A 57,671-nucleotide genomic window follows, 5' to 3' on the forward strand; every position below is an offset into this window, starting at 1 on the left:
GCTTAGAATGTGCGCATGAAAGCCCTGCACTCCCTCTTCCTCGCCGCCGCCCTGGCGCCGGCCCTGCTGTCCGTCTCCGCTCCCGCCCATGCCTGGGGCGCGCAAGGCCACCGTCTGGTCGCCGAAGTCGCCGACGCCCGCCTCAACCCCACCGCCCGCGCCGAAGTGGATCGCCTGCTGGCCACCGAGCCGGATGCCACCCTGGCCAGCATCGCGCCGTGGGCCGACCAGCTGCGCGCCAAGGACCCGGGGCTGGGCCGTCGCTCGGCCGGCTGGCACTACGTCAACATCGCCGAAGACAACTGCCATTACGAAGCACCGAAGCACTGCAGGAACGGCAACTGCATCGTCGAAGCCCTGAAAGCACAGAGTGCCATCCTCGGCGATCGCAGCCTGACCGACGGCGAGCGCCTGCAGGCGTTGAAGTTCGTCGTGCACCTGGTCGGGGACATCCACCAGCCGATGCATGCCGGTTACGCCCACGACAAGGGTGGCAACGATTTCCAGCTGCAGTTCGGCAACCGCGGTACCAACCTGCACTCGCTATGGGACAGCGGCATGCTCAATACCCGCAAGCTGGACGATGCTGGCTATCTGCCGCTGCTGCAGAGCCAGCGCGCACCGAAGCTGGCGCGCCAGTCCAACCCGCAGCGCGACCCGCAGGCCTGGGCCGAGGCCAGCTGCCGCATTTCCATGCAGGCTGGCGTTTATCCGGCCTCGCGTAAAATCGGTGACGAATACACCGAGCGCTACCGGCCGCTGGCCGAAGCGCAGCTGCGACTGGCCGGTGAGAACCTGGCGCAGTTGCTGAACCGCGTGCTCGGCACGCGCTGAGGAGGGTTCCGATGTCGGTCCAGGTGCAGTCGTTCTTCCACCGCGACAGCAATACCTTCAGCTACCTGGTCAGCGACCCGGCCAGCGGCGAAGCGGCGCTGATCGACCCGGTCCTGGACTACGACCCGGATACCGACGCCAGCAGCGAATCGCCGCTGCGCGCGGCGTTGCAGGCCATCGAACAACAGGGCCTGCAGCTGCGCTGGTTGCTGGAAACCCACGCCCACGCCGACCATGTGTCGGCCGGGCGCCGGCTCAAGCAGCGCTTTCCGCAGGCCACGCTGGCCATCGGCGAAGGCATCCGTGCGGTGCAGGCCACCTTCGCACCGCGCTATGGCCTGCAGCTTCCTGCTGCGGATGAAATCTTCGACCACCTGTTCAGCGATGGCGAAACCTTTGCCGTTGGCAAGCTGCGTGGCCAGGTGATCGCGGTACCGGGCCATACCAGCGACAGCATCGCGTACCTGATCGGCGATGCGCTGTTCACCGGCGACTCACTGTTCATGCCCGACGGCGGCACTGCCCGCTGCGACTTCCCGGGCGGTGATGCCGCGCAGCTGTACCGCTCGATCCAGCGCCTGCTGGCGCTGCCCGATGCCACCCGCGTGTTCGTCTGCCACGACTACGGCCCGGGCGGCCGTGATTTCGCCAACGAAACCACCATCGGTGAACAGCGAGCGCACAACATCCACGTGCACGACGGCGTGGACGAAGCGGAGTTCGTCAGTGTGCGCCAGGCCCGCGATGCGACGCTGGACGAACCCAAGCTGATGCAACCGGCGGTGAAGGCCAACATCCAGGGCGGAGCCTGAACCACGCGGTTGTGCTCGCCGGGCATGGCCCGGTGCTACCCGGGCATCGCGAGCGATCATTTCCCCTGCGTACGCACCACGTGCTGGCCCTTCACGATCTCGAAGGTGAAGGCGTACTGCAGGGTCACCGCCACCGGCTCGACCCGTTCGGCGCCGCGACAGTCGCCGCGGTCGGCAGGCACCTTGCCAGCCGCGAAGTGGCAGACCGCTGCAGGCGAGTACTTCCACATCGCCACGGCGTCCTGCGCAGCCTGCAGCAGGGGCGCATTCTCGCGTGCAGCCCCTGCGGCGCAGTCCTGCCGATCGGTCAGCGGCATGCTGCGTTCGACGCTGCCCTGCGCATCCACCACCACCTGCAGGCAGATGGTGGTCGGCGCCAGTTCCGCGCGCGGATCACGATCGCCGACCTCCGGGTCCGGTGCCGCGTAGAGCTGCGGCATCCGGTAGCCCTCGGTCGCACCCAGCGAATACACCTGCAGCTGCCCACTGCCGCCGCCCGCCTGCGGCTGCAGGCGCTGGTGACCGACATTCTCGCTGCGGGTATCCACCGTGGCCAGCCGCTCCTGGCTCGCGCATCCGGCCAACAGCGCCACCGCCATCAACAGCGGCGCGCACTTCACTTCGCGTCCTCGGTGTCGTCCATGGCAAAGGTGATCGGAATCTTCACTGCGCCTGCCACCGGCTTGCCGTTCTTCATTGCCGGACGATAGGTCCAGCTGCGCGCTGCAGCGATCGACACCGCGTCGAACACGCCCGGATTGGTGGCACTGAGCACCTGGACATCGGTGGGACGCCCCTGCGCATCCACTTCCACGCGCAGGTTCACCACGCCTACCTGGCGCTGATCGATCGCCGACTTCGGGTAGGACGGCGGTGGCATCTTGTCGACCTGGATCTCCCGATCCATGGCCGCCGCTGCCGGGCTGCCGGCCATCGTATTGCCCTGGCTGGCCCACGCCACCGCTCCCATTCCCAGGCACAGGCCGACCACCAGCACCTGACCCGACACCCACGGCAATGCCTTCCGCTTGGACTGTTTCAACATGGCGATACGCTCCTTCAACACGGGTTGGCTGCGCCAATGGCAGACCGCCGGCGCAACCGGGTGGACCAGCTGCGCCTTCAGCAGCGTGCTGGCGTAGAGGCCGCGCAGCGCCGGCTGCGGGGCCATGGTGCGGGCGTCGCAGGCCAGTTCCTGGTCGCGCAGGAAGCGGCCCGCAGCCCACGGCAGAAGCGGGTGGAACCAGAACACCGCGCGCACCAGCAGCAGCGCACCGTTGGCCCAGTGATCGCCATTGCGCCGGTGACTGCGCTCGTGCTGCAGGATCAGGCTCTGTTCCTGTGCGGTGAACTGCTGGTCGAAGTCGGGGCCAACCACGATGCGGGGGCGCCACAGACCGACCAGTGCGGGCAAGCCGGGATCGCCACTGGCCTGCCAGCTGCCATCGACTCGCGGCCTCAGTGGCCCCATGCAGCGTTCAAAGCGACGCTGCGCGCGCAGGTCGCGCAGCAGGCAGATGCCCACGCCCAGCCCCCAGGCCATCAGCAACAGCCACGCCCCAGGCAACGACGGCGCAGCCACAGCGTCGGCGGTCCCCGGCACCACGTTCAACGGCAACGTCGGCACATGCTGCAACAGCGCAACCTGTGGCAGCGGCAGCAACAGCGCCACCAGCAGCAGCGGCAGCAGCCACCAGCTGCGGTAGGCCAGCCCAGCGCCCCCCAACCGCACCAGCAGCGGTCGCAGCACCGCCAGCAGGACCACGCCCACGGCCAGCCACAGGCTGGCCTGCCACAGTCCGTCGAGCAGCTCAGTCATGGTCCAGCTCCTGGATCAGCTTCTTCAGTTCGGCGATGTCCTGTGCACTCAGCTGGCCCCGTTCGCTGAAGTGCGCGACCAGCGGCGCCACGCGCCCTTCGAAGACACGGCCGATGAAGTCCTGGCTCTGCGCCTCCACCCACGCCTGTCGCTGCAGCAGCGGCCGGTACAGGTAACGCCGTCCATCGCGCTCGGCGGCGATCGCGCCCTTGGTCAACAGGCGGTTGAGCAGGGTCTTGATGGTCGGCTCGGCCCAGTCGCGATGGGCCAGCGCGGCCACCACGTCATCGGCGCTACGCGGTGCCTGCTGCCACAGCACCTCCATCACAACGGCTTCGGCTTCGCTGATCGGGGTCATGGTTTACATCCGTAATCGACAATTCGATTACGCGCGTAATCAGACTCCCTGTCAAGCCCCTCGACTCCAGGTTCATCCCGGCTGCGCCAGCATCGATGCCTCCCGCCCTTGGCCCCGGATGAAAGCGCTGCCCAAGAAGGATTTCCCGGTCGAGCAGGCCCGCCGCTTCCTCGAACCCGGCCCGATCGTGCTGGTCAGCACGGCGTGGCGCGGCCAGCGCAACCTGATGACGATGGGCTGGCACATGGTGATGGGGTTCTCGCCCTCGCTGGTCGCCACCTACCTGTGGCACGAGAACCACAGCCATGCGCTGGCGCGCGGCAGCGGCGAGTGCGTGATCAACGTGCCCGGCGTGGAGCTGCTCGATGCCGTGGTGGATATCGGCAACTGCAGCGGCCGCGAGGTCGACAAGTTCGCGCGTTTCGGGCTCGACGCACTGCCTGCGCGCGAGGTCGGCGCGCCGCTGGTCGGGCAATGCCATTCGTGCTTCGAATGCCGCCTCTACGACGACAGCCAGGTGGCGTCGAGCAACCTGTTCATCTGGGAAATCGTGCGCGCCCATGTTGCGCCCCGGCCGAAACTGCCGCGCACCGTGCATTACCGCGGCGATGGGCAGTTCATGGTGTCCGGCGCGGAAGTCTCGCGTCGACGGCGGTTCAAGCCCGACATGCTGTAATGCCCGCACTCCCCCCACACGCAGGACCGCCGCGCATGACCGAACACCTCACCGACCTGGACGCCGCCGTCGACTGGTTGATTGCGCGCGTGGACGGGCCGCTGCGGATCGGGGCACCGCTGGCGCTGGGCAAGCCGCATCGGCTGCTCAATGCCCTTTACGCGCGTGTGGAGCACGATCCTGCGCGGCCGCTGCAGCTGTATACCGCGCTGTCACTGAATCCACCGAAGGCACGCGGCAACGGCCTGGAAGCACGCTTCCTGGCGCCGTTCGCGCAGCGCCATTTCGGCGACGATTTCCCGCGGCTGGCCTATGCCGATGCGATCGCGCGCGACGCGTTGCCGGCACATGTGAAGGTGGAAGAGTTCTACATGCAGTCCGGTGCCCTGCTCGGCTCACGGCAGGCGCAGTCCAGCTACACCAGCCTGAACTACACCCACGCCGCCGACGCGGTGGCGCAGCGCGCACCGCAGGTGATCGTGCAGAAGGTGGCGATGCGGCCCGATGACCGCCGGCTCTCGCTGTCGTGCAACAACGACATCACCCAGGACACGCTGGATGCGATGACTGCGCGTGGGCTGCCGCGCCCACTGCTGGTCGCCGAGATCGATCCGCAACTGCCCTACATGGGTGGCTCGGCCACGGTCGATGTGTCGTTCTTCGATCTGGTGATCACCCCGCCGCCGCCGTATCCAGCGCTGTTCGGCCTGCCGCGGCAGCCGGTCGGCTACGCCGATTACGCCATTGGCCTGTATGCCAGCACGCTGGTTCGCGACGGCGGCACCCTGCAGATTGGCATCGGCACGCTGGCCGACGCGCTCAGCCATGCGCTGGTGCTGCGCCACACTGACAACGCGCGCTACCGCCGCGTGCTGCATGCGTTGGATCCGCAGCTGGCCAGCCACCCGCTGGTGCAGGAAATCGGCGGCGTGGACCCGTTCGAGGTAGGCCTGTACGGTTGCAGCGAGATGCTCAACGAGGGCTTCCGCCGGCTGGTGCAGACCGGGGTGATCAAGCGCAAGGTGCACGACGACCTGGCGCTGATGCAGCGCATCGAGAACGGCAGCACCCTCTCCATCGACCATGCCACCCTGGCCGCTGAAGGCGAGTACCTGCACGGCGCGTTCTACCTGGGCTCCCCGGAATTCTACGAGTGGCTGCGCACGCTGCCGGAAGACGAGTGCCGCGCCATCGGCATGCGCCGGATCAGCGAGATCAACCAGTTGTACGGTGGCAACGAGACGCTGGAACGCCTGCAGCGCCGCCATGCGCGCTTCTTCAACTCCTGCATGATGGCCACCGCGCTGGGCGCGGCGGTGTCGGATGCGCTGGACGATGGCCGCGTGGTATCCGGCGTGGGCGGCCAGTACAACTTCGTGGCGATGGCGCATGCGCTGCCCGAGGCGCGCAGCGTGCTGATGTTCCGCGCCGCGCGCGATGACAGGGGCCGGCGCGAATCCAATGTGCGCTGGAACTACGGCCACACCACCATCCCGCGCCACCTGCGCGACATCTACCTCAACGAATACGGCATCGCCGATCTGCGCGGCCTGACCGACGAGGACTGCGTGCATGCGATGACCGCGATCACCGAGGCACCGTTCCAGGGCGGCCTGCTGCAGCAGGCACACGGCTCGCGCAAGCTGCTGGCAGCCGCGCAACCGGATCCGCAGCGCCAGCAGCGCAACACGCCGCAGGCCCTGGCCGCGGCACTGGCCCCCTTCCGCGCCGACGGCAGCCTGCCCGACTATCCACTGGGCAGCGATTTCAACGAGATCGAGCAGGTGCTGGTGAAGGCATTGGGCTGGCTGAAAGCCAACACGCAGACCCGCGGCGACAAGCTGCGTACCGTCTGGGCAGCGCTGCGCCAACCTGCCGGCGATGGCGATGCGGTGTACCTGCAACGCATGGGCCTGCAGGCACCGAAGGACTTTGCCGAACGCCTGGATGCGCGCCTGCTGCGTCTGGCGCTGGCGCGCACCGCCTGAGAAAAGGGGACGGAGGGGATTAAGTCGTTTTTGCACAAACGACTTAATCCCCTCCGTCCCTTTTTCTCTACTCTGGAGAACGAGAAAGGCCGGCTTGCGCCGGCCTTTCCCTTGTTGCACCGCGAGGTTGCACCGCGAGGCGGCTTACAGCGCCTTGGCGGCTTCCACCACGTGGGCGGTGGTGATGCCGAAGTGCTTGTACAGCTGGTCGGCCGGGGCCGAGGCACCGAAGGTGTCGATACCGATCACGGCACCGTCCAGGCCGACGAACTGGCGCCAGAAACCGGTGACGCCGGCTTCCACGGCCACGCGCTTGCGCACGGCGTTCGGCAGCACCGATTCACGGTAGGCCGCATCCTGGCGCAGGAACACGTCGGTGGACGGCATCGAGACCACGCGGGTCTTGATACCGGCCGCGTCCAGCTGGGCCTTGGCTTCGGTGGCCAGCGAGACTTCCGAACCGGTGGCGATCAGGATCACGTCCGGGGTACCGGCGGCATCGGCCAGCACGTAGCCACCGCGCTCGATCTGGGCGATCTGCTCGGCGTTGCGCGGCTGGTGCGGCAGGTTCTGGCGGCTGAACACCAGGCAGCTCGGGCCGTCCTGGCGGGTGATCGCGGCCTTCCAGCTCACTGCCGACTCGACCGCGTCGCACGGACGCCACACGTCGTTGTTCGGGATGTAGCGCAGCGAGGCCAGGTGCTCCACCGGCTGGTGGGTTGGGCCGTCTTCGCCCAGGCCGATCGAGTCGTGGGTGTAGACGTGGATGGCGTGGGCCGGGATCAGCGCGCTCATGCGCACGCCATTGCGGGCGTAATCGCTGAACACCAGGAAGGTGGCGTCGAACGGAATGAAACCACCGTGCAGGGCCAGGCCATTGGCGATCGCGGTCATGCCGAACTCGCGCACGCCGTAGTACACGTAGTTGGCGTTGGCGTCGTCGCTGGCGACCGACTTGCTGCCCTTCCACAGGGTCAGGTTGGAGTGCGCCAGGTCGGCCGAGCCGCCGACGATTTCCGGCAGCAGCGGGGCGTAGGCTTCGATGGCCAGCTGAGAGGCCTTGCGCGAGGCGATCGTCGGGCCTTCAGCGGCCACCTGGGCGATATAGGCATCGGCCTTGGCAACGAAGTCGGCCGGCAGCTCGCCGTGCGAACGGCGGGTCAGCTCGGACGCTTCAGCCGGGTACTGGCTGGCGTACTTGTCGAACAGCTGTTCCCACTCGGCCTGGCGCAGGGTGCCGGCGCCATTGGCGCGCCATCCGTCGTAGATCGCCTGCGGGATCTCGAACGGGCCGTACTCCCAGCCCAGCTGCTTGCGGGTGGCGTCCAGCTCGTCCTTGCCCAGCGGTGCGCCGTGGCTGGATTCCTTGCCCGCCTTGTTCGGCGAACCGAAACCAATGGTGGTGCGGCAGCAGATCAGGGTCGGCTTGTCGCTCTGCGACAGCGCGGCCTCGATGCCGGCCTTGATGCTTTCCGGGTCATGGCCATCGACGTCGCGAACCACGTTCCAGCCATAGGCCTCGAAACGCTCCGGGGTGTTGTCGGTGAACCAGCCCTCGACGTTGCCGTCGATGGAGATGTGGTTGTTGTCCCAGAAGCAGACCAGCTTGTGCAGGCCCCAGGTACCGGCCAGCGAAGCGGCTTCATGCGACACGCCTTCCATCAGGCAGCCATCGCCCATGAACACCCAGGTGCGGTGGTCGACCACTTCCAGCTCCGGGCGGTTGAAGCGCTGTGCCAGCAGCTTCTCGGCCAGGGCGAAGCCCACGGCGTTGGCGAAACCCTGGCCCAGCGGGCCGGTGGTGGTTTCCACGCCCGGGGTCTCGTGGCGTTCCGGGTGACCGGCGGTGTGGCTGCCCAGCTGGCGGAACAGCTTCAGCTGCTCGATCGGCAGGTCGTAGCCGCTCAGGTGCAGCAGCGCGTACTGCAGCATCGAACCGTGGCCGTTGGACAGCACGAAACGGTCGCGGTTGAACCAGTGCGGGTTGCTCGGGTTGTGGCGGAGGTAGTCGTTCCAGAGGACTTCGGCGATGTCGGCCATGCCCATGGGCATGCCGGGATGGCCGGACTTTGCGGTTTCAACCGCATCGGCGGCAAGGAAGCGGATGGCGTTGGCCAACTGGCGACGGGTAGGCTGCGTCATGGTTCTGTCGGAATCGGGAGGCGGCCGCGGACGTGCGGGCGGCCTATTGTCCCATAGTCGCCGGGCGGGGGGTCGGTTCACCTTGCCCCGGTAGGGCCGGCCGCTGGCCGGCACCTGCATGATCGACGCTGGATTCCGCATGCGAAAGGGGGCCGGATCCTTTCCTTGCGGGAAGGGATCCGACCCCCATCAGGTCGCCATCAGTGGTCCCGGACTCAGTCCTGCTGCGGGCCCAGCGCCGGGCCGTCGTGGGACTCGCCCTTGGCCACCAGCGTGGTCAGGGCCAGGTCGCCGGTCACGTTCAGGGCGGTACGACACATGTCCAGGAAGTGGTTCACACCCAGGATCAGGCCGATGCCCAGCGGGTTCACGCCAACCATCGCGCAGATCATCGCCACCACCGGCAGCGATCCCGACGGCACGCCGGCGGTACCGATGCCACCGAGGATGCAGACGGCCATCACCATGATCTGCTGGCCAATGCTCAGGTCCACGCCGAAGAACTGGGCCAGGAAGATCACCGTCACGCCTTCGAACAGCGCGGTGCCGTTCTGGTTGGCGGTGGCGCCTACGGTCAGCACGAAGCGCGAAACACGCTGCGGCAGGCCCATCTGGTCGGCCACGCGCAGCGCGGTCGGCAGGGTGGCGTTGCTGGAGGCGGTGGAGAACGCCATCACCGTCGCTTCCTGCGTATCACGGAAGAACGACAGCGGCGAGCGACCGGACAGCCACACCGCGGTACCGTAGGTCACGAACATGTGCAGGCCCAGCGCCAGCACCACCACGCCCACGTAGGCGCCCAGGCGGATGATCAGCTCGAAACCGAACAGCGCGGCCAGGTTGAACATGAAGCAGGCCACCGCGTACGGGGCCAGGCGGATGACCAGGTTGATCAGGGTCATCGAGATTTCGAACACGCCTTCGATGGCGCGGCGCAGCGGGGCGACCTTCTCGTTGTCGGTCAGCACCATGCCGATGCCGAACATCAACGCGAAGAACATCAGCGACAGGATCGCGCCATTGTCCGACGCCGCCTGCAGCACGTTGCTCGGCACGATCGACAGCAGCATGTCCATGCCCTTGGGCGTGCCATGGATGCCCGCGACGATTTCCTTGCTGCGCTCGGCGTTCTCCGACAGCATCAGTGCTGCCGTCTGCGGATCGACGCCCGCACCCGGCTTGAGCAGGTTGACCAGCACCAGGCCGATGCCCACGGCGATGCCGGACAGCAGCACGGTGTAGGCCAGCGTCTTCCAGCCGATGCGGCCGAGGGCGCGGATGTCGCCCATCTCCGACACGCCCATGATCAGCGCCGAGAAGATCAGCGGCACGATCAGCATGAAGATCAAGTTGAGGAACAGGCCCGACGCCGGGGTGGTGACGTAATCCATTACCCACTTGGCACCGGCCTGCAGACCATCGACGCTGCCGCCCAGGGCGTGCACGATCAGTCCCAGGACCAGGCCGATCGCAAAGCCGATGCCCATCTTCCAATGCAGGGGCAACTTCTTCTTGTCGGCAGCAGCTGCTGTCATACGCGGGTTTCCTCGAAAAATGAATGCACTCTAACAAAGCGCGCAAGCGGCGCCGGTTCAGGTTCGCCGCGGCGGATACAGCGGCGCCAGGCCAGTGTCAGCGGTACCCGCGGCCGCCGACCAGTGCGGTCCGTCACGGAAGACTTCGCGCAGGCGCGAACGCAGCGGCGCCAGATCACCCTGCCCGCCCCAGCGCGCCTGCTGCAGGTCCTGCAGCACCTGGCGCTGGGCTGCATCCCCGAGCCGCGCGATGACCTGCTCGATGCGTTCAACGCCGGCCATCGCACACAGCTGTGCTTCCACCTGGTCGAAACCTTCACCATCCAGCGCTCGGCGCAGTTCGGCCAGGCCGGCACGCCCGCTCGCCACCGTCGGCACAGAGGGCTTGCCGGCTACAGGTGCCACGGCACGCGGGCGCCGGCCTCGTTGCCAGCCCCACAGCAGGGTCAACAGCCACAGCAACGCCAGGCCGATGGCCGCCGCCATCCACGGCCACGGACGCTCGGACAGCCCGCTGGCGCGTGGATCGGTCGCGGCGATACGCGCGTCCTGTCCATCGCTGCCGGGCAGCGCGGCAGCGGTGTCGATCGGTGGCAGCGATGCCGGCGAGGCAGTGCCCGCGCCGGTGCCAGCTGCAACGGCCAGCGTCAGGTCTGGCAGCTTCGCTTCCTGTGCCTTGCCGTTGCGTACATCCCACCAGGGCAGGCGCGGCCCCGGTACCACCAGCGAACCCGGCTGGCGCGGCACGATCGAATAGCGGCGGGTGATCTTCAGGCGCGGCGTGCTGCCGTTGAAGGTCTCTTCGTACTGCGCGGGTTCGGCGAACACCTGCGCATTGGCGCCGACATCCGGCACCGGCAGATCGGTGAACTGTGCGCGCGTCGCGCCTTCGGCAATCGCTTCGACCACCACGTTGGCCGCCTCACCGGTGCGGGCGCTGGTCGGCGCACTGGTGTAGCGCAACTGCAGGCTCTGCAGGGGCAGCCACGGCTGCGGCGCCTGCGCCGGTTGTGCCTGCACCTGCAGTGTGCGGTCGGCGCTGGTGGCACTCATGCGGCCGTCGCCACCACCGAAGAAGTCATCGAAAAAGCCACCGGCGCTGCGTCCGTTGAAACGCGCGCCGGCCAGCTTCAACGCGCCACTGCGTTCGGGGATCAGCAGGAAACGCCGTTCGACCACGTTGTAGCGGCGGCCGTTGACCTGGCGCACATCGGTACGGTCGTCGCCCACGCGCTGCAGCGACGCACCCGCCGGGGTATCCAGCACCAGTTCGCCGGAGGCCAGCTGCGAGGCGAAATACAAGCGCACCACCACGCCCACGCTCTGCTGCACATACGGCGTATCGTCATCGACAACGGTTTCGATGAAGGCCATCGCATTGCTGTCCGGCCCGGCCACGGTGGCCGCATCCACCTGCAGCGTCAGCGGCGCGGTGCGCACACTGCCCACCTGCAGGCCCGGCACCACCAGCGCGCCGCTGCGCCGTGGGGTCAGCGCCACGCCATACAGGTTGCGCTGCTGCATGCTGCCATTGCTCCACTCCACCTGGCGGCTGCTGGTCTGCCCGCTCAGGTCGAAGTCGCTACGCAATGGCGTGAAGTCCGGGGCACCCTGGTCGCTCTCGACATTGAGGGTGACGGTATCGCCCATCGCGATGCGGTCGCGATCCAACCACGCGCGCGGCTGAGCCCACGCCAGCAGCGGCAGCCACAGCAGCAGTGCCACCAGTACCTGTAGTGGCCAGCGCCCGTGCATGTTGATCGCCCGCGTCATCGCCCTTCCCTCTTCCTGCGTTCGTTTTCCAGCTGGAACTTGGCCCGCAGCAATGCTCCCGGATCATCCGGCACACGTCGCATCCACGCCTCCACGGCCTGTTGCTCCTCGCGTTGGCGCGGGGTGGCGCCTTCGCTGCCTGGCACGGGCTTGCCCTCCTGTTCGCCCTTGCCCTCGCGTGCCTGCTGCATTGCCTGCTGCATGCGCTGGCGTTGCTGTTCGTCGGCCTGCGCCTGTGCCTTGGCATCTTCCACCTGCGGCGGTGCCTGCTGGCCATCGCGGCCACGCTCGCCAGGCTGAGGCTTCGACTGCGCGTTGGTGTCACCCGCCTTGGGCGGGTCCTGCTGGCCCGACTGCGGCTGGCCCTGGCCGGGATTCTGCTGGCCCTGCTGCGGCTGCCCCTGTGGATTCTGCTGGCCCTGCGAGCCCTGCGCCTGCTTCTGCTGCCCGTTCTGCGGCGGCTTCTTCTGATCCTGGCCCTGGCCGCCACCGGATTGCCTGCGCTTGCGTGCAGCATCGACCACGGCACGGTTGGCCACCGCATCGGCCATGCCCGGATGCAGTGCCAGCGCGCGGTCGTAGGCGGCGATCGCGTCGTCGTAGTGGCCTTCGCGTGCCAGCGTGTTGGCCAGGTTGTACCAAGCGGCATCGTTGTCGATGCCTTCGAACTGTTTGCGTGCAGTGGCGAAGTCGCCCTTGCGGTAGGCCTGCACCCCGTCGGCCAGTCGCTGGTGCTGCACCTGATCGCTACGCTTCCACAGCGTGCCCTGCGCCGGCTGGGAGGCAGGCGTCGCAGGGGCCTGCGCCTGCGCGTCATTCATCCACGGCAGCAGGCCGACCGCGAGCACCGCGGCCAGCACCGCGCGACGACGGAAGGCCAGCAATGCCAGCAGCATCACCGGCGGCAGCAGCCAGAAGCCTTCGTCACGCCACTGCTTGCCTTCGCCTGGCCGCTGCGCCGCCGTGCCTTCGCGCGCGTCGAGTACGCCGAGCGCACGCAGATCGCTGCCATCGGCCGAAATGCGTGCATAGCGTCCGCCGCCGGCCGTGGCCACCGCGCGCAAGCTGCCCTCATCCAGCGCAGCCTGGCGGATCTGCCCGCTGCCATCGCGGTAGGCCGCACCGGCAGGCGTGCCCAGGCCCAGCACCGACACCTGCAGGCCCAGGCCGCGCGCCTGTGCCGCCGCCAGTGCAGCTTCGCTGTCCGCCTGATCGCTGACCAGCAGGATCTGCCCCTGCAACGCACCGATCTGCCGCATCAAGCGTGTCGCCCAATCGATGCCGCGGTCGGCACGCTGGCCATCGCGCGGCATCACGTCCGGCGACAGCGCATCCAGATACAGCGCAACATTGCTGCCGTCGTCTGTCAGCGGTGCCACGGTGTAGGCATCATCGGCGTACACCACCAGCCCCACCTGCCCGCCTTGGCGTGCGCGCAGCAGCTCGCCCACTTTCGCTCGCGCCTGCAGCAGGCGCGACGGTGGCAGATCGGTCGCGGTGATCCGGCTGGACAGGTCCAGTACCACCAGCAACGGTGCGCTGGCCTGGAACATCGGTTGTGCCTGCTGCCGCCAGCTCGGACCGGCCATGGCCAGCGATGCCAGCGTCCAGCCGAGCAGCACCGCCCAGGGCAGACGTGCCCGCCGCCTTGCACCGGCGGCCAGCAGGTGCGGCAACAGATGTGCGTCCACCGCCTGCCGCCACACATCACTGCGCCGTTGCCGGTACAGCGCAAACGCGATGATCAGCGGCAGCGCCAACAGCGCCCACAGCCACTCGGGCCGCAGGAAGTGCAGTGCGTTCCAGTCGGGAAGATTCGAAGCAAACGCGATCATCGGCGACGCTCCGGCCACAGCCATGCCAATGCGCCCAGCAGCAACGCCAGGCCCAACGGCCACGCATAGCGTTCTTCGCGCGGGCGCAGGCTCGGGCCCTTTGCGGCCACTGGCTCCAGGCGATCAAGCTCGGCATAGATGCCGGCCAGCTGCGCGGTGTCACGCGCACGGAAGAACTGGCCGCCGGTCATGCTGGCGATCTTCTTCAGGGTGGCCTCGTCGACCGGATCCTGGTCGGTGGAAATCGGAATGCCGAACAACCGCATGCTGCCATCGCCGCCAAATGCAACCGTGTGGATGCGCACGCCTTCGGCGCGCGCCACTTCCGCCGCGCGCAGGGGCTCCAGCACACCGGCATTGCTGACGCCGTCGGTCAACAGGATCAGGACGCGCTGTCCCTCCGGCTGGCTGCGCAGGCGCTTCACCGCCAGGCCGATGGCATCACCGATGGCGGTCTCGCGTCCGGCCAGGCCGACCACGCTGTCGCGCAGCTGGTCACGCACGCTGGCCAGGTCCGCGGTCAGCGGCGTGAGCGTGTAGGCACGGTCACCGAAGATCAGCAGGCCGACGCGGTCGCCGGCACGGCGATCCAGGAAGTCGGCCAGCACGGCCTTGGCTGCGGTAAGGCGATCCACGGCCTGGCCGCCCAGCAGCATGTCGCCCTCGCCCATGCTGCCGGACACATCCATCGCCAGCATCATCTGCCGCCCCTGCTGCGGCGGCGTGATCGCATCGCCCAGCTGCTGTGGTCGCGCCAGCGCGACACACAGCGCGCACCACCCCAGCCACAGCAGCAGCGTGCGCAGCCACGACACGTCAACCCGACCACCACCAGACAGCGCTTCCAGTTCGGCAGCGGCATAGGGCACGCGTAGTGCGGCGCCCGGATCTGCGCGACGCTTCCACCAGCGCATCAGCAGCGGCAACGGCAGCGCCAGCAGGGCCAGCGGCCATGCCAGCTGCAGGTCCGGCCATGGCCAATAGGTCGTCCACAGGTTCATCGGCGGCGCTCCAGCAGCATCGCCAGGTAGCGTTCGCGGGCCCAGCTGCGCACGGCGGCCACGTCGTTGCTGTCGACGCGCGGGCGATAGGCGCCTTCGGCCAGCAGGCTGCGATGTGCAGCGGGCAGCGTGCCCTGCGGGTCCACACGCTGCCACCAGGCGTCATCGCGCAGCGATTCACTGCCCGGCGCCGCATGACGCGCGGCCCGGCGCAGCAGTCCTGCGATCGCCGCCAGTTCTGCTGCAGCGTCGGTGGTGGCTGCCAGCTCCTGATCGAACAACTGCAACCAGCGACGGCGGCGACGGCGACGGCGACGACGCCACATCACCACGGCGATCACCAGCAGCACCAGCACGACCGCTGCGCCGATCATCAGGTAACCGGGGGCTGGCGGCCACCATGACGGTGCCGGTGGCAGCTGCACATCGCGCAGCGGCAGAGCGGCGCTCATGCCGGCACCTCGGTCGGTGATGGCGCCAACCAGGCGTCGCTGGGTGCATCGGAGGACAGCACCTGCACGTCGACGCGGCGCGCACCGAGCTGGCGCCGCAGTTCCTGCAGCGGTTCAACGAAATGCGCCTGCCAGTGCGCCTGCACTTCGCTGCGGCGCAGGTCGAGACCGATACGCTGCTGCGCGGTCTGGAACTGCAGTGCGGCCGACGGCGGCTGCAGCTCCAGTGGATCGACCAGCAGCACCAGGCTGAGGTCGTGATGTTGGGCGAGCGCGCTCCAGCGCGCCGGTGGAATGCGGATGGCCTGCTGCGGATCGGCCAGCACCAGCATGCGTGCCCCGGGGCGCAGCACGCGACCGGCATGATCCAGCGCGCGCTCCAGGCCCAGATCATCGGCCGGCGGCTGTGCATACCAGCGGGTAAGCGCGTCGAGCACGCGCAACACGCCGCGTGGCCCACCTGCAGGAGCGATCGGCGCTTCGCGGTCGCTGCCACGCAGCGCGCCCACGCGGTCGCCACGGCGCTGCGCCGACCATGCCGCAACAGCGCCGGCGCGGGCGGCCTGCACCGATTTGAAGCGCACGCGGGTGCCGAAGTACAGCGCCGGCGAGGTATCGGCCACGATCAGGCTGACCCGCTCACGTTCTGCCTGGAACAGTTTGGTGTGGGCGCGGCCGGTACGTGCGGTCACGCGCCAGTCGATGTGGCGCGCGTCGTCGCCGGCCACGTACTCGCGCGACTCGGCGTACTCCATGCCGCGGCCGCGCAGCGGAGACGGTGCCTGCCCTGCGTTACCGGTGCGGCCACGCCGCGGCGGCGGCGGACGCTGTGCCAGCCGGCGCAGCGCGACCAGTTCGGCCAGCTGCGGGCGCAGCCCGTCACCTTCGAGCGCAGACGGTGCCTGTTCCAGGGATGGATCGGTCATGCGCAGGCTCAGGGTGCCGGCACCCGGGCCAGCAGCTCCTGCACCAGGCGCTCGCCGTCCCAGCCTTCGGCGGTGGCTTCATAGCTGGGCAGCACGCGATGGCGCAGCACGTCGGCGGCCACCGCACGCACGTCGTCGGGGGTGACGAAGTCGCGGCCGGCCAGCCAGGCGCGCGCACGTGCGCAGCGTTCCAGTGCGATGGAGCCACGCGGGCTGGCACCCCAGGCGATGCGGCGGCCGAGGCCGGCGTCATAGCGCGACGGGTCGCGCGACGCCAGCACCAGTTCGATCAGGTACCGCTCCAGCGCCGGCGCCATGTGCAGGTCCAGCACTTCGCGGCGGGCGTCGAACACGTCCTGCATCGGCATCTTGTCGGGCGCCGGCGCGGCCTCGCCCAACGCGCCACGGGCACGCTCGCGGGCCAGCCGCAGGATTTCCGATTCGGCCGCCTGGTCCGGGTAGCCGATGCGCACATGCATCAGGAAGCGGTCCAGCTGCGCTTCCGGCAGCGGGAAGGTACCTTCCTGCTCGATCGGGTTCTGCGTGGCCATCACCAGGAACAGCGACGGCAGCGCATAGGTATGGCGGCCAACGGTGACCTGGCGCTCGCCCATGGCTTCCAGCAGCGCCGACTGCACCTTGGCCGGCGCGCGGTTGATCTCGTCGGCCAGCAGGATCGGGTGGAAGATCGGGCCGGGCACGAACTCGAAGCGGCCTTCCTGCGGGCGCCAGATCTCGGTACCGGTGAGGTCGGCCGGCAGCAGGTCGGGGGTGAACTGCACGCGGGCAAAGTCCGCTTCCAGGCGCGAGGCCAGTGCACGGATTGCCGTGGTCTTGGCCAGGCCCGGCGCGCCCTCCACCAGCAGGTGGCCGTCGGCCAGCAGCGCGATCAGCAGGCGTTCGACCAGTGCCGCCTGGCCGACGATCTCGGCCGACAGCGCGTCGCGCAGCTGGGTGAACGCCGCATGCAGGCGGGAGGTGGCCGGCGCGGGCGGCGGCGAGACGGTTTCGGGCATCGGCGGTGGCAGGTTCATGGGGGCCTTTGACCGGCGCAGGACGGCACGGGTTCCCGACATCATCGCAGGGTGCCTTGCGATTGGCATCAAGAACGGCTGAACAGCCCTCCGCGCAGAGCGTGGTTCCCCTGGCGGAAACGAAGAAGGGCCGCACGAGGCGGCCCTTCTTCGAACACCTAAGTGCGCTGGATCAGTTCTGCTTGGCCACGCGCAGCACCTTCGGGGTGACGAACACCAGCAGCTCGGCCTTGTCCTTGTTGCGACCGCGCTTCTTGAACAGGTTGCCCAGGAACGGCACGTCGCCCAGGAACGGCACCTTGCTGATGCTGTTGCGATCGGTGAACTCGTAGACGCCACCGATCACCACGGTCTGCCCATCCTCGACCAGCACCGCGGTGTTGACTTCGCGTCGGTTGATCGACGGCACGGTGCCGTAGCCCTCCAGCTGGATCAGCTGGTCGACTTCGTCCTTCTTCACCTGCATGTTGAGGAACACGCGGTTGTCGTTGGTGATGGTCGGGGTGACCTTCAGCTCCAGCACCACTTCCTTGAACTGGACGTTCGGGGTCGCCACGCCGCCAGCGGTACCACCGCTGATGGTGACGTAGCCGATTTCCTTGCCCTGCTTGATCATCGCTTCGCGCTGGTTGGTGGTGACCACGCGCGGGTTGGAGATCACCTCGCCTCGCGACTCCTGCTGCATGGCCGACAGCTCCACGTCCAGCAGGTAACCGGCATTGAGGATCGACAGCGCCAGCGAACCCGGGTTGCTGGCGGCAGCCACCGGCAGGTTCCAGTTCAGGCCACGGGTGATCGCCGAGCCGGACTTCACCGGCGGCGGGCCGATCCGGCCACCCGCTTCCCAGTCACGCTCGGCCTTGGCATTGGCCAGGTCGGTTGCGACCTGCGACTTGCGGGTCTCGGCATTGGCATCCAGGCTGCCACTGAAGTACACGTTGTCACGGCTGCCGCTGACACCGAACTTCGCGCCCAGCTCGCGGGCGAAGGTATCGGTGGCGATGACGATGCGGCTTTCGATCAGCACCTGGTCGACCGGGCGGTCGATCACGTTGATCAGCTCGCGCATGCGCGCGATCTTCTTCGGGATGTCGCTGATCATCAGCGTGTTGGTGCGTTCGTCGGCCACGATGCGGCCGCGCGAGGACAGGAAGCCACTGTCTTCCTGCGAGGAGCTGCCCGAACCACCACCACTGCCACCACCACCGCCGCCGCCGATGCCCTTGGCCTCGGTCAGCGCTTTGAAGATCTGCGTGGCGCTGTGGTAGTTGATCTGGATGTAGTCGGTCTGCAGGTCTTCGCGGTTCTCGATGGCGATGCGCGCGTCTTCCTTTTCCTGCTCGAACTTGGCCAGTTCGGCCTGCGGCGCCACCCAGATCACGCTGCCGTCGCGACGCTTGTCCAGGCCCTTCGCGCGCAGGACGATGTCCAGCGCCTGGTCCCACGGCACATTGACCAGGCGCAGGGTCACGTTGCCCTGCACCGAGTCGGACGCCACCACGTTCAGGTTGGACTCCTCGGCGATCAACTGCAGCACGGTGCGCACCGGCACGTCCTGGAAGTTGAAGGTCACCGGCTTGCCGGTGAAGCCGCGCTGGCCGACGGCCTTGGCCGCCTGGGTGACGCTGCCGGCGGTGACCGCACCCACGGCGGCCTGGGCCTGCCGCGGGCTGATCTCGACCACGTACTCGTTGCCGCTCTGGTAGGCCAGCGATTCCACGGCGCCGCCAGTGCTCAGCACCAGCTGGGTGCCGGCACCCGACGGCTTGGCGTCGATGCGCTGTACCGGCGTGGCGAAGTCGGTGACGTTCATCGGCTTCTGCAGGTTGGCCGGCAGTCGGGCATTGCCGACGTCGACCACCACGCTGTTGCCCTGCGTGCGCAGGTCAGGGATCGCGCCCTGCCCGTCGAACTGCACGATCAGGCGCCCGGCGCCGTCATCGCCACGCTTGAAATCGATCTTGGCCACCGACAGGGCCGCCGGCGCGGCGGCCGGTGCCACGGTGGCGCCCACTGGCTTTTCCGCCGGTGCGGCAGCCAGCGCCGGAGCGCAGGCCAGCATCAGCGCGACTCCCAGCGCGCTGACACGGTTCAAGGTAGAGCGCCGGATGGGACGCAGCCCCTTGGCTTGGTGAAAGGTCATCGTGCTATCCCCAGTAAACGATCATTGATCTTCAAGCGAGAGCGTTGCCGGCCGTTCCAGCCAGCCACCCGCGCCATCCGGCACCAGTTCGATCAGCTCCACGCGGTCTTCGAAGACCGCCGTGACCCGCCCGTCGCTCTGCCCCAGGTAACCGCCCGGGCGAACCCGGTAGGTAACCTTGTCCGGCCCCATCACCAGCGCCACGGTACCTGCGCCGGTACCGATGGTGCCGACCATGTCCAGCGCATCCAGCGGGAAGCCTTCCAGCGGCTCCTTGCGCCGGTTCGGGTCCGGTCGCAATCCGCCGTTCCCCTGCTGCGGATTGGTCCAGGCATCGGTGAACGGATCGCGCATGCCCTGCGCGGAGTATTCAAAGGTCTCGAACTGCTGCATCACCGGCAGCGGCTCCAGCGGTTGCGCCGGTCGCGCACGCTCGCCTTCCACCCATTTCTCAAGGTCCGGTGCGTCGCCGGGCGTGCTGGTCACGCCACGGCCGCAACCGGCCAGCAGCAGCACAGCCAGCACCATCGCACCACGTACGGTCTGCGCGCGCATCACTTCTTGCCCTCCTTGCCAGCGTCGGATGCCTGCTGCGCCTGCACTTCGGTCTCGTCCAGGTAGCGGTAGGTCTTGACCGTACCGGACAGTTCCAGTGCACCGCTGCGGACGTTGCCGCCGGTCTTTTCCTTGGGCTTGAGGTTGATGTCATGCATGGTCAGGATCACCACCCGCGGCAGCGAGGCCACGCCACTGACGAACGCGCCGAACTGGTGGTAACTGCCCACCATGCGCAGCTTGATCGGCTTCTCGGCGTAGAACTCCTTGATCTGCTCCTGCTCCGGCTCGAACAGCTCGTTGGTCAGGCCGCTGGACAGCGCGGTCTGCGAGATGTCGATGATCAGGTCGGGCATTTCGGTCTTGCTCGGCAGCTGCCGCAGCATCTGCTGCAGCACCTGCTCCATCTGCGCCAGTTGCTGCTTCAGCGGCCCCAGGTTCACCGCGCGTTCCTGCTGCTTGGTGAACTCGGCGCGCAGCTCGGTTTCCTTTGATTCCAGCCCGGCCAGTTCCTCGCGCTTGCCGCTGATCAGCAGCATCCACGCCACGAACATGATGACCAGCGCCAGCAACGAGCAGAAGACGATCTTGGCCTTCTGCGGCCAGTTGCCGATGTCGTTGAAATCCAGGTTCTTGAGGTCGATCTTCTGGCTCATGCGCGGTCCCCCTGCAGCAGCGCATTGAAGGCCTGCGGCGGCTGCGCCAGGCGGCTGCCCTCGGGCTTCGGGGCAGGTGCCGGGGCCGGAGCGGCCGGCTGGTTCGGTTTGGCCGGAGTGGCCGACGGTGCAGCGGCCGGTGCGGCAGGAGCCGCTGCCGGCTGGCCCGGTGCGGGAGCCGTAGGCGTCGCGGCATCCGGACCTGCGGCCAACGGAGCCACCGGGGCCGGCGCAGCCGTCGCCACCGAGCCATCGGCGTTCAGGCCCGGCGTCGCCGAAACCTCTTCGCTCTGTGCCGGCAGCTTCACCTTGACCACGAACACATACGGCAGCGCCTTGATGTCGGCCAGCGGGCCGACCTTGCCGTCCTTGTCCTTCTCCGGGTCACGCGCTTCGATGATCGACAGCTCCGGGTTGGTCATCCAGCCGGACGTCTCCAGGTTGCGCATGTACGCCGAAACGCGGGCATTGGACTGGGTGCGCCCTTCCAGCGTCAGCACATCCCCTTCCTGTTTCAGCGCGGTCAGCACCACGCCGTCGGGGATGGTGCGCACCAGCGCGTCGAACAGGTGGACCATCTGCGAGCGCTTGGCCTGCAGCTCCTCGATCACCTTCTTGCGGGCCAGCAGGCGTTCCTTCTGCGCGTCGAGGCGGTCGATCTCCTTGTTCTGTTCCTTGACCTTCTCGATCTCGGCTTCCAGATAGGCGTTGCGGTCCATCTGGCCGCTCACTTGGCGGTCGTAATAGAACCAGATCATCAGCGACAGCAGCAGGCCACCGACAGCGGCCATGCCCAGCATTGCGTAAAACTCGCGCTGGCGTTGCTTGCGCCGCTCGGCGCGCCAGGGCAATAGATTGATGCGTGCCATCAGTCAAAGCTCCTCAGCGCCAGACCGGTCGCGATCATCAGCGCGGGGGCATCCTGGGCCAACGCGTGCGCGTTCACCTTCGGCCCCAGGGTCATCTGCGCCAGCGGGTTGGCGACCACGGTCGGCACACCCAGCTGTTCCTCGACCATCTCCGGCAAGCCACCCAGCACGGCACAGCCGCCTGCCAGCACGATGTGATCGACGCGGTTGAATTCGCTGCCTGCATAGAAGAACTGCAGCAGGCGGCTGATCTGCTGGACCGTGGCCTCCTTGAACGGCTCCAGCACTTCCATCTCGTAGCTTTCCGGCAGGCCGCCCTGGCGCTTGGCCAGCCCGGCTTCCTCGTAGCTCAGGCCGTAGCGGCGCATGATCTCGTCGGTCAGCTGCTTGCCACCGAACACCTGTTCGCGGCTGTAGAGGCTACGGCCGCCGCGCAGGACATTGAGGGTGGTCATGGTGGCGCCGATGTCGACCAGCGCGACCACGCCGTCGATGGACACCGGCAGCTCGCTGGCGACCAGGGCGTAGGCGTTCTCGACCGCGAAGGCCTCCACGTCCATCACCTTGGCCTGCAGGCCACCGAGTTCCAGCGCGGACTGGCGCAGCTCGACATTCTCCGAACGCGACGCGGCCAGCAGCACCTGGACCATCTCCGGGTTGTTCGGGATCGACCCGATCACCTCGAAGTCCAGGTTCACTTCCTCGATCGGATACGGAATGTAGTTGACCGCTTCCAGCTCGATCTGGGCTTCCATGTCGTTTTCGTCGAGATCGGCCGGCATCGGGATCACCTTGGTGATCACCGCCGACCCCGCGACGGCGGCAGCGGCCAATTTCGCCTTGCTGCCTGAGCGGTTCATCGCCCGGCGGATGGCCTCACCCACGGCCTCCACTTCAACGATGTTCTTCTCCACCACCGCATTCGGCGGAAGAGGTTCCACAGCGTAATGTTCCACGCGGAAACGATTGCCACTGCGGGACAGCTGCAAAAGCTTTACCGCAGTCGAACTGATGTCGACGCCCACAAGCGGCGACTGACTTTTTGGGATGAGCCCCACGGTTTCTCCCCTGCCGACGGGCACTTGGACGCAAGAGCTGCGTCCGCGCATTAATAACGTATTCTTAGCAAATGGCAACCGCCCTGCTGTGAAATCCCTCACGGATTCACGATGCAGCCCCTGGCAATTCCCCTTGCGCTCCCCGGTGCCGACCCCAGCCGCCACCTTGCGTAATCTATACTCTGCGACCACGAAATTCGCAATCGGAATCTGAACCCGATGACTCGACTCCGCCGCTGGCTGCGCTGGATCTTCCTGATTGTCCTGGTCCTGGCGCTGATCGGCGCGGCCGCCGTGGGCGGTCTGTACTATGCCGTTTCCTCCAAGCTTCCCGACGTGCAGACCCTGCGCGACGTGGAAATGCAGGAGCCGATGTACGTCTATGCTGCCGATGGCAAGCTGATGGCGGTGTTCGGCGAGACCCGGCGCACCCCGATCACCATGAAGGACGTGCCCGAGAAGCTGAAGCAGGCGTTCCTGGCTACCGAGGACGCCCGCTTCTACGATCATGGCGGTGTGGACTACAAGGGCATCGGCCGCGCGGTATGGCTGCTGGCCACCACCAACGACAAGCGCGTGCCGGGTGGCTCCACCATCACCCAGCAGGTCGCCCGCCAGTTCTTCCTCAGCTCCGAGTACAGCTATACCCGCAAGCTGGCCGAGATCCTGCTGGCGCGGAAGATCGAGTCCGAGCTGAGCAAGGACGAGATCTTCGAGCTGTACCTGAACAAGAGTTTCTTCGGCAACCGCGCCTACGGCGTGGCTGCTGCCGCCGAGTTCTACTACGGCAAGAAGCTGAACGAGCTGGACCTGGACGAGATGGCCTCGCTGGCCGGCATCCCCAAGTTCCCCTCTTCGGGCAACCCGATCTCCAACCCGGAACGTGCCCGCCAGCGCCGCGACAACTACGTGCTGCAGCGCATGGCCGACCTGAAGTTCGTCAGCCAGGCCGAGGCCGACGCGGCCAAGGCCGTGCCGATGCACGCCACCGCGCATGAGCCGCCGGTGCAGGTCGATGCCCCGTACGTGGCCGAGCTGGTGCGCCAGGAAATGATCGCCCGGTTCGGCGGCGACGTGGTCAACAAGGGCTATCACGTCACCACCACCATCGACTCCACCCTGCAGACCGCCGCGAACCAGTCGGTGCGCGACGGCCTCCTGCTGTACGACCACCGCCACGGCTGGCACGGCGTGGAGAAGCAGGTGCAGCTGGGCGCCGGTGACGACACCGCGGCCCTGGCCGAGCACCTGCGTGGCATGTTCGGCCAGGCCGGCCTGCTACCGGCGATCGTCGCCAGCACCGGCGCCGATGGCAGCGCCACCGTGGTGCTCGCCAACCGCACCGAGATCGTGCTCCCGGCCGGTGCTGCCAAGTGGACCAACAAGACCCCGGGCAAGCTGGTGCAGCGCGGTGACATCGTGCGCGTGCGCGCCGGTGCCAAGGAAGGTGAGTGGCTGCTGGACCAGATCCCGCGCGGCCAGTCCGCACTGGTCTCGCTGGACGCCCACAACGGCGCGTTGAAGGCGCTGGTGGGTGGCTTCAGCTTCTCCGGCAACAAGTTCAACCGCGCCACCCAGGCCCGTCGCCAGCCGGGGTCCAGCTTCAAGCCGTTCGTCTATGCGGCCGCCTTCGACAAGGGCTACAACCCGGCCTCGATCGTGCTCGATGCCCCGGTCGTGTTCCGCGACCGCCGCGGCAAGACCTGGGCCCCGCAGAACGACGGCGGCGGATTCCGCGGCCCGATGCGCCTGCGCGAGGCGCTGGTGCAGTCACGCAACCTGGTGTCGGTGCGCCTGCTGGATGGCATGGGCGTGGACTACGCCCGCAAGTACATCAGCGAGTTTGGCTTTGCCGAATCGGAGTTGCCGCCGAACCTGTCGATGTCGCTGGGTACCGCCTCGCTGACCCCGCTGTCGGTGGCGCGTGGCTACGCCGTGTTCGCCAACGGCGGCTCGCGCGTGGATACCTGGCTGATCGACCAGGTCAACGACCGCGACGGCAACCTGGTGTTCAAGGAAAACCCGGCGCTGGCCTGCCGCGACTGCGCCGGCAGCAGCGACCAGCCGGTCAACCAGGTGGTGGACGGCTTCAACTTCGGCGCTCCGGCCCCGAAGGTGGACCCGGCCGCCGCAGCCAAGGTCGAAGCCCCGGCGGCACCGGCCAACCCGGATGCCCGCACCGCCCCGCGCGCGATCGACGCCCGCACGGCCTACCAGCTGGTGTCGATGATGCGCGACGTGGTCCAGCGCGGTACCGGTGTCCAGGCCAAGGTGCTCGGCCGCGAGGACGTGGGCGGCAAGACCGGCTCCACCAACGACCATCGCGATGCCTGGTTCTCCGGCTTCGGCGGGCCGTACGTGACCACCGTGTGGGTGGGCCGCGACGACTTCCGCTCGCTGGGCTACCGCGAATACGGTGGCAAGGCCGCCCTGCCGATCTGGATCGAGTACATGCGCACCGCGCTGAAGGACACCCCGATCGCGCAGAACGACCCGCCCAGCGGCATGGTCCAGGCCACCCTCAACGGTGCCACCGAGTGGGTGAAGGTGGAAGACATGGACCGCCTGACCGACTACGACCTGAACCTCAATACGCCGCAGGCCGACGCCGCCGCGTTCGATATCTTCTGAGGAAGGAAGTTGGGGTGCCAACCGTGGGTTGGCACCTCCGCGAAATACCCACGCAGATGTCACATCGGTGCGCTAGTCTGTAGCCAGGTCGCAACAGGAGTCATCGCATGCATCGCGCCCGTCAGCATGCTGCCAGCCAGACCCGCGAGCGGCGCCACCGCCTCGCCCACGAAGCCGCCCGCCTGATGGCCGAAGGCGGCATCCGCGACTATCACCAGGCCAAGTTGAAGGCCGCCAGCCGGCTCGGCATCCACGACGATGCCTCCCTGCCCCGCAATACCGAGATCGAGGACGCCCTGCGCGAGTACCAGCGGCTGTTCTCCGGGCCCCGGCACGGCAACGAACTGCAGCGCCGCCGCGAGGCCGCGATGCGCGCGCTGGAGTTCCTGCACGGCTTCGCCCCGCGCCTGGCCGGTCCCGTGCTGGACGGCACCGCCGACGCGAACAGCCCCGTGCAGCTGCACCTGCACAGCGACGACCCGGAGGCCGTGCACCGCTTCCTGGACGAACACGGCATTCCTGCCGAATCGCGGACGCGTCGCCTGCGCATGGACCGCGAGCGATGCCTGGACGTGCCGGTGTGGGTGTTCAGTGCCGAGGAGCTGACCTTCGACCTGGCCGTGCTGCCCTATGACGCCCTGCGCCAGGCGCCGCTGTCGCCGGTGGATGAAAAGCCGATGCGTCGCGCATCCGTGGCGCAGTTGCGGCAGGTGCTGGCCGAGGCGGAGATCACCGCGTACATCGGCGGGTGACGGTAGCTCCGGTCTTGGTCGGTGCGGGCCGTTGGTCCGCGCGGCGCTTCAGGCGTCCGGATACCTGACCGAAGAGCAGTCGAGCATGGCTCGAGCCCACCCTACCGCAACTCATGCGGCTCCTTGGCATCGCCGGTCAGCAGGCGTGCCAGCCACGGCGCACCCGCGCGCCGTGGGTACTCCATCATCATCCGGGCGTGCATGTCCTGCAGGTCAGCCAACAGCCAGGTCTGGTTGTAGACGTCGCCGAACGTGTCGGACCAGGCTGTCTGTATCCGCGCGCGCTCCCCCCCGTTGAGATTGGGCATCCTGTCCAGCGGTACCTCCAGCACCGGCGCCAGCCCCTCGTTGATGGCGGTGTTTTCCGCCTGCGCTGCGCGGAGCAGTGACAGCCGATGCTTCAGCTGCCAGCACGGGTATGGGAAGCAGCTGCCCGTGGCTTCGATGTACGCCGCCATGTCGGCCAGCATGTGGGCTTTCAGCTGCCACACCATCGCACTGTCCAGCAGCTCCCGTACCCGCATCGTGCGCAGCGTACCGGCCCGGACTTCTTCTGGCGTGGTGAACGGCTCACCGGGTGTGGTGCCGCCATGCTGCACCAGCACGATGCGATGGATCGCCTCGCCGGTGATGTTCTCCACGCGCAGCGCTGCCACCTCCGGGTGCACGCGCGGCGGCGGCACGCTCACCACCCGCCAGTGGTACCAGAGCACCAGCACCATGCCGGTCAGGCACAGCAGGGTGAACAGGACCCAGCTGTCCAGATTGCGGGTGTAGTAGAAGTACCGCGCCCGCCACAGATAGAACGTGCGGTAGCTGATGAACCGGCTTACCCAACCATACATTGCCATCTCCTCGGCAAGGACCCCGGCGCGACGGGGTGGATTACGCGCGTCATGCCGGGGCTGCATGGCTTACCAGCCGATGCCTACGCCGACGCCCATGCTGCGCTCACCGCTGTTGGTGAACGCGCCATTGAGGCTGAAGGTGGCCGAGCCCTTCTCGTTGAGCACGCGCTGGTAGCCCACCGCCATCGCCGACTCTCCCTCGCTGTAGCCCACGCCCGCACCGAGGCGGTTGTAGGTGGCCAGGCCGGCGGTATTCATCGCCATCGCGCTCTGTGCACTGCTCATCGCGGCCATGCGGTTGAAGCGCTTGTCCATCTTGTCCAGGCGGCGTTCGAAGTTGCTGATCGCACCATCGGTGTACTCGTTGGCGCGGGCCAGCATCTTCTCCAGCTCAGCGGTGTCGACCTGCGGCTTCGGCGAGTCGTCCTTGTTGGCCTTCGGCTGCGGCGTGGGCTTGTCACCCTCGCCTACCGAGGCAACCTGCTGGGAGTCCTTGCCTTCCGGTACCACAGGAGTTTCCTCGGCCTGCGGCTTCGGAACCGAGGACGACGCCAGGGCACGCGGTGCCGGGGCATCGTCGATGCGCTGCTCCAGACCGTCCATGCGGCCATTGAGCTGCTGCTGCATCGAATGCAGCTGGCCACCGTTGACCGCATCACGGCTTCCGGCCGCGATCAGGCCGTTGGCCACGTTGGAGATGACCATGCCGTTGGCGCCGGCGAGGGTGAGCTGGTTGACGCCGTCGGCGCGGACCGAAGGTGAATCCTGGAAAATCGAACTGAGCTGACCTTCCACCTTGTCCGCGCGACGGCCGGCAGTGATGACGGCGCCATCGAGTGCCATCAGTGCATCTTCGACGGTGCTCTGCGTTCCGCCTTGCACCGTATAGGTCGGGGCGATGATGTTGCCGTTGCCGTCCATGCCTGCGCCGCCCCCGAGAGTGGCGAGGGAATCCTTGAGCTGGGAGACAGTGGTGGCGTTGTGGTCGGCTGTACCTCGGGCAATGTTGGTCAGACGACGTTGAGTTGTAGCATTGCCAAAAGACGCGGTTCCAGGCTCGTCTGCAGCGGAGTCTGCACCCAATGCCATGGAGCCAATAGCAGAGTCTCCAACCACAGCGCCCGCTCCGATCGCAACTCCGTTGTTTGCATGCACCTGAGCACCTGCTCCCATCGCAAAACCATCCGAGGCGCCACCAGCGACTCCAGCTCCACGGCCCACTGCCACTGAGTTCTTTCCAACGGCTGTTGCGAATGCTCCCAATGCGGTGCCTCCTTCAGCTCCGGCCTTCGCTGAATCACCAATAGCCACTCCAAGCAAGGCCGCCTCTGCGCGCTCACTGAATGAGTCAACACCCACGCTCAGATAGTGATTGGCGCTCTCCAAATCCGCAATTCGACTATTCGTCGAGTGGAGCTGACGGCCCGACACGGCCTCTGTGCTACTGGCATCAATGGAGCCATCCGCAACACCACTGATCTTCCGATTGGCATTGGCGCTGTTGCGCACATCCAAGATCGTGCCACTGTTCTTCTCGCCCAAACGCACACTCCCAGACGCAGATCCTTGGGCCACCAGCCCGCCCAGTGCCGTTGTCTCAGCCAGCGCCTTGGCGGCATCCGTCTTTGCCACGCCAGCTTCCGTACCCGCAGACCTGGCAATGCCCTCCACCGTCGCCACCTTGTCATTGGTCACGTTTAGCTGCCTGCCGTTGACGGCCTCATAGCTGCTGGCGCTGACTACTCCATCAGCCACACCGGTCAGCTTCCGATTCGCGTTCGCGCTGTTGCGCACATCGAGCAAAGCGCCGCTGTTCTTCTCGCCAACACGAACGTTGCCGTTGACAGCGACTTGACCGACAAGGCCATTCAGCACTCCGGTGTCGGCCAGCGCCGTATCCGCGCTGACCTTCGCTGCGCTGGCTGCCGTCTGGGCCGCAGTCACGTTCGCGTTGGTTTCATGGAGCTGCTTGCCGGTCACGGCCTCGTTGCTGGTCGCGCTGATGTCCCCATCGGCGACGCCCATGATCCTGCGGTTCGCATTGGCACTGTTGCGCACATCCAGCTGCGTGCCACTGTTCTTCTGTCCCAGGCGAACACTCTCATTGGCAGCGGCCTGGTTGACGAGGCCACCCAGCGCCGCCGTTTCGGCCAGCGCATTGCCCGATTCCACCTTTGCAGCGTTGGCGGTGGTCGTCGCTCCGTCAGCTGCTGTCTGGGCCTTGGTCACGGCCTGGTTGGTGGCATGAAGCTGGTTACCGGTGATGGCATCTGTGCTGCCGGCCCCCACTGCGCCATCGGCGATGTACTGGATCTTCCGCTTCCTGCTGGCGCTGCCGACCGATACCGAATTGGCTGACGCGGTCACCGCACCTGCACCCAGCGCAACGGCATTCTCATGTGAGGCCTGAGCGCGGTCACCCAGCGCCACGGAGCTGGTGTTCGAAGCCTTGGCCAGATTGCCCAGCGCACTGGCGAACTTTGCCGTCGCCTCGCTACCGCGACCCAGTGCCGTTGCCTGGCTGGCGCCTGCCTTGCTCAGATAGCCGACCGCCGTAGCGTGCTCAGCCTGGGCTTTAGCGTCACCGCCTACAGCAATCGAGAAGTTTCCGCTTGCGTTTGCACGGAAGCCGGTTGCAACGGCACCGTTGGCGCTACGGGTTCCGGCACCGACCGAGACACCCGCGTTCTGGTTCGCCACCTTGTTTCCGTCCGCATCCACGCCAGCGCGCGCGTCGTCGCCCAGCGCTACGCTGCGGCCGTTGTACGCTTTGGCGTTGTTGCCGAGTGCGGTGCTGATACCGAAGCTGCCGTTCTCCGCGCTGGCGCCCTTGCCCAAGGCCAAGGTGGCCGCATCGATACGATTCGTCGCGGCCTGCGCAATTGACTTCACCGCGACCAGCTCACCCGTGACATCGCCGGCGGTCTTCTCCACGGCCGTGAGCCGGGTATTGGTCTGGAACAACTGGTTGCCAGTGATGGCATCGGTGCTGCCGGCACCCACCACACCATCGGCGACGTACTGGATCTTCCGCGTGGACTTCGCGTTGCCCACGGACACGGAATTGGCCGAGGCGGTGACCGAACCAGCCCCCAGCGCAACTGCGTTTTCGTGCCCTGCGTGTGTACCGTTTCCAAGGGCCAGTGAACTGACGCCCGTTGCCCTCGCAAGATTGCCCACTGCGGTGGCGAACTTCGCCGTTGCCTGCGTTCCTCGCCCCAGGGCCGTCGTCTGCTGGGCCCCGGCGATACTGGCTTTCCCGAGAGCGGTACTCAGCTCTTCATTGGCGACGGCATCTGAGCCGATCGCAACAGAGAAATTGCCACCCGCAACGGCCTTGTGACCCATGGCCACGGCACCGTGCGCACTCCGGGTACCGGACCCCACCGAGACGCCGCCCGCCCTGCCATTGACCTTGTTTCCTGCCACATCGACGCCGGCGCGCGCGTCATCGCCGAGCGCAACGCTCGCGCCGTTGTAGCCTTTGGCGTTGTTGCCGACTGCCGTGCTTGCGCCATAGGTGGTATTCGACTCTGCCAATGCTCCCTTGCCAAGCGCCAGTGCCGTCGCATCCACCCGATTGTTGACCGATTGCGCAAGGGTTTGCGTTGCAAACAGCTGCTTGCCGGTAACGGCATCCGTGCTTGCCGCACTCAAGCGCGCATCGGCCACGTTGACAATTCGTCGCTTGGTAGACGCGTTGCCAACGGAGACCGAGTTTGCCTCGGTCGCTTCTGAGTTGGCGCCGATGGCTGCAGATCCATTAGCCAGTGCCTTCGCATGATGACCGAGCGCAACGCCGCTGAACTCTGCACGCGCGTTGCCACCCACTGCAATGGCTCCGGAATAGCCAGCGGTTCCCGCAAATGCATTCCCTCCGATAGCGATGCGGGACACACCTGCCGTGCTTTCAACTGTGCGGGCGCCACTACCTACTGCTATGGAGTTCTGAGCGTAGGCACGAGCATCGTGACCGACAGCAGTGGTGCCGACGCCCGAGGCAACCGAACTCGCACCCAGTACCGTCGAGTAGCCGCTCTTTGCCTCTGCCTTGTAGCCAACCGCTACATTTCTATCCCCTTTTGCGACTGCTTCATTCCCTACCAGAACACTGCCTTTTCCTGACAATGAGGACGCTGTCCCGTAGACCACTGAGCCCCAACCGCTGATGCTGGACCTGGATCCAAGAATCATCTGCATGTCGCCGTTGAGCGTGGCGTCCTTGTAGTAGGCATCGTTGAGCAATGCCAGCTGGGTGTGGATCGCACGCGGTTGCGCTGCAAAGAGCGAAGACACCATCGGAGAATGAGCCAGAAAGCGCGCGGCTTCCCACTCCACCGTCCGCTCGCTCTCAGACACAGGCTCCGCGTTCTCACTCGCCGATGCAGCGAACGCCGTCGACGCGACAACCAGCAAAGCAAGCGCCCTGAGCTTGGTTGACGACCGCTTGCCGCACGATGCGCTCAGCTCACTACCAACTACCCAGCATTGCTTTGCATGACTCCAGATACGACGATAGATGTGATTCATGTTCTTTCCTTAACAGGACAAGGGAAACAAAGCCCCGCGCGTGCGCGGGGCAATAGAAGGTCAGGCGCTTGGCGCCAGGGTCGTCACGTGATCGCGATAGCCGTCGTTCGACAGGCGGTACTGCAACTGCAGGGTGTTGCCCGGCTGGAGCTGGAAGGGCAAGGTCAGCGCAGCATCGGGGTAGAGACTTGTGGACAGCTCGCGCGGCGTGCACGCGCCACCGGCGTTGCATTCGGCAGCACCGGTAATGCCCACCCGCAGCGTGCCGGTATTGCGCAGGGTGTTGCCCTGTAGTTTCAGATCCACGTGGCCTTTGGCAGGCACCACGTTCACCAGCGCGCCCCAGACCAGGCTGACGCCGACGTTGGCCTGCGCCGCCTGCTCGTCGCCTTCCAGGATCGTGCCGTCGGGGCCCTTCACCCCCTCGAAGTAGATGCGGTAGGCCGCCTCTTTTTCGACGGTCTGCAGCGGAATCACCCGGATCAGGCGATTGCTGCCGCCGCTGAGCGCGAACTTGCCGGGCGTGATGGCAATCGCCGCATCGGCGGCCTCTACTTCGATCTCTTCTTCACCCACCTGTGCCGGGTTGGAGATGCGCAACAGGCGCGCCTGCACGTATTGCGGTTGGGTGGATTGCGAATACACGCGAATCTGCGTGCCGTGCTTGGCATCCACCGCTGCGCGCATCGGATGAATGGACAGATTGGCCTGTGCCGGTGGGGCCAGCAGTGCGCTCAGCGGCAGCAGGCATAACAGCAGCTTCTTCATGATGAGCCTCCGTGGTGATCAGGGTTTGGCGGTCGGCACGCGCAGCTCTACCGTGAGCTCGCCCTCGTAGAGACCGGGGCGTTTGCTGGCGATGGGTGTGGGCGGCGTTTCCAGCGTCAGTGGCGTGGGCACGCAGTACACGGGTTGGCTGATGCCGGGTAGCAGCACCATGCGCAGTTGCGCGCTGTCGATGCCGCGCAGCAGCTGTTCTTCGCCGTGCTTCATCGCCAGCAGGTTGCCGCCGTAGTTCAGGCCGACCTGGTAGTCGAGGCGCTGGGTGTCGTCGCTGCCGCCGTCCTGATGCCAGACCGCGAAGCCGCGCCCCGGCGGTGGGCGAGGCCCGCTGTCGCGCACGGTGACGCCGAGGAATTCGCTCTGCGAGCCCACACCGTCGTAGAGGCACATGTCCACGTCCTTGCGCCCGGCGACGACCTTGCGAATGGGGTCGTAGCGCAGGTCCATGTTGACCAGGGGTGCAACGCCATCGAAGCCGGGGAAGTAGATCGAGATCGCGTCGTAGTCGGTGACGGTGAAATCGAAATTGAAGGTGGCTGTGGCTACTGGTGCTGCGGCAGGGTCGGCTTTGATGTTCAGGCGCATCGTAGCCTTCCAGTGGCCAGCGACGAGCCGCGAGATCTCGCGCTGAGGCAGGATCAGCTCGACGCCGGTTCCAAGCGGATCATCTGCGCCTCCCCCTACGCCGCATCGAAACCAGAATGCTGAGTCTAAGGGGCGCACCCGGTCGTGCCAGAAGTCACCAGTGCATATCCGTCCTGACATGACTCTCCGCATGCTTCCAATTGCACGGACTTCCGCAATCAGCCCCGTCCTGCGCTCTGCAAGACGCAGCACAACTTCAGATGCTCCGGATGCAAGGGAGGGCTCGCCTACTGTTGGACACCGCCCAAACTCAGCATCAGAAGCAGACCCACAAACCACATGGATCTGCCCATACTTCAGCGCGAGGTCGTGGCTGAACCCCAACACCGTCCGCGGCGCCCACAGCTCCACATCACCCGGCACCGCCGAGCGATCCCACGACATCACGATGTCCCTGCTCTGATCCGTCGGGTGCGTTTCCGGCGGCCACTGCGCCCACGCCCTGGGCGCCAACACCACCAACGCACACACCAGCATCAACACCAACAACACACGCCGGTTCATGGCGTTCCTCCTGCAGCAGCGGTCTGGGGCGTGGCGGCAATCAACGCGCGTTCCTGCAGCAGGCGGGTCACGCGGGCCTGCTGGCGGATCTGCGGCGGCAGCTGGGCCACGGCCAGCGGCTCGCAGTGCACGGCACCGACCAGCAGCACCACCTGGCGGCGCTCGCGCACCTGCAGCGGGCAGTGCAGCAGGCGGTCGTCCTGCAGCAGGTACAGCGTTGTCTCGCGACGCGGGAAGTCGGCGACGAAGCCACCGTTGGCGCTGGTGCCGGGCACCGGCGCGTTGAGGATGCGGGCGCCGCCCAGCGGCGCTCCGGCAAGATCCTTGGCGTTGCCGATGAAGGTGTAGGTCACCTCGATCGGCACCGGCATGCGCATCAGGCGGCCGGGGCTGAGGAACATCGGCCGCGCGCCACCCACGCCGGTCACGCGGATGGCGGCGATGCTGTCCAGCGTGCTGGCATCCTGCACTTCGGCGCGATGCGACTGGTACGACGACAACGGCAGCAACCGGCGCTCGCCAATCTGCAGGCGTTGCCTGCGCAGGCCGCCCACCTGCAGTTCGGCCGCCACACCGCGCAGGTCGACGTCATCGGTGTCGGCCACCTGTACAGCCAAGCCGGCGTCGGCGCCATTGCTGCCGCTCCAGTAGAAGCCGCGCTTGCCCAGCGCGAAGCCGGAGCTGTGCATGCCGCTGTAGGCGGTCTCGCTGCGGCCACGCTGCTGGTAGTGCGCCAGCGTGGCGCCGCTCTGGCCGAGGCTGTTCTGCAGCTGGCCGCTGAGCGTGGCGCTGTAGCGGTCGCTGTTGTTGGCGCGCAGTTCGGCCGACAGCTCGCGGTACTGCGCATCGACGTCCTGGCGCAGGCTGTGGCCGACGCTGTAATTGATGTCCGGGCGCTGATGCTGCGGCTGGCGCACGTCCACGCTGTAGCGGCGCTGGCCGCTGCCGGCGGTGCCGCGCAGCAGGCGGGTCAGGCTCAGGTTGAAGTAGATGCCGCGGTCGCGTTGGTCACTGCCGCGCAGGCTGTCGCTGGCGCGCTGCTGCCACACGCCCACGCGCGTGGAGACACTGAAATCCTGCCAGCGATGGCTGCGGCTGAAGCTGGCCTGCCAGGTGCGGCTGAGCTGCGGCTCGCGCCGCTGCCACGGTGCCGGCGGCGGCAGCAACGGGTCCAGCCCGGCCAGCGGATCGTCTTCTGCGCCCGGCAGCATGCGTCCTGCGCGCCAGGTCTGGCGCCGCGTGTAGCCCACATAGGCACTGCCACCGGCCAGCGGCAGCGCCATCGAAGCGGTGAGCGAGTTGGTGCAGCCCAGCTGATCGCGCGCGTCGGCCTCGAACTGGCAGGCCTTGCCGCGCATGCGCTGCTGGTAGATGTTCCAGGACGCGGTGCGGCGGTACGACAGCTGGTGTTGCTGGCCGGTGCTGCCATCGCTGCCGCGCATGCCGCCAAAGCTGGCGCGCAGTTCCTGGGTGGCGTACAGGCGGCGCAGGTCCACGCGCAGTTCGCCGTAGCGGAAGCCGCCGAGGTCGGCAACGCCGGCCACCACCGCCACGTCGCGGCCCAGCGGCACACGCATGCCAGCCACCGCCACGCGTTCGCCACCGAAGCGATCACTGCGGCGCTCGCTGCGCTTGCCGCCCTGCACGAACCACTGCCACTGGCTGTTGGTCCAGTCGCCGCCCTTGTCGAACGGCGCGTCTTCGCTGCGCACCAGCACGCCATCTTCGTAGATGCGCAGGGTGACGTTGTAGTTGCCGAACGGGAAGTTGCGGGTGTCGATCTGGTTGATGCCCGCCTGCAGGTAGAAGGTCTGCAGCAGGCGCGTGCCGTCGTAGGCATCCACGCGTGCGTCGCGCGCCAGCAGTACGGTCAGCGGCGTGGCCTGCACGGCAGCATCAGCGTCCACGTAGGCCTGGGTGGTGCCCACGCGCAGGCCCTGGAAGCGGTCCAGCGGCAGCATGCTGAAACTGAAGGTGCCGCCCTGTGGGCTGGACAGGTTGCGGCGATCCATGCGCCCGGCCTGCAGATAATGCGCCTGCCCCAAGTCGTGGCGGTAATAGACGTTGTCGAACTCGAACGCGCTGTCACTGCCGCGGCTGCGGTAGCGCTGCTGGTTGAAGTTCCATTCGGCGGAGACATGCCCGCGATCAAACAGGCCCAGCACGCCGGTGCCTCGCGCGGACAGCGTCTGGTAGTCGCGGCTGCCACTCACATTGATCACCTGCTGGTGCAGGAAGGCGTTCTCGGCGTTGGCGCTGACGCGGTGGAAGCGCTCGGCAGCCGGCTTGCCGGGAATCCACTGGCGGGCGACGAACAGGCGCAGCGCGCCCTCGCCTTCGTCGTACAGCGCGCGCACGGTGGCGGGGTCTTCCGGTGGATCGAGATAACCGCAGCCGGCGGTGGCCCCACCGTAGCGGCAGGCCAGGTGGCTGTTGCGCGGCATGGGCTGTGACAACGCGAGCAACAGCGCGGCCTGCGCCTCGGCGGGCAGATCCAGCGCCTGCAGTACGCGGGCGGGATCTTCCAGCTGTACGTGCTCCAGGGTCACGCGCACCGGCGACAGCCCGGCCGAGCGGCCGAACAGCTGGATGTCGAGTTGTTCAGTCTGGCCTTCGACCAGATCCTCGAAGCCGGGCGGGACGCCGCGTGCGGCCACCAGTGGAGTGGACAACGCCAGGGCGAGCGCGACCGCCAGCCGGGTGATGGCGGGGGCGTGTGATGTCATGGGGGTACCGCTGGAAAAGCAGCCGGCCCGGCGTGCGGGCCGGCGCGGGAATTAAGGCGTGGTGGCCTTCTGGTTCAGCACGACGCTGACGATGCCGCCGTAGCGGCCCTTGGTGGTGATCGGCGCCGGGGTAGTCTGGGCGATGGTCAACGGCATCGAAATCGAGGCGCCCGGGGTAGAGCCAGCACCCGTGAACAGATCAGCCGCCTTGTACTCAATCGCAGTGGCATCCAGCGTGCGATTGTTCAGGCTGACGGTCATCGGGATGGTGACGGTGCCGGTCTCGTTGGCCAGGACGAATGGGCCGTCGATACGGGCCTCGATGTCGGCCTTCTCATCATTGGAATGGATACGCACACGCTGGGTATCCGGGATCAGCCCGCGCAGCGGGTCGTGGGTCAGGGTGACCATATCCGGCAGCGGAGTACCGTCATCACGCAGCAGGGCCAGGGTCGGGTCGACGTCGGCGTAGACGGAGATCTTGGTTTCCACGGCATGCGCGGACAGCGAAGCCGTGGCCAGCGCTGCAGCGAGCGCGGCCTTCTTGAGAATGGCGTGCATTGTTGTCTCTCTCGGACAAGGGGGAATATGAAAGCTCCCCTCCCCAAGGAGAAAAGGGAGGGAAGCGCCGCCCGCGGGGATGGGTGCGGGCGACGGAGAGAATGTTAGAAACCCCTTGCTGTGCAGACCATTCAAGCTTTCCTAAAACACTGAACGTTAAGGAGAATCCTTGAGGGCGTTCAATGTTTGAGAGTTATGCAATTCCCCTCATTTGTGGAATGCAAGAAACCTCATTGCCTTGCTTTTGTAGAGTCGACTGTTAGTCGGCTGCTCTTCTGATACGCGCTTGGCGCGTGAGTCGAGCGTGGCTCGACTCACGCCATGTCGCCACCACAAGCGAGCCTCAGCCCGCGGGCACCACGGTAACGTGATCAACATCAATGTCGGTCGGCTTGAACCGATGCGTATCGACCTTGCCACGCAGCTCGACCACGGTATCAGCACCGACGGCCTGCGGCGGCATGTCTTCGTCGTCGATCTCCACTTCGATCTGGCCGCTCGCATCGCGGAACTGGTAGCGCTCGTGACCAAGCTTGGTGACGAGGTTGCCACGCAGCAACACCGGGTGGTCGTCGCGCTGGGCGCGCGCGTCGTTGACGGTACTGACAGCGGTTCCTGCGCCTGGGCCGGTGTACTGCGCGGACACCTGCGGGCTCAGCACGGCCAGCGGCGTGGCGATGAGGGCAACGGCAAGCAGTCGGTTCATGGTGTTCTCCATGGTTGAGTGGTACCCGCAGGTTCTATCGCCTCGGATGTGATGCCTATGCAATAGATCCGAAAAGATGTGAAAGCGACATTCATTGTCAGAAAGCATTCAGATCCTGAAGCGCGCGCGTGCAGCGGCGAGTCCGTGCTCGACTCCAGAGGATCGTGCGGTCCCACGGTCCGCACCTGTCAGGTCCGCTCCCCCAAAAAAAACGCCCCGCGGATGCGGGGCGTTCTTGGCACAACCTACGCGGGGCGATCAGCCCTGGTAGTCGCGCACGTCGCTGCCGGTGTAGACCTGGCGCGGGCGGCCGATCTTCATTTCCGGATCAACCTGCTGTTCCAGCCAATGCGAGACCCAGCCGGAGGTACGGCCCAGGGCGAACATGACGGTGAACATTTCGGTCGGGATCTGCAGCGCCTTGTAGATGATGCCGCTGTAGAAATCGACGTTCGGGTACAGCTTGCGGGCAACGAAGTACTCGTCCTGCAGCGCGGCCTGTTCCAGCTTCACGGCCACGTCCAGCAGCGGGTCCTGCACGCCCAGCTGCTTGAGCACCTTGCTGGTCATCTCGCCGATGACCTTGGCGCGCGGGTCGAAGTTCTTGTAGACGCGGTGGCCGAAGCCCATCAGGCGGAAGCCGGAGGTCTTGTCCTTGGCCTTGACCACGGCGGACTCGACGTTGTCGGCGCTGCCGATCTCTTCCAGCATTTTCAGCACGGCTTCGTTGGCACCGCCGTGGGCCGGACCCCACAGCGCGGTGACGCCAGCGGCGACCGACGCGTACGGGTTGGCGCCGGTCGAGCCGACCAGGCGCACGGTCGAGGTCGAGGCGTTCTGCTCGTGGTCGGCGTGCAGGATGAACAGCAGGTCCAGCGCCTTGACCACGTCCGGGTTCAGATCGTACTGGCCGTCAGCCGACTCGAAGGTCTGCTTCAGGAAGCGGCTGACGTAGTCCAGCGAGGTGTCCGGCTTGTTGGCCGGCAGGCCCTTGCCGTGGCGGTAGATCAGCGCCGACAGGGTCGGCACCTTGGCGATCAGGCGCACGGCGGCCTGGCGGCGCTGTTCTGCGTCGGACAGGTCCAGCGAGTCGTGGTAAATGGCCGACAGCTGCGCAATCGCGGCTGCCAGGATGGCCATCGGGTGGGCATCCTTGGCGAAGCTGCCGATCAGGGTGTTGATCGAATCATCGACGTTGGCTTCGGCGGTCAGCTCATCGGTGAAGGCCTTCAGCTGCTCGGCGCTCGGGCGCTCGCCGTTGATCAGCAGGTAGGCCACTTCGACGTAGCTCGACTTTTCCGACAGCTGTTCGATCGGGTAGCCGCGGTACAGCAGCACGCCCTTGTCGCCGTCGATGTAGGTGATGGCGGACTTGCAGCTGGCCGTCGCGGTGAAGCCGGAATCGTAGGTGAAGAACCCCGTTTCCTTGGTCAGCTTCGCGATGTCGACGCAGTCGTTGCCAAGGGTGGGTTTGATGACGGGCAGAACGACCGACTTATCGCCGGCGTTGAGCGTGACCTGATCAAGATCGGACACTGTGTGCGCTCCTTCATGGGAAGGCGCCTGCCCAAGCGCATTGGTCAGGCACGTGAATGACGTCCACGACCTGTGTCGTGGATCACGCCATTATCGCACAGCAGCATTTGCCCGGCGCTAGACAGAAGTCGTAGACGGCAGGCGGCCAGAAGCCGGCCAGCAAGCGGCCCGGATCGGCAAAAGCGTTGTCATACGAACGCAGTGTTCCGCCCATCCAAACGCCCGTTGGGTAGGCGTCGGGGAAAAACAAACGGCCGCGCAGAGCGCGGCCGTCGGTTCGAAGCGGGATCGACAGATCAGCGCGCGTAGCGCTTCTGGAACTTGTCGATACGGCCCGAGGTATCGATGACCTTGTGCTTGCCCGTGTAGAACGGGTGCGAAGCAGAGGAAATTTCAACCTTGACCAGCGGGTATTCGTTGCCGTCTTCCCACTGGATGGTTTCCTTCGTGCCCATGGTCGAGCGGGTCAGGAACTTGAAATCGGAGGTGACGTCATGGAAGACGACGTCGCGGTAGTTCGGATGGATATCGGCCTTCATGGGCTCACACCGTAAATGGGCTGGTGGTCAAGAGCGGCATTATAAGCACCGGTTGCCGCCCGGGGCAACCGGTGCCGGTCGATCGGCTTCAGTCCGCGCCCAGGGCCTGGCGTACCAGGGCCTCGAAACGCTGCTGGTCGTAGGCCATCAGCAGATCGCAGTTGTCCGGCTGGCCGGTCTGGCGGTTCCAGTCGACGATGGTGGCGCCGCGGCTGAACGTGCCGTTCAGCTCCACGTTCAGCGGCCGCGATTCGACCTGCAACTGCCCTTCCGGGTTCAGCGCCCAGGCCATGGCAACCGCATCGGCGGTGTACCAGCGGCCGCCCTTGCTGTCTTCGGACAGGGCACGGGTCTTGCGCGAGATCAGCTCATAGAAGCGGGCGCGATCGGAGTCGGCCTGCAGCCACTTCTCGGCTTCTTCCAGCGGCAGGCCGTGGGCGACGGTAGCCTCCCAGTCCGACACGAGCAGGTGCTTGAACGAGGTGAACACCACGTGCGCCGCTTCCGGATCGAAGGCGATGTTGAATTCGGCCGCCGGGGTGATGTTGCCGTGGCAGGTGACCGCCCCGCCCATCACCACGATGCGCTTGATGCGCTGGGGCAGGGTCGGGTCCAGCTTCAGTGCCAGCGCCAGGTTGGTCAGCGGGCCAAGCATCACCAGCATCAGTTCGCCGGCATGCTCGTGCGACAGGCGCAGGATGGCCAGCGCAGCGTGCTCGGCTTCAGCCTGGCGGCTCGGCGGCGGCAGGTCCACGTCGCCATAGCCATCACTGCCATGCACGTGGGCAGCGTCGACGGAGGGATGCAGCAGCGGATCCGGGCTTCCGGCAAACACCGGCACGTCGGCGCGGCCAACGATATCGCAGAGCTTGAGGGCGTTGCGGACGGTGTACTGCAGGCCGACATTGCCGGCGGCGATGGTCAGGGCGACCACATCGTGCCGTTCATCGGCAAAGGCCATCAGCAGGGCCAGGGCGTCGTCCACACCGGGGTCGGTGTCGATCAACAGGGGGATCTTGTGGGTCATCGTTGCCGTCTTCAGATCGGCAACGAAGTGTGGACCGGGATGATGACCGTTGCAATACCGGCCTGCCCCAGCGGCAAAGATGTGGGGGAGAGGGTTGGATCCGTTGCCCCCACCAACGCCCTGGCCAGCGCACTCACGAACATGAACAGATTTTAGTTCCGGGTCGCTTGGAGCGCCCAACATCATTTGCTATAAAAAGTTATGCACATTTCATAGAAAACAACCATGAAGCTGCCCGCGCCAGCTCCCGATCTGGCAACCCTCACCCGGAAGTACATGGAGACCCTCGGTACCATCCTGGACGCCCGGATCGGGCCCGAGGTGAACGGCGCCTATGAGCATTGGGACAAAGTCCGCCACAGAGCGCCACCGGCGGGCCTGAACGCGGAGCAGTGGTGGCTGGGCATCACGTGGACGCGCGCAGCATTGCTGAAGCCGCTACCGCTGTTGCTGGACAAGACGCAGCAACCCTTCAAGCTCGCACTCACCGATTCGATGCAGCGGCACCTGCATTACATCGACCGGGAGGCCGCAGGCTCGGTGAAGGGTGTGGATGCCGCCAGCGGCCAAGGACGGTTCCTGATCCGCTCGCTGATTGAGGAAGCGATGACCTCATCGCAGTTGGAGGGCGCCTCGACCACACGGGCCGTGGCGAAGGAAATGCTCAGCACGGGCCGTGCGCCGCGCGACCAGTCCGAGCGCATGATCTACAACAACTACGTGGCAATGAACGTGATCCGCGAGCGCGGCATACGCCCGATCACTCCCGGCGAGATTCTGGAGCTGCACAGCATCCTCACCGACGGCCCACTGGAGCTACCCACCGACAGCGGGCGTTTCAGAACCGCCGAAGACAACGTTGCGATCTTCGATCGCGGCTCACCACCTACGCTGCTGCACATCCCTCCTCCGGCCGAGGAAGTGCCTGCGCGGATCGAGCGGCTGTGCACGTTCATCAATGAGGAAAGCACACCGTTCATCCATCCTGTCGCCAAAGCCATCGCACTGCATTTCCAGATTGGCTACGACCATCCTTTCGTGGATGGCAATGGCCGTACAGCGCGCGCACTGTTTTACTGGGCGATGATGAATGCCGGGTACTGGATGACTGAGTATTTCTCCATTTCCAGCGTGCTGAAGAAGTCCCCAGGCAAGTACATGCGGGCCTACCTCTACACCGAAAGTGACAATCGGGATCTTGGCTACTTCGTGGCGCAACAACTGGAGGTCATTGAGCAATCGATCCAGGGCTTACATGCCTACATCGCCAGGAAGCATGCAGAGGATCAGGCAGCGCGACGCATGTTGCGAACCGCCCGGCTTGGCGGCGTGCAGCTCAATCATCGTCAGCGCGCCTTGCTGGCCAACGCGCTGAAGGATCCTGACCGGACCTACACCGTCGCCAGCCACCAGGCGGCACACACCATTACCTATCCGACCGCGTTGAAGGATCTGAATGGATTGGTGGCGTCTGGGCTTGTCAGCAAAGAGCGCGTCGGGAAGGCCTCCGAGTATCTCGTGCTTCCCGGCCTGTCGGAACGTTTGGCGCTGTAGATCCACGCCATGCGTGGATGTATGGATCAAGGTCCACACCCACCAATGCGGCGTGGATGAGCGTCAGGACATGGGGTCAGAGCCCTTTGCCATGCAAAGGGCTCTGACACCTCACTTACGCCGAGGCGTAGCGCACGGCCGTGCCGATCCAGCGCTGCACCACGCGGTCGGCCAGCGCGGGTTGCTGGTCCAGCAGGCGCTCGGCCAGCGCGTGCACGCCGGGCAGCAGGCCGGCGTCGCGGGCCAGGTCGGCAATGCGGAAACCGGCCAGGCCGGTCTGGCGGGTGCCGAGCAGTTCACCCGGGCCACGCAGCTCCAGATCCTTCTCGGCGATGACGAAACCATCGTTGGTTTCGCGCATGGTCTGCAGGCGCTCGCGCGCCATCTGCGAGAGCGGCGCCTGGTATAGCAGCACGCAGCGCGACACCGCCGAACCACGGCCGACGCGGCCGCGCAGCTGGTGCAGCTGGGCCAGGCCCAGGCGCTCGGCGTTCTCGATCACCATCAACGAGGCATTCGGCACGTCCACGCCCACTTCAATGACGGTGGTTGCCACCAGCAGGTCGATGTCGCCGGCCTTGAACGCCACCATCGTCGCCAGCTTTTCGGCGGCCTTCAGGCGGCCATGCACCAGCCCAACGCGCACGCCCGGCAGCAGCGCCTGCAGCGATTCGAAGGTGGCCTGCGCGGGCGTTGCATCCAGCTCCTCGCTTTCCTCGATGAGCGTGCACACCCAGTACACCTGCCGCCCTTCCTGGCAGGCCAGCGCGATGCGTTCGATCAGCTCCGGACGGCGGTCATTGTTGAGTGCGACGGTCTGCACCGGCGTGCGGCCTGGCGGCAGTTCGTCGATGGCCGAGACATCCAGATCCGCGTATTCGGACATCGCCAGCGTGCGCGGAATCGGCGTGGCGGTCATCACCAGCTGGTGCGGCACACTGTTGCCGCCCGCGCCCTTGTCGCGCAGGGCCAGCCGCTGGTGCACGCCGAAGCGGTGCTGCTCATCGACGATGGCCAGGGCCAGATCCTGGAATACAACCGCTTCCTGCATCAGTGCATGGGTACCGACCACCACCTGCGCTTCGCCGTTGGCGACCTGTTCCATCACCTTGGCGCGCGCCTTGCCGGTGACCTTGCCGGCCAGCCAGGCGATGCGCACGCCGAGCGGTTCCAGCCAGCCGCGCAGGTTGTTGAGATGTTGCTCGGCCAGCAGTTCGGTGGGGGCGGCCAATGCGACCTGCTTGCCCTGCTCCACCGCCAGCATCGCCGCCAGTGCGGCCACCACGGTCTTGCCGGAGCCGACATCGCCCTGCACCAGCCGCAGCATCGGGCTGGGCCGCGCCAGGTCCTCGCGGATCTGCTTGAACACGCGCGCCTGTGCACCCGTCAGCGCGAACGGCAGCTGTTTCAGCAGCGCCTTGGCCAGCGTGCCGGGGCCGGCCAGCGGCGGCGCATGGTGCGCCTGCAAGGCAATGCGCTGGCGACGCAGGCTGAGGTGGTGGGCCAGCAGCTCCTCCATCGCCAGGCGACGCTGCGCCGGATGGTTGCCTGCGGCCAACGCGGCCAGATCGGCATCCGGCGGTGGCCGGTGCACGGTCAGCAGCGCACTGCGCAGCGACGGCAGGCCGAGGCCATCCAGCCAACCACTGGGCAGCAGTTCCAGCGTGCTTTCCTCGGGCAGGCGATCCAGGGCCTGGCCGATCAGCTTGCGCATCGTCATCGGGCCCACGCCTTCGACGGTGGGGTACACCGGGTCGAGGCGGTCGCCGAGTTCGGGATCGTCGTTGCGGCCCAGCACCTGGTAGCTGGGATGGACGATTTCCAGGCCAAGATGACCGGGCTTGGGGGTGCCGAAGCAGCGCAGCCGGTTGCCGACCGCGAACTGGCCGACCTGCTGCTGACGGAAATGGAAGAAGCGCAGCACCAGGGTGCCCTGCCCTTCGTCCTCCACCGCGACCTTCAGCATCGGCCGGTAACGCATGCCACGCTCGACCGCGACCACCCGCCCTTCCACCTGCGCCGGCACGCCGTTGCGCAGGTCTTCGATGCGGGTCAGCCGGGTCCGGTCTTCATAGCGCAGCGGCAGATGAAGCCAGAGATCCTGCAGGGTGGCCAAGCCACGCGCCTGCAGTTTGGCGGCCACGGCCGGGCCCACGCCCGCAAGCATCGCCAGGGATGCTTCGCCGGACGGTGACAGGACCGGGGTGACCGCCGCCTTGCGTGCCACGTGGCGGTCAGTCGATGACCATCACCGCGTCGACCTCGAAGTTGGCGCCCTTCGGCAGGCCGGAGACTTCGATGGTGGAACGGGCCGGATACGGCGCCTGGAAGTAGTCCTGCATGACCGCGTTGACCTTGGCGAACTCGCCCAGGTCGGTCAGGTACAGGCCCAGGCGCACGACCTTGTCCAGCGAGCCGCCAGCGGCTTCGGCCACGGCCTTGAGGTTGTCGAAGGCGCGGCGGGCCTGTGCTTCGACGTCACCAGCGCCAACGACATCGCCGGTGGCCGGGTCGAGCGGGATCTGGCCGGAGAAGTACACAGTGTTGCCGGCGCGCACGGCCTGCGAGTACGGGCCGATGGCGGCGGGAGCCTTTTCGGTGTTGATGATCTGGCGGGACATGGGACGCTCCGGTGCTTGGGGGAAAACAGAGCGGTGATTGTACCGGGTGGGGGCGGTATCGGCTGGGATCGGATCCGTTTCCCGGCGGGAAATGGATCCGACCCCATGCGTCGTGTGCGCGGGACATCATCCACGCCTGGCGTGGACCTACTGGCGGCGCACCGACTGCACGACCGACAGGCGGCGCAGGCGGCGCATGACCTCGGCCAGGTGGTTGCGATCGCGTACCTGGATGTTGAACGCCAGCACGGCGGCGTTGAAATCGCGGTCCAGGTAGTCCACGCGCTCGATGTTGGAGTGGCTCTGCGCGATGGCGGCGGCCAGCTGCGCCAGCACGCCGGTGCCGTTCTCCACTTCCACCACCAGCGAGGTGTCGTAATCGCCGGAGACGGTGGTGTCCCAGCCGATCGGCACCCAGCGCTCGGGCGACTTGCGCAGCTCGGCCAGGTTCGGGCAGTCCATGCGGTGTACCACGATGCCCTTGCCGGCGGTGTGGTAGCCCATGATCTCGTCGCCGGGAATCGGCTGGCAGCAGCCGGCGAAGGTGACCACGCCGCGCTCGCTGCCGTTGATCAGGATCTTTTCCTGCGAGTGGTGGCGCGAATGCGGGCCGCCCCGCAGTTCGGCGTAGGCCATCAATGCCTGCGCGGCCTGGGTCGGCATCCAGTTGCCGAGCGCGACCTCGGCCAGCAGCGCCTCCAGGCGGGGGAAGCGGTGTTCGGCCAGGAACGCATCCAGGCGCCCCTTCGGCAACCGCTCCAGCGACGAATCCATCGCTTCCAGCGCCCGGTCGAGCATGCGGTGGCCCAGCTGCACGGCGTCTTCGTGCTCCAGCTGCTTGAGCTGGTGGCGGATGGCGGTGCGCGCCTTGCTGGTGACCACGAATTCCAGCCACTGCGGTTTCGGCGTGGCCGAGCGCGCGGTGATGATCTCCACCGACTGGCCCGATACCAGCTTGGTGCGCAGTGGCACCAGTTTCTTGTCCACGCGCGAGGCCACCGCCATGTTGCCGACGTCGGTATGCACGGCGTAGGCGAAATCGAGCGCGGTCGAGTTGCGCGGCAGGGCCAGGATCTTGCCCTTCGGCGTGAACAGGTAGACCTCGTCCGGGAACAGGTCGACCTTGACGTTGTCGAGGAATTCCAGCGAGGAACCGGCGGCGCGCTGCGAGTCGATCAGTTCCACGATCCAGGCGTGCGCGCGGCTCTGCGCACTGTTGGGCGAATCGCCACCGAACTTGTAGGTCCAGTGCGCGGCCACGCCGCGCTCGGCGATCAGGTCCATCTCCTCGGTACGGATCTGCACTTCGATCGGCGAGCCATACGGCCCGAACAGCACGGTGTGCAGCGACTGGTAACCGTTGGCCTTGGGAATGGCGATGAAATCGCGGAAGCGGCCATCCAGCGGCTTGAAGGTGGCATGCACCGAACCCAGCGCGTGGTAGCAGCTGGGTACGCTGCGCACCACCAAGCGGAAGCCGAACACATCCATCACCTGGTCGAAGGTCTTGTTCTCGTCGCGCATCTTGTTGTAGATGCTCCACGGGGTCTTGATGCGGCTGATCAGCCGATGCTCGATCCCCTCCTTGGCCAAGCGTTGCGACAACTGCACCTCCACCTGCGCCATCGCCTCGCGGCGCACCACCGGCTGGCTGCGGATGTGTTTTTCGATGATGGCGTGGCGCCACGGGTACAGCGCCTTGAAACCGAGGTTCTGCAGCTCGCTCTTGACCAGGCTCATGCCCAGGCGCTGGGCGATGGGCGCGTAGATCTCCAGCGTCTCGCGGGCAATGCGGCCGCGTGCCTCGCGGCTCTGCGCGCCCAGCGTGCGCATGTTGTGCAGGCGATCGGCCAGCTTGATCATGATCACGCGCAGGTCGCGCGACATCGCCAGCAGCATCTTGCGGAAGCTCTCGGCGGCCGCCTCCTGGCGGTCGCGGAACTTCAGCTTGTCCAGCTTGGTGACGCCGTCGACCAGTTCGGCCACGGCTTCGCCGAACTCGGCGGCCAATGCCTCGCGGGTCAGCGGCGTGTCTTCGATGGTGTCGTGCAGGATCGCGGCGATCAGCGCTTCCACGTCCAGGCCGAGCTCGGCCAGCACCTGGGCCACGGCCACCGGATGGGTGATATAGGGCTCGCCCGACTTGCGCGTCTGCCCAGCGTGCGCGGAGGCTCCGACTTCCCAGGCACGGCGCAACAGCGGCAGCTGTTCCGGCGGCAGGTAATGGGCGGCGCGTTCAAGCTGGAGGACGTAGTCGGGTACGGCGGCAGTGGGGGCTGCGGCGACCTTGGCAGTGGGGCCTGGGTTCATGCCCGCAGCCTATTCCAGCGCGACGTTTACGGCAAATCCTGAATGCGAAACAGCCCGCACGGGGCGGGCTGTTCGGCACATCCAACAATTACGTTGATCGATGCGATCAATCGTCGTTCTTGGACATGTCTTCGTCGGCGACCACTTCTGCGGCGGCCCACTCCAGCGCTTCGCGCTCGGCGCGCTCACGCTCGGCCTTCTCGACTTCGTCGATCAGCGCGTTGTCGATCTTGCGGGCGGCGATTTCGCGCAGCGCCAGCACGGTCGGCTTGTCCTCGGTCTCGCTGTTGTCCAGCGTGGCCTGCACGCCGTTGGCGAGCTGGCGGGCACGCTTGGAAGCCATCATGACCAGTTCGAAACGGTTGTTAACGACTTCCAGGCAATCTTCTACGGTGATGCGGGCCATACGGGCTCCCGGCGACCGGTCGGCCGCTCAGTCGAATGAGGGAAAGGGGGCGAAGTGTACCGGCAGGGGCTGGACAAAATCAAGCCAACCCCCACCCGATTCTTTTGGAATCAGTCAGTTGCACCCGGATCGGGGGTCAGCAGGGCCTGGATCAGGCCGGCGTGGCGGACCTTCTGGGCCTCCCGGCGCAGGCGGCTGGCGGTGAAGATGGCGCACAGCTCATCGACGGCGGTGTCGAAGACCTCGTTGACGATGACGTAGTCGAACTCGTTGAAGTGCAGCATCTCGTCGCGGGCCGCGCCAAGGCGCTGGGCGATGACCGCCTCGCTGTCCTGGCCGCGCTTGCGCATGCGGTCCTGCAGGGCCTGCTTGGACGGCGGCAGGATGAACACGGTGACCGTGCCCGGCACCAGCTGGCGCACCTGCTGCGCGCCCTGCCAGTCGATTTCCAGCAGCACGTCCTGGCCGGCAGCCAGCTGCGGCTCCACCGACTGGCGGGCGGTGCCCTTCCAGTCGCCGTGCACCCAGGCATGCTCGAAGAAGTCGCCGGCGGCGATCATTTCCTCGAACCTCTCCGCAGAGACGAAATGGTAGTGCTGGCCGTTCACTTCACCCGGGCGCATCGCGCGCGAGGTGAAGGAGATCGACAGGGCGATCTGCGGGTCACGCGCCAGGGTGGCGTTGACGATGCTGCTCTTGCCGGCGCCGGACGGCGCGGCAACGATGTACAGCGTGCCGCGCGCAACGGCGTCCGACGGCTTCGACGGAGCGCTCATGCGGGGGATCCAACGGGTTGATTTCGCAAAATTTTTCCTCGGTGTTCCTGATCCGGCGCGGAGGATCGCGCCAGGACGGCGGGAGCTGCGCGGAACATCCTGGAACCAGGCCCGGCAGACGCTTCCCCGGGGTGCGGGCACGCAACTTTACCAGAGCAACCCCGTCGCGCGCCCTCCCGGCAGGCGCCGGGCCTTGTGCCACATGGGCATCCGGGGGCCTGTGCTATAACCGGGCCGTAGCCAACGACAGCCCGGAGGCCTGCGCCTCCCCGCCATCCCAGGAGAACGGCATGCCATCGATGAGCCGCCGCCAGTTCCTGAAAGTGACCGGGACAACCCTGGTCGGCTCCAGCCTGGCACTGATGGGCTTCGCGCCCGGCGTCGCGCTCGCGGAGGTTCGGCAGTACAAGCTGACCCGCGCGACCGAGACCCGCAACACCTGTACGTACTGTTCGGTGGCCTGCGGCATCCTGATGTACAGCCTCGGCGACGGTGCCAAGAACGCCGAGCCGAGCATCTTCCATATCGAGGGCGACCCGGACCACCCGGTCAACCGCGGCACGCTGTGCCCGAAGGGTGCCGGCCTGGCCGACATCATCCACAGCAAGTCGCGCCTGCTCTACCCCGAGTACCGCGCGCCGGGCTCGAACGAGTGGAAGCGGCTGAGCTGGGACGATGCGCTGGACCGCATCGCGCGGCTGATGAAGGAAGACCGCGATGCAAACTTCGTGCAGAAGAACGAGGCCGGGCAGACGGTCAACCGCTGGCTGACCACCGGCATGCTGGCGGCCTCGGCCACCAGCAATGAAACCGCGGTGCTGACCCACAAGGTCGTGCGCTCCCTCGGCATGTTGGCATTCGACAACCAGGCACGTGTCTGACACGGCCCGACGGTGGCAGGTCTTGCCCCGACGCTAGGCCGTGGTGCGATGACGAATCACTGGGTCGACATCAAGAATGCCGACCTGATCCTGATCATGGGTGGCAATGCCGCCGAGGCACACCCATGCGGGTTCAAATGGGTGACCGAGGCCAAGGCACACAACAAGGCCCGGCTGATCGTGGTCGATCCGCGCTTCAACCGCTCGGCCGCGGTGGCCGACGTGTACGCGCCGATCCGTACCGGCACCGACATCGTGTTCCTGGGCGGCCTGATCAACTACCTGCTGACCGAGGACCGCATCCAGCACGAGTACGTGCTGAACTACACCGACATGTCATTCCTGGTGAAGGACGAGTTCGCTTTCAACGACGGCCTGTATTCGGGCTACAACGAGGAAAAGCGCAGCTACGACCGTTCCAGCTGGGACTATGCCTACGGTGACGATGGCTTCGTGCGCAGCGACCCGACGCTGAAGGACCCGCGCTGCGTCTACAACCTGCTCAAGCAGCACTACGCGCGCTATACCGTGGAGATGGTCGAACGCATCTGCGGCACGCCGGCCGACAGCATCCGCCAAGTGTGGGACATGATCGCCTCCACCGCCGGCAAGGACAAGGCGATGACCATCCTGTACGCGCTCGGCTGGACGCAGCATTCGGTGGGCGCGCAGAACGTGCGTGCCGGCACCATGGTGCAGCTGCTGCTGGGCAACATCGGCGTGGCCGGTGGCGGCATGAACGCGCTGCGCGGGCATTCCAACATCCAGGGCCTGACCGACATCGGCCTGATGTCCGACCTGCTGCCCGGCTACCTGACGCTGCCGAAACAGGACGAGCAGGACTACGACGCCTACATCGCCAAGCGCACGCAGAAGCCGCTGCGCGCCAACCAGATGTCGTTCTGGCAGAACTACCCGAAGTTCCACGTCAGCCTGATGAAGTCCTGGTGGGGCGACGCGGCCACCGCCGACAACAACTGGTGCTTCGACCACCTGCCCAAGCTCGACAAGCCGTACGACATGCTGCAGGCGTACGAGCTGATGAACGAGGGCAAGATCCACGGCTACATCTGCCAGGGCTTCAACCCACTGGCCTCGGCGCCGAACAAGGGCAAGCTGATCAGCGCGTTCTCCAAGCTGAAGTTCATGGTCAGCATGGACCCGCTGGAAACCGAGACCATCGCCTTCTGGCAGAACCATGGTGCGCTGAACGACGTCGACCCCAGCACGATCCAGACCGAAGTATTCCGCCTGCCGACCACCTCCTTCGCCGAGGAGAACGGCGCGGTGGTGAATTCCTCGCGCTGGCTGCAATGGCACTGGAAGGGCGCCAATCCGCCGGGCGAAGCGCGCAGTGACATCGAGATCATGTCCGAGCTGTTCCATCGCATCAAAGCGATGTACGAGAAGGACGGTGGTGCATGGTGGGAGCCGGTGCGCGACCTGGCCTGGAAGTATTCCAACCCGGAACTGCCGACGCCGGAAGAACTGGCGATGGAATACAACGGCAAGGCGCTGGCCGACGTGTTCGATCCGAAGGATCCGACCAAGCTGGTGCGCAAGGCCGGCGAGCAGCTGGCCGCATTCGGCGACCTGCGCGACGACGGCAGCACCTCCTCTGGCTGCTGGATCTACATCGGCGCCTGGGGCCCGGCCGGCAACATGATGGCGCGGCGTGACAACAGCGACCCCACCGGCATCGGCAACACGCTGGGCTGGGCCTGGGCGTGGCCGGCCAACCGCCGGGTGATGTACAACCGCGCTTCGTGCGATGTGGCTGGCCAGCCGTTCGATCCGCGCCGCACGCTGCTGGCCTGGAACGGCAGGAACTGGGGCAGTGTGGACGTGCCGGACTTCAAGGCCGATGAAGATCCGGCCGGCGGGATGGGCCCGTTCATCATGAACCCGGAAGGCATCGCCCGCTTCTTCGCCAAGGCCGGCATGGCCGAGGGACCGTTCCCGGAGCACTACGAGCCCTTCGATACACCGCTGCGCAGCAACCCGCTCAGCCCCGGCCAGGCACTGACGCTGAATAATCCGGCGGCACGGGTGTTCGCCAGCGATCGTGCACAGATCGGTTCGCCGGACGAGTTCCCGCATGTGGCCACCACCTACCGCCTGACCGAGCATTTCCACTTCTGGACCAAGCACGGCAAGCTCAACGCCATCATCCAGCCCGAGCAGTTCGTCGAGATCGGCGCGGCGTTGGCCGACGAGCTCGGCATCAACAACGGCAGCCGCGTGCGGGTCAGCTCCAAGCGTGGCCACATCGAAGCGGTGGCGATGGTGACCAAGCGCATCAAGGCCCTGCAGATCGATGGCCGGACCGTGCACCAGGTGGGCGTGCCGATCCACTGGGGCTTCCTCGGTGCGGCCAAGCCCGGATACATCGCCAATACGCTGACCAACGCCATCGGTGACGGCAACTCGCAGACGCCCGAATCGAAGTGCATCCTGGTCAAGGTCGAGAAGGTGTAGGAGACACGCCATGTCACTGCAATCGCTGGACATCATCCGCCGCTCGGCCACCACCACGCCCTCGCCGGAGGCGCGCGGTGCGCACACCGGCCAGGTCGCCAAGCTGATCGATGTGAGCAAGTGCATCGGCTGCAAGGCCTGCCAGGTCGCCTGCATGGAATGGAACGACCTGCGCGACGAGGTCGGCAGCTGCGTCGGCAGCTATGACAACCCGCCCGACCTGAGCGAACAGTCGTGGACGGTGATGAAGTTCCGCGAGTACGAGGACGAGAAGGGCAAGCTGGAATGGCTGATCCGCAAGGAAGGTTGCATGCACTGCAGCGACCCGGGCTGCCTGAAGGCCTGCCCGTCGCCGGGCGCGATCATCCAGTACGCCAACGGCATCGTCGACTTTCAGGAGGAGAACTGCATCGGCTGCGGCTACTGCGTGACCGGCTGCCCGTTCGACGTGCCGCGCATTTCCAAGAAGGACCACAAGGCCTACAAGTGCACGCTATGTTCGGACCGGGTGGCGGTGGGCCAGGAACCGGCCTGCGTGAAGACCTGCCCGACCGGTGCGATCACCTTCGGCAGCAAGCAGGCGATGACCGAGCATGCCGCCGGCCGCGTGGAAGACCTGAAATCGCGCGGCTACGAGAACGCCGGCCTGTACGACCCGCAGGGTGTGGGCGGCACCCACGTGATGTACGTGCTGCAGCATGTGGACAAGCCGGAGCTGTACGCCGACCTGCCCAAGGACCCGCGCATCAGCCCGATGGTGGAAGTCTGGAAGGGCGTGGCCAAGCCACTGGGCGTGCTGGCGATCGCCGCCACCGCCTTCGCCGGCTTCCTGCATTACATCGGCATCGGCCGCAACACGGTCAATGACGAGGAAGAAGAGGAAGCCGAACACGAGGCGAAGCAGATCGAAGAGGAGCAGCGGCCATGAAGTACGCCCCGCACCCGCGGCAGATCATCCGCTACCGCGCGCCGACCCGCATCAACCACTGGATCGTGGCGATCTGCTTCGTGCTGACGGCGCTGTCCGGGCTGGCGTTGTTCCACCCTGCCCTGTTCCCGTTGACCCAGCTGTTCGGTGGCGGACCGTGGACGCGCATCCTGCACCCGTTCATCGGCCTGGCCATGGTGATCGGCTTTACGTTGCTGGCGTTCCGCATGTGGCGCGACAACCTGCCGACCGCCGATGATGGCAAGTGGATGCGCGGCATGCGCGATGTGCTGCGCAACGAGGACGAGAGGCTGCCGCCGGTGGGCCGCTTCAATGCCGGCCAGAAACTGCTGTTCTGGGCGATCATTGGTTGCCTGTCGGCACTGCTGCTGACCGGCTTCGTGATCTGGCGGCAGTACTTCAGCCACTTCTTCCCGATCGGGGTGATCCGCTTCTCGGTACTTGCCCATGCGCTGTTCGGCTGGGTGCTGGCCTGCGCGATCGTGGTGCACATCTATGCGGCGATCTGGATCAAGGGGTCTGTGCGGGCAATGACCCAGGGCAAGGTGACCTACGGGTGGGCGTACAAGCATCACCGGCAGTGGTTCCGGGACATCCTGCGCGGACGACGGGAACAGGGTTAGCGGCAGGGCCTGCGGCCCTGCACCCGCCTCGAGCCAAGGCAACAGCAACAGCGGCTATCCGTGGGATGGCGGGGTGGGTCAGGTTGCGGGGGGCGCTGCAAGTACATCCATGTAAGCTCGGTCGCCGCATCCATGCGGCTCACGCCCCCGCAACCTGACCCACCCCGCCCTCGACAGTTTCCCGCTGCTGTTGGTGGGTGTCGACCTTGGTCGACACAATGAACATGGCAACAAGCGATGGGGTCAGATCCGCTTTCCTATGGAAAACGGATCTGACCCCAACCATTTCAAATGGCCGGCAGTGCGCTGGACGCCAGCGCTGACAACAGCGAGGATGGAAGCTGGTTCTCCTGGCTGGCCCTGCATGGCGCAACGCATCCTTGAACCCGGTGAGATCGAGACGCTCGCCTCGCGCGATGTTCCGCGCATCATCCTGCCCGATGTCGCTTCCCTGTTCGTCGCACGCGCGGCACGTCTGCGCAGCCTGGCCGCGCACAGTGCCATTGGTGGCTACCTGCAGCTGCTGGCGGCACTGGCCGATGCGCAGCAGGCGCTGCTGGAGGCGTTGACACCCCAGCAACGCGAGGCGCTGCAGGACCACGCGCGCGCGCAGCAGTCCAGCGCGGCCGCCAGCGCCGGCATGCCGTTGCGGCCAGCCAATATGCTTCACCTGGATGGGTGCTGGCGCGACTGGCTGCGCATGCTGTGCCAGCACTGCGGCGAGGAAGCCGGTCTGCCGGCGGAAACCCGCAGGGAACTGCAGCACGTTGCCGCTGCCGACGACGCGTGGCTGGATGCACAGGCGCATGCGGTGCTGGAGCGTGATGACGCGCCGTCGGTGGATGCGGTCGCTGCGCTGCTGGTGATGAATGCACTGCAGGTCTACTGGGCGGTGCTGGCGGACAGCTTCCGCCCCACCGACCTGAAACCGTTGGCCGATGCTCCGGGCCTGTGCCCGCTGTGCGGCTCGCTGCCAGTGGCCAGCGTGGTGCAGGCACGGCCGCCCTATGCGTCCTACCGCTACCTGTCGTGCTCGCTGTGCGCCTGCCAGTGGCACTACGTGCGCGTTCAGTGCAGCCAGTGTGGTGCTGCCGGCAAGGACATCGCCTACCGCGCCCTGGCTGATGTGGACGGCGACAGCGGCGAGGCCGTGCGCGAGAGCGCGGTCCGTGCCGAGACCTGCGACCATTGCCACAGCTATCGCAAGATCCTGTATCTGGAGAAGAACCCCACACTGGAGCCGGTGGCCGATGACCTCGGCACGCTGGCACTGGACCTGCTGCTGGGCGAAGAAGGTTATGCACGCGCCAGCCAGAATCCACTGCTGTGGCAGTCCGACGGTGACTGACCGATGCCACGCACGCCCCCCATCCCTGCATCTGCCGCTACCCTGCCCTCGCTGGACCGGCTGCTGCGCCTGCCGGCCTTGTCACCACTGATTGACGTCCACGGCCGCAGCCGCATCACCCACCTGCTGCGCTCGCACCTGCAGATGCTGCGCGACCGTATCAGCGCCGGCCAGCTGTCGACCGCGCAGCTGCAGGAAGCGGTTGACGGCCCGGCACTGGTCGCAGCGCTCGACGCCGCCCTCGCCGCGGATGCACGGCTGGACCTGCAGCCGATGTTCAACCTGACCGGCACCGTACTGCACACCAACCTCGGTCGCGCATTGCTGCCCGATGCCGCCGTGCACGCCGTCACCCGCGCGATGACAGCGCCGGTCGATCTGGAATTCGACATCACCCGCGGCCGCCGCGGCGACCGCGATGCACGGGTGCAGGCGCTGGTCTGCGAACTGACCGGCGCTGAGGCCGCCACCGTGGTCAACAACAATGCGGCGGCGGTCCTGCTGCTGCTCAACAGCCTGGCCAACCGACGCGAGGTGGTGGTGTCGCGCGGCGAACTGGTGGAGATCGGTGGCGCCTTCCGCATTCCCGACGTGATGCGCAGCGCCGGTGCGCGGCTGCTGGAGGTGGGTACCACCAACCGCACCCACCCGGCCGACTTCACCCACGCCATTGGCGCACGCACCGCACTGCTGATGGAGGTGCATGCCAGCAACTACACGATCAGCGGCTTCACCGCCAAGGTCGACACCGCGGGGATGGCCGCGATCGCGCACGAACATGGCTTGCCACTGGTGGTGGACCTGGGCAGCGGCAGCCTGTGTGATCTGGCCTCGTTCGGCCTGCCGCACGAGCCCACCGTGCAGGAAACGCTGGCGTCCGGCGCCGACCTGGTTTGCTTCAGCGGCGACAAGCTGCTGGGCGGGCCGCAGGCCGGCATCATCGCCGGTCGCGCCGATCTGATTGCCCGTATCAACCGCAACCCGCTGAAGCGAGCGCTGCGCATGGACAAGATGGGCCTGGCTGCGCTGGAAGCGGTGCTGGCCCTGTACCGCGAACCGGAGCTGTTGGCGCAACGGTTACCGACCCTGCGCACCCTGTCGCGCTCGCAGGACGACATGGATTCGCAGGCCCAGCGCCTGCTGCAGCCGATGCGTTCCGCGCTTGCGGCCGACTACAGCCTTGAACGGGCGTCGATGCACAGCCAGATCGGCAGCGGTGCGCAGCCAGGGGCGCAGCTGGCAAGCGCGGGGCTGCGCATCACCAGCGCGCGTCGCGGCGGACTGGACCGTTTGGCCAGGCGCCTGCGCCAACTGCCGCGCCCGGTAGTGGGCCGTATCGCAGAGGACGCGCTGTGGCTGGACCTGCGCTGCCTGGAACCCGCCGACGAAGTGGCCTTCCTGGCCCAATGGAGCATGCTGCAGGCATGATCGTCGGGACCGCCGGGCATATCGACCATGGCAAGACACGCCTGGTGCGCGCACTGACTGGCATCGAAACCGATCGCCTGCAGGAAGAGCGTACGCGCGGCATCTCCATCGAGCTGGGCTACGCCTATGTCCCGGTGGAACGTTCGGGCAATGAAGGCCCTGCGACCACGCTGGGTTTCGTCGACGTACCGGGCCATGAGCGCTTCGTGCACACGATGGTGGCTGGCGCCACCGGCATCGATGTCGCCCTGCTGGTGGTCGCCGCCGACGATGGGGTGATGCCCCAGACCCGCGAGCACCTGGCGATCCTGCTGATGCTGGGCGTTAACCGGGGTGCAGTGGCCCTGACCAAGATCGACCGCGTGGATGCGGCGCGCATCGCCCGGGTCGAGATCGAGATCGCTGCGCTGCTGGCCGCGACACCGCTGCAGGATTCACCTCTGTTCGCCTGCAACAGCACCGCGCCCGGCGATGCCGGCATCAGCGCACTGCGAGCCCAGCTGCACGCGTGGGCGGCGGACGACGCCAGCACGCGCCAAGCCGAACTGCGCAGCGAGCTGTTCCGCATGCCGGTGGACCGCGTGTTCTCGTTGCCCGGCCACGGCACGCTGGTGACCGGCGCGGTGCACGGCGGCATCGCCACGGCTGGCGAGCACCTGCAACTGATGCCCGCCGCCACCGATGTCCGCGTGCGCAGCATCCACGCGCAGAGCCAGCCCAGCGAACACGCCATGGCCGGCCAGCGTTGCGCGTTGAACCTGGCCGCCATCGCCCGCGACGAGATTCATCGTGGCGACTGGATTGCCGACCCGCGCGCACTGCTGGCCACCACCCGCGTCGATGTGCGCCTGCGGCTGTCCGCGCGGGCCGTGGCGCTGCGCGACTGGGCGCCGCTTCACATCCACTGGGGCACGATGCATCGCCAGGCGCATGTGGTGCTGCTGGAGGACCAGGACGAAGGCGATGGGCAGCTGGTGCAGCTGGTGTTCGACGCGCCGGTCTGCGCGATGTGTGGTGATCGCTTCATCGCCCGCGATTCATCGGCCACCCACACCCTGGGCGGTGGCGTCGTACTCGATCCGGACCCACCGCAGCGGCGCCGGCGCAGCACGGCACGGCTCGCATGGCTGGGGGCACTGGAGCAGCTGGCGGCCGGTGCCGGTGTTGTCCCCCTGCTGCAGCAGGCACCTGCCGGCATTCCCCTCACCTCCCTGCAACGGTATTGCCGACGTGCCGCCGACCAGATCGAACTACCTGAAGACGCGCGACGCATCGCTACCCGCGAAGACACGGTGATCATCCTTGCCTTGCACTGGCAGGCGTTGCGCGAGCAGGTGATCACCTCACTGCGTGGATGGCATGAGCGACGCCCCGACGAACCCGGTGTCGACAGTGGACGCCTGCAGCGCAGCACCCTGCCCGCGCTGGCGAGCAGCCTGTGGAATGCCCTGCTGCAGGATCTGCTCGCCGATGGCACGCTGCAGCGCGTGGGCGCATGGTGGCGCTTGCCCGGCCACGATCACGCACCGCCAGAATACGAACGCCTGCTGCTCGAACGCGTACTGCCGCAACTGCATGCCGGTGGCTTCGACCCGCCGTGGGTGCGCACGCTGGCCGCCGATCTCGGCCTCGCCGAAGACGATGTCCGCGCCCCGCTGCGCCGCGCCGCCACGCGCGGCGAACTGTTCCAGGTGGTACCTGACCTGTTCTATGCACCCACCCGCATCGCCGAGCTGGCCGCCATCGTCGCGCAGCTGTCACAGGCCAGCGGCACGGTGGATGCGGCGGCCTTCCGCGATGCCATCGGCCTGGGCCGCAAACGCAGCATCCAGATCTTGGAGTTCTTCAATCGCGTTGGCTACACTCGGCGCGTCGGTGACCAGCATCGGCCGCGCGGCGACCTGCAGTGGTACGCAGCCCACGAGTGAGCCCACCGGTACCGCCGTACTTTCGGAAGGCATGCGCATCCGGGCATGCGGCTGGGCTTCAAACCCAGTAGGGGGCGTCGATCGTTCCCTGGTAGGTTCGACTCCTGCTGCCTTC

44 protein-coding genes and 1 tRNA gene (1 of these 45 running past the window's edge) are annotated in these 57,671 nt (G+C 66.6%); 14 read left to right on the forward strand and 31 right to left on the reverse strand.

The features are described 5' to 3' along the window. Positions 1-15: 15 nt before the first annotated feature. Together ACYKG1_RS17115 and ACYKG1_RS17120 are read left to right on the forward strand one after the other, a co-directional pair. Positions 16-834, forward strand: coding sequence for a S1/P1 nuclease (locus ACYKG1_RS17115; RefSeq protein ID WP_478470976.1), 819 nt, complete (start codon positions 16-18; stop codon positions 832-834). Positions 835-845: 11 nt separating this feature from the next. Beyond that, on the forward strand, positions 846-1,646 hold the full coding sequence (locus ACYKG1_RS17120; RefSeq protein ID WP_262227628.1) for an MBL fold metallo-hydrolase: 801 nt from the start codon (positions 846-848) through the stop codon (positions 1,644-1,646). Between the two features lie 56 nt (positions 1,647-1,702). Here the strand turns inward: ACYKG1_RS17120 and ACYKG1_RS17125 are convergent, their stop codons facing one another. From ACYKG1_RS17125 to ACYKG1_RS17135, 3 genes are read right to left on the reverse strand one after another with little or no spacing between them, the layout of a single operon-like run. Then, positions 1,703-2,266: a hypothetical protein gene (locus ACYKG1_RS17125; protein ID WP_262083775.1), complete on the reverse strand. Its 564-nt coding sequence runs from the start codon at positions 2,264-2,266 to the stop codon at positions 1,703-1,705. Continuing rightward, on the reverse strand, positions 2,263-3,465 hold the full coding sequence (locus tag ACYKG1_RS17130; RefSeq protein ID WP_478470977.1) for a M56 family metallopeptidase: 1,203 nt from the start codon (positions 3,463-3,465) through the stop codon (positions 2,263-2,265). The genes ACYKG1_RS17125 and ACYKG1_RS17130 overlap by 4 nt, the downstream gene beginning before the upstream one ends. Beyond that, positions 3,458-3,823 carry a BlaI/MecI/CopY family transcriptional regulator gene (locus ACYKG1_RS17135; protein ID WP_010484077.1) on the reverse strand — a complete coding sequence of 122 codons (366 nt, stop codon included), beginning with the start codon at positions 3,821-3,823 and terminating at the stop codon, positions 3,458-3,460. The genes ACYKG1_RS17130 and ACYKG1_RS17135 overlap by 8 nt, the downstream gene beginning before the upstream one ends. Positions 3,824-3,941: 118 nt before the next feature. Here ACYKG1_RS17135 and ACYKG1_RS17140 point away from each other — a divergent pair, with 118 nt between their 5' ends. Then, entirely contained in the window at positions 3,942-4,499 is a 558-nt protein-coding gene (locus ACYKG1_RS17140; protein WP_478470978.1) for a flavin reductase family protein, read from the forward strand. Between the two features lie 35 nt (positions 4,500-4,534). Continuing rightward, positions 4,535-6,487: an acetyl-CoA hydrolase/transferase C-terminal domain-containing protein gene (locus tag ACYKG1_RS17145; RefSeq protein WP_478470979.1), complete on the forward strand. Its 1,953-nt coding sequence runs from the start codon at positions 4,535-4,537 to the stop codon at positions 6,485-6,487. Between the two features lie 144 nt (positions 6,488-6,631). On the opposite strand, the gene tkt is transcribed toward ACYKG1_RS17145, so the two are convergent. The 13 genes from tkt to ACYKG1_RS17210 all read right to left on the reverse strand — a co-directional run bounded on the left by tkt (position 6,632) and on the right by ACYKG1_RS17210 (position 22,466). Then, positions 6,632-8,629: a transketolase gene (gene tkt / locus ACYKG1_RS17150; protein ID WP_100473769.1), complete on the reverse strand. Its 1,998-nt coding sequence runs from the start codon at positions 8,627-8,629 to the stop codon at positions 6,632-6,634. Between the two features lie 215 nt (positions 8,630-8,844). Continuing rightward, positions 8,845-10,164 carry a dicarboxylate/amino acid:cation symporter gene (locus tag ACYKG1_RS17155; RefSeq protein ID WP_100473770.1) on the reverse strand — a complete coding sequence of 440 codons (1,320 nt, stop codon included), beginning with the start codon at positions 10,162-10,164 and terminating at the stop codon, positions 8,845-8,847. Between the two features lie 57 nt (positions 10,165-10,221). Continuing rightward, a complete protein-coding gene (locus ACYKG1_RS17160) occupies positions 10,222-11,937 on the reverse strand; it encodes a BatD family protein (protein WP_478470980.1) in 1,716 nt (571 codons plus the stop codon). Continuing rightward, entirely contained in the window at positions 11,934-13,772 is a 1,839-nt protein-coding gene (locus ACYKG1_RS17165) for a VWA domain-containing protein (protein ID WP_478470981.1), read from the reverse strand. Before ACYKG1_RS17165 ends, ACYKG1_RS17160 begins: the two co-directional genes overlap by 4 nt. Beyond that, positions 13,769-14,773, reverse strand: a complete 1,005-nt coding sequence (locus tag ACYKG1_RS17170; protein ID WP_478470982.1) for a vWA domain-containing protein — start codon at positions 14,771-14,773, stop codon at positions 13,769-13,771. Before ACYKG1_RS17170 ends, ACYKG1_RS17165 begins: the two co-directional genes overlap by 4 nt. After that, entirely contained in the window at positions 14,770-15,225 is a 456-nt protein-coding gene (locus tag ACYKG1_RS17175; RefSeq protein WP_478470983.1) for a DUF4381 family protein, read from the reverse strand. Before ACYKG1_RS17175 ends, ACYKG1_RS17170 begins: the two co-directional genes overlap by 4 nt. Beyond that, on the reverse strand, positions 15,222-16,151 hold the full coding sequence (locus ACYKG1_RS17180) for a DUF58 domain-containing protein (protein ID WP_478470984.1): 930 nt from the start codon (positions 16,149-16,151) through the stop codon (positions 15,222-15,224). The genes ACYKG1_RS17175 and ACYKG1_RS17180 overlap by 4 nt, the downstream gene beginning before the upstream one ends. Positions 16,152-16,159: 8 nt before the next feature. Beyond that, positions 16,160-17,185: an AAA family ATPase gene (locus ACYKG1_RS17185; protein WP_478470985.1), complete on the reverse strand. Its 1,026-nt coding sequence runs from the start codon at positions 17,183-17,185 to the stop codon at positions 16,160-16,162. Between the two features lie 172 nt (positions 17,186-17,357). Continuing rightward, entirely contained in the window at positions 17,358-19,328 is a 1,971-nt protein-coding gene (locus tag ACYKG1_RS17190; protein ID WP_262227638.1) for a type IV pilus secretin PilQ, read from the reverse strand. Between the two features lie 21 nt (positions 19,329-19,349). Beyond that, positions 19,350-19,883, reverse strand: a complete 534-nt coding sequence (locus ACYKG1_RS17195) for a pilus assembly protein PilP (RefSeq protein ID WP_478470986.1) — start codon at positions 19,881-19,883, stop codon at positions 19,350-19,352. Further along, positions 19,883-20,539, reverse strand: a complete 657-nt coding sequence (locus tag ACYKG1_RS17200) for a type IV pilus inner membrane component PilO (protein ID WP_100473778.1) — start codon at positions 20,537-20,539, stop codon at positions 19,883-19,885. The genes ACYKG1_RS17195 and ACYKG1_RS17200 overlap by 1 nt, the downstream gene beginning before the upstream one ends. Continuing rightward, positions 20,536-21,408: a PilN domain-containing protein gene (locus ACYKG1_RS17205; RefSeq protein WP_478470987.1), complete on the reverse strand. Its 873-nt coding sequence runs from the start codon at positions 21,406-21,408 to the stop codon at positions 20,536-20,538. The genes ACYKG1_RS17200 and ACYKG1_RS17205 overlap by 4 nt, the downstream gene beginning before the upstream one ends. Beyond that, positions 21,408-22,466, reverse strand: coding sequence for a pilus assembly protein PilM (locus ACYKG1_RS17210; protein WP_014038321.1), 1,059 nt, complete (start codon positions 22,464-22,466; stop codon positions 21,408-21,410). The genes ACYKG1_RS17205 and ACYKG1_RS17210 overlap by 1 nt, the downstream gene beginning before the upstream one ends. Positions 22,467-22,685: 219 nt before the next feature. On the opposite strand from ACYKG1_RS17210, the gene ACYKG1_RS17215 reads away from it, so the two are divergent. Both ACYKG1_RS17215 and ACYKG1_RS17220 read left to right on the forward strand, forming a co-directional pair. Next, a complete protein-coding gene (locus tag ACYKG1_RS17215; RefSeq protein WP_478470988.1) occupies positions 22,686-25,097 on the forward strand; it encodes a penicillin-binding protein 1A in 2,412 nt (803 codons plus the stop codon). A gap of 107 nt (positions 25,098-25,204) precedes the next feature. Continuing rightward, complete coding sequence (locus tag ACYKG1_RS17220; RefSeq protein ID WP_262083763.1) at positions 25,205-25,849, forward strand: hypothetical protein; 645 nt, start codon at positions 25,205-25,207, stop codon at positions 25,847-25,849. Positions 25,850-25,950: 101 nt separating this feature from the next. On the opposite strand, the gene ACYKG1_RS17225 is transcribed toward ACYKG1_RS17220, so the two are convergent. From ACYKG1_RS17225 to ACYKG1_RS17270, 10 genes are all read right to left on the reverse strand, one after another. Next, positions 25,951-26,694 carry a hypothetical protein gene (locus ACYKG1_RS17225; RefSeq protein ID WP_478470989.1) on the reverse strand — a complete coding sequence of 248 codons (744 nt, stop codon included), beginning with the start codon at positions 26,692-26,694 and terminating at the stop codon, positions 25,951-25,953. Between the two features lie 69 nt (positions 26,695-26,763). Beyond that, on the reverse strand, positions 26,764-31,227 hold the full coding sequence (locus ACYKG1_RS17230; RefSeq protein WP_478470990.1) for an ESPR-type extended signal peptide-containing protein: 4,464 nt from the start codon (positions 31,225-31,227) through the stop codon (positions 26,764-26,766). A 60-nt stretch (positions 31,228-31,287) separates the two neighbouring features. Continuing rightward, entirely contained in the window at positions 31,288-31,995 is a 708-nt protein-coding gene (locus tag ACYKG1_RS17235; RefSeq protein ID WP_478470991.1) for a pilus assembly protein, read from the reverse strand. Between the two features lie 18 nt (positions 31,996-32,013). Further along, positions 32,014-33,159 carry a CfaE/CblD family pilus tip adhesin gene (locus ACYKG1_RS17240; protein ID WP_478470992.1) on the reverse strand — a complete coding sequence of 382 codons (1,146 nt, stop codon included), beginning with the start codon at positions 33,157-33,159 and terminating at the stop codon, positions 32,014-32,016. Then, a complete protein-coding gene (locus ACYKG1_RS17245; RefSeq protein ID WP_478470993.1) occupies positions 33,156-35,885 on the reverse strand; it encodes a TcfC E-set like domain-containing protein in 2,730 nt (909 codons plus the stop codon). Before ACYKG1_RS17245 ends, ACYKG1_RS17240 begins: the two co-directional genes overlap by 4 nt. Before the next feature lie 51 nt (positions 35,886-35,936). Continuing rightward, on the reverse strand, positions 35,937-36,446 hold the full coding sequence (locus ACYKG1_RS17250) for a CS1 type fimbrial major subunit (RefSeq protein ID WP_100473787.1): 510 nt from the start codon (positions 36,444-36,446) through the stop codon (positions 35,937-35,939). 343 nt (positions 36,447-36,789) lie between these two features. Beyond that, on the reverse strand, positions 36,790-37,152 hold the full coding sequence (locus ACYKG1_RS17255; protein ID WP_478470994.1) for a NirD/YgiW/YdeI family stress tolerance protein: 363 nt from the start codon (positions 37,150-37,152) through the stop codon (positions 36,790-36,792). A 258-nt stretch (positions 37,153-37,410) separates the two neighbouring features. Further along, entirely contained in the window at positions 37,411-38,688 is a 1,278-nt protein-coding gene (locus tag ACYKG1_RS17260; RefSeq protein WP_014038331.1) for a citrate synthase, read from the reverse strand. 296 nt (positions 38,689-38,984) lie between these two features. Further along, complete coding sequence (locus tag ACYKG1_RS17265; RefSeq protein ID WP_005418951.1) at positions 38,985-39,227, reverse strand: type B 50S ribosomal protein L31; 243 nt, start codon at positions 39,225-39,227, stop codon at positions 38,985-38,987. Positions 39,228-39,315: 88 nt separating this feature from the next. Beyond that, positions 39,316-40,254, reverse strand: a complete 939-nt coding sequence (locus ACYKG1_RS17270; RefSeq protein WP_478470995.1) for a nucleoside hydrolase — start codon at positions 40,252-40,254, stop codon at positions 39,316-39,318. A 225-nt stretch (positions 40,255-40,479) separates the two neighbouring features. Here ACYKG1_RS17270 and ACYKG1_RS17275 point away from each other — a divergent pair, with 225 nt between their 5' ends. Next, the gene (locus ACYKG1_RS17275) at positions 40,480-41,808 is read left to right on the forward strand and encodes a Fic family protein (protein ID WP_478470996.1); all 1,329 of its coding nucleotides are present in this window, start codon (positions 40,480-40,482) and stop codon (positions 41,806-41,808) included. A 115-nt stretch (positions 41,809-41,923) separates the two neighbouring features. On the opposite strand, the gene recG is transcribed toward ACYKG1_RS17275, so the two are convergent. The 5 genes from recG to gmk form a co-directional block, all read right to left on the reverse strand. After that, complete coding sequence (gene recG / locus ACYKG1_RS17280) at positions 41,924-43,975, reverse strand: ATP-dependent DNA helicase RecG (RefSeq protein WP_478472762.1); 2,052 nt, start codon at positions 43,973-43,975, stop codon at positions 41,924-41,926. Positions 43,976-44,042: 67 nt separating this feature from the next. Continuing rightward, positions 44,043-44,429, reverse strand: coding sequence for a RidA family protein (locus ACYKG1_RS17285; protein WP_049461736.1), 387 nt, complete (start codon positions 44,427-44,429; stop codon positions 44,043-44,045). A gap of 147 nt (positions 44,430-44,576) precedes the next feature. Next, positions 44,577-46,739, reverse strand: a complete 2,163-nt coding sequence (locus ACYKG1_RS17290; RefSeq protein WP_262083754.1) for a RelA/SpoT family protein — start codon at positions 46,737-46,739, stop codon at positions 44,577-44,579. 106 nt (positions 46,740-46,845) lie between these two features. Next, positions 46,846-47,145, reverse strand: a complete 300-nt coding sequence (gene rpoZ / locus ACYKG1_RS17295; RefSeq protein ID WP_005410877.1) for a DNA-directed RNA polymerase subunit omega — start codon at positions 47,143-47,145, stop codon at positions 46,846-46,848. 110 nt (positions 47,146-47,255) lie between these two features. Continuing rightward, the gene (gmk, locus tag ACYKG1_RS17300; protein WP_032956072.1) at positions 47,256-47,921 is read right to left on the reverse strand and encodes a guanylate kinase; all 666 of its coding nucleotides are present in this window, start codon (positions 47,919-47,921) and stop codon (positions 47,256-47,258) included. A 290-nt stretch (positions 47,922-48,211) separates the two neighbouring features. Between gmk and fdnG the strand changes: the two genes are divergently transcribed. The 7 genes from fdnG to ACYKG1_RS17335 form a co-directional block, all read left to right on the forward strand. Next, entirely contained in the window at positions 48,212-51,280 is a 3,069-nt protein-coding gene (gene fdnG / locus ACYKG1_RS17305; protein WP_478470997.1) for a formate dehydrogenase-N subunit alpha, read from the forward strand. A gap of 10 nt (positions 51,281-51,290) precedes the next feature. Next, positions 51,291-52,208 (forward strand): formate dehydrogenase subunit beta, encoded by a 918-nt coding sequence (gene fdxH / locus ACYKG1_RS17310; protein ID WP_100473795.1) that lies wholly within the window; start codon positions 51,291-51,293, stop codon positions 52,206-52,208. Then, positions 52,205-52,852 carry a formate dehydrogenase subunit gamma gene (locus ACYKG1_RS17315; protein ID WP_478470998.1) on the forward strand — a complete coding sequence of 216 codons (648 nt, stop codon included), beginning with the start codon at positions 52,205-52,207 and terminating at the stop codon, positions 52,850-52,852. Before fdxH ends, ACYKG1_RS17315 begins: the two co-directional genes overlap by 4 nt. Before the next feature lie 364 nt (positions 52,853-53,216). Continuing rightward, entirely contained in the window at positions 53,217-54,200 is a 984-nt protein-coding gene (gene fdhE, locus ACYKG1_RS17320; RefSeq protein ID WP_478470999.1) for a formate dehydrogenase accessory protein FdhE, read from the forward strand. A gap of 3 nt (positions 54,201-54,203) precedes the next feature. Continuing rightward, complete coding sequence (selA, locus tag ACYKG1_RS17325; protein ID WP_478471000.1) at positions 54,204-55,628, forward strand: L-seryl-tRNA(Sec) selenium transferase; 1,425 nt, start codon at positions 54,204-54,206, stop codon at positions 55,626-55,628. Further along, positions 55,625-57,556, forward strand: a complete 1,932-nt coding sequence (gene selB, locus ACYKG1_RS17330) for a selenocysteine-specific translation elongation factor (protein WP_478471001.1) — start codon at positions 55,625-55,627, stop codon at positions 57,554-57,556. The genes selA and selB overlap by 4 nt, the downstream gene beginning before the upstream one ends. Before the next feature lie 24 nt (positions 57,557-57,580). Continuing rightward, positions 57,581-57,671, forward strand: a tRNA-Sec gene (locus ACYKG1_RS17335) (it continues 5 nt past the right edge of the window).

This window comes from Stenotrophomonas sp. 85239_Sma (assembly GCF_056481725.1).

Coding starts and splice junctions, on each gene's coding strand:
- ACYKG1_RS17180 (WP_478470984.1), bottom strand. CDS start 16,151: ATGACCGATCCATCCCTGGAACAGGCACCGTCTGCGCTCGAAGGTGAC.
- selA (WP_478471000.1), top strand. CDS start 54,204: ATGCCACGCACGCCCCCCATCCCTGCATCTGCCGCTACCCTGCCCTCG.
- ACYKG1_RS17200 (WP_100473778.1), bottom strand. CDS start 20,539: ATGAGCCAGAAGATCGACCTCAAGAACCTGGATTTCAACGACATCGGC.
- ACYKG1_RS17235 (WP_478470991.1), bottom strand. CDS start 31,995: ATGAAGAAGCTGCTGTTATGCCTGCTGCCGCTGAGCGCACTGCTGGCC.
- ACYKG1_RS17240 (WP_478470992.1), bottom strand. CDS start 33,159: ATGAACCGGCGTGTGTTGTTGGTGTTGATGCTGGTGTGTGCGTTGGTG.
- ACYKG1_RS17145 (WP_478470979.1), top strand. CDS start 4,535: ATGACCGAACACCTCACCGACCTGGACGCCGCCGTCGACTGGTTGATT.
- ACYKG1_RS17195 (WP_478470986.1), bottom strand. CDS start 19,883: ATGCGCGCGCAGACCGTACGTGGTGCGATGGTGCTGGCTGTGCTGCTG.
- ACYKG1_RS17165 (WP_478470981.1), bottom strand. CDS start 13,772: ATGATCGCGTTTGCTTCGAATCTTCCCGACTGGAACGCACTGCACTTC.
- ACYKG1_RS17175 (WP_478470983.1), bottom strand. CDS start 15,225: ATGAGCGCCGCTCTGCCGCTGCGCGATGTGCAGCTGCCACCGGCACCG.
- ACYKG1_RS17225 (WP_478470989.1), bottom strand. CDS start 26,694: ATGTATGGTTGGGTAAGCCGGTTCATCAGCTACCGCACGTTCTATCTG.
- ACYKG1_RS17265 (WP_005418951.1), bottom strand. CDS start 39,227: ATGAAGGCCGATATCCATCCGAACTACCGCGACGTCGTCTTCCATGAC.
- ACYKG1_RS17185 (WP_478470985.1), bottom strand. CDS start 17,185: ATGAACCTGCCACCGCCGATGCCCGAAACCGTCTCGCCGCCGCCCGCG.
- gmk (WP_032956072.1), bottom strand. CDS start 47,921: ATGAGCGCTCCGTCGAAGCCGTCGGACGCCGTTGCGCGCGGCACGCTG.
- ACYKG1_RS17255 (WP_478470994.1), bottom strand. CDS start 37,152: ATGAACCGACTGCTTGCCGTTGCCCTCATCGCCACGCCGCTGGCCGTG.
- recG (WP_478472762.1), bottom strand. CDS start 43,975: ATGCTTGCGGGCGTGGGCCCGGCCGTGGCCGCCAAACTGCAGGCGCGT.
- ACYKG1_RS17290 (WP_262083754.1), bottom strand. CDS start 46,739: ATGAACCCAGGCCCCACTGCCAAGGTCGCCGCAGCCCCCACTGCCGCC.
- selB (WP_478471001.1), top strand. CDS start 55,625: ATGATCGTCGGGACCGCCGGGCATATCGACCATGGCAAGACACGCCTG.
- ACYKG1_RS17135 (WP_010484077.1), bottom strand. CDS start 3,823: ATGACCCCGATCAGCGAAGCCGAAGCCGTTGTGATGGAGGTGCTGTGG.
- tkt (WP_100473769.1), bottom strand. CDS start 8,629: ATGACGCAGCCTACCCGTCGCCAGTTGGCCAACGCCATCCGCTTCCTT.
- ACYKG1_RS17140 (WP_478470978.1), top strand. CDS start 3,942: ATGAAAGCGCTGCCCAAGAAGGATTTCCCGGTCGAGCAGGCCCGCCGC.
- ACYKG1_RS17270 (WP_478470995.1), bottom strand. CDS start 40,254: ATGACCCACAAGATCCCCCTGTTGATCGACACCGACCCCGGTGTGGAC.
- ACYKG1_RS17230 (WP_478470990.1), bottom strand. CDS start 31,227: ATGAATCACATCTATCGTCGTATCTGGAGTCATGCAAAGCAATGCTGG.
- ACYKG1_RS17115 (WP_478470976.1), top strand. CDS start 16: ATGAAAGCCCTGCACTCCCTCTTCCTCGCCGCCGCCCTGGCGCCGGCC.
- ACYKG1_RS17155 (WP_100473770.1), bottom strand. CDS start 10,164: ATGACAGCAGCTGCTGCCGACAAGAAGAAGTTGCCCCTGCATTGGAAG.
- rpoZ (WP_005410877.1), bottom strand. CDS start 47,145: ATGGCCCGCATCACCGTAGAAGATTGCCTGGAAGTCGTTAACAACCGT.
- ACYKG1_RS17205 (WP_478470987.1), bottom strand. CDS start 21,408: ATGGCACGCATCAATCTATTGCCCTGGCGCGCCGAGCGGCGCAAGCAA.
- ACYKG1_RS17315 (WP_478470998.1), top strand. CDS start 52,205: ATGAAGTACGCCCCGCACCCGCGGCAGATCATCCGCTACCGCGCGCCG.
- ACYKG1_RS17190 (WP_262227638.1), bottom strand. CDS start 19,328: ATGACCTTTCACCAAGCCAAGGGGCTGCGTCCCATCCGGCGCTCTACC.
- ACYKG1_RS17170 (WP_478470982.1), bottom strand. CDS start 14,773: ATGAACCTGTGGACGACCTATTGGCCATGGCCGGACCTGCAGCTGGCA.
- fdhE (WP_478470999.1), top strand. CDS start 53,217: ATGGCGCAACGCATCCTTGAACCCGGTGAGATCGAGACGCTCGCCTCG.
- ACYKG1_RS17120 (WP_262227628.1), top strand. CDS start 846: ATGTCGGTCCAGGTGCAGTCGTTCTTCCACCGCGACAGCAATACCTTC.
- ACYKG1_RS17275 (WP_478470996.1), top strand. CDS start 40,480: ATGAAGCTGCCCGCGCCAGCTCCCGATCTGGCAACCCTCACCCGGAAG.
- ACYKG1_RS17215 (WP_478470988.1), top strand. CDS start 22,686: ATGACTCGACTCCGCCGCTGGCTGCGCTGGATCTTCCTGATTGTCCTG.
- ACYKG1_RS17130 (WP_478470977.1), bottom strand. CDS start 3,465: ATGACTGAGCTGCTCGACGGACTGTGGCAGGCCAGCCTGTGGCTGGCC.
- ACYKG1_RS17250 (WP_100473787.1), bottom strand. CDS start 36,446: ATGCACGCCATTCTCAAGAAGGCCGCGCTCGCTGCAGCGCTGGCCACG.
- ACYKG1_RS17160 (WP_478470980.1), bottom strand. CDS start 11,937: ATGACGCGGGCGATCAACATGCACGGGCGCTGGCCACTACAGGTACTG.
- ACYKG1_RS17285 (WP_049461736.1), bottom strand. CDS start 44,429: ATGTCCCGCCAGATCATCAACACCGAAAAGGCTCCCGCCGCCATCGGC.
- ACYKG1_RS17220 (WP_262083763.1), top strand. CDS start 25,205: ATGCATCGCGCCCGTCAGCATGCTGCCAGCCAGACCCGCGAGCGGCGC.
- fdxH (WP_100473795.1), top strand. CDS start 51,291: ATGTCACTGCAATCGCTGGACATCATCCGCCGCTCGGCCACCACCACG.
- ACYKG1_RS17245 (WP_478470993.1), bottom strand. CDS start 35,885: ATGACATCACACGCCCCCGCCATCACCCGGCTGGCGGTCGCGCTCGCC.